51 protein-coding genes, 1 tRNA gene and 1 pseudogene (1 of these 53 running past the window's edge) are annotated in these 57,671 nt (G+C 69.0%); 40 read left to right on the top strand and 13 right to left on the bottom strand.

The window, feature by feature from the left end:
• From G328_RS0112330 to G328_RS15360, 3 genes are all read left to right on the top strand, one after another.
• Positions 1-886: the end of a dynamin family protein gene (locus G328_RS0112330; protein WP_019619662.1), read on the top strand. 974 nt of this gene lie to the left of the window's left edge; 886 of the gene's 1,860 nt are visible here — the last part of the coding sequence; its start codon lies off the left edge, out of view; its stop codon occupies positions 884-886.
• Positions 887-969: 83 nt separating this feature from the next.
• The gene (locus G328_RS16025; RefSeq protein ID WP_019619661.1) at positions 970-3,456 is read left to right on the top strand and encodes an Hsp70 family protein; all 2,487 of its coding nucleotides are present in this window, start codon (positions 970-972) and stop codon (positions 3,454-3,456) included.
• A complete protein-coding gene (locus G328_RS15360; RefSeq protein WP_019619660.1) occupies positions 3,456-4,904 on the top strand; it encodes a dynamin family protein in 1,449 nt (482 codons plus the stop codon). Before G328_RS16025 ends, G328_RS15360 begins: the two co-directional genes overlap by 1 nt.
• 72 nt (positions 4,905-4,976) lie before the next feature.
• Here G328_RS15360 and G328_RS16530 read toward each other — a convergent pair whose 3' ends face one another.
• The 4 genes from G328_RS16530 to G328_RS16020 all read right to left on the bottom strand — a co-directional run bounded on the left by G328_RS16530 (position 4,977) and on the right by G328_RS16020 (position 8,625).
• Complete coding sequence (locus G328_RS16530) at positions 4,977-5,879, bottom strand: hypothetical protein (protein ID WP_026339876.1); 903 nt, start codon at positions 5,877-5,879, stop codon at positions 4,977-4,979.
• A gap of 108 nt (positions 5,880-5,987) precedes the next feature.
• Positions 5,988-6,470, bottom strand: a complete 483-nt coding sequence (locus G328_RS0112310; protein ID WP_019619659.1) for a hypothetical protein — start codon at positions 6,468-6,470, stop codon at positions 5,988-5,990.
• A 108-nt stretch (positions 6,471-6,578) separates the two neighbouring features.
• Entirely contained in the window at positions 6,579-7,631 is a 1,053-nt protein-coding gene (locus G328_RS16525) for a hypothetical protein (protein ID WP_026339875.1), read from the bottom strand.
• Between the two features lie 160 nt (positions 7,632-7,791).
• Positions 7,792-8,625 carry a hypothetical protein gene (locus G328_RS16020; RefSeq protein WP_051082914.1) on the bottom strand — a complete coding sequence of 278 codons (834 nt, stop codon included), beginning with the start codon at positions 8,623-8,625 and terminating at the stop codon, positions 7,792-7,794.
• 283 nt (positions 8,626-8,908) lie between these two features.
• On the opposite strand from G328_RS16020, the gene G328_RS0112295 reads away from it, so the two are divergent.
• From G328_RS0112295 to G328_RS0112275, 5 genes are all read left to right on the top strand, one after another.
• Positions 8,909-9,451, top strand: coding sequence for an RNA polymerase sigma factor (locus tag G328_RS0112295; RefSeq protein WP_019619658.1), 543 nt, complete (start codon positions 8,909-8,911; stop codon positions 9,449-9,451).
• A gap of 107 nt (positions 9,452-9,558) precedes the next feature.
• Positions 9,559-10,230 (top strand): TetR/AcrR family transcriptional regulator, encoded by a 672-nt coding sequence (locus G328_RS0112290; RefSeq protein WP_019619657.1) that lies wholly within the window; start codon positions 9,559-9,561, stop codon positions 10,228-10,230.
• Complete coding sequence (locus tag G328_RS0112285; RefSeq protein ID WP_019619656.1) at positions 10,227-11,822, top strand: MDR family MFS transporter; 1,596 nt, start codon at positions 10,227-10,229, stop codon at positions 11,820-11,822. Before G328_RS0112290 ends, G328_RS0112285 begins: the two co-directional genes overlap by 4 nt.
• Positions 11,823-11,833: 11 nt before the next feature.
• Positions 11,834-13,534: a cation:proton antiporter gene (locus G328_RS0112280; RefSeq protein ID WP_019619655.1), complete on the top strand. Its 1,701-nt coding sequence runs from the start codon at positions 11,834-11,836 to the stop codon at positions 13,532-13,534.
• Positions 13,535-13,674: 140 nt separating this feature from the next.
• Entirely contained in the window at positions 13,675-14,937 is a 1,263-nt protein-coding gene (locus tag G328_RS0112275) for an MFS transporter (protein ID WP_019619654.1), read from the top strand.
• Positions 14,938-14,977: 40 nt separating this feature from the next.
• On the opposite strand, the gene G328_RS0112270 is transcribed toward G328_RS0112275, so the two are convergent.
• Positions 14,978-15,532, bottom strand: coding sequence for a helix-turn-helix domain-containing protein (locus tag G328_RS0112270; protein ID WP_019619653.1), 555 nt, complete (start codon positions 15,530-15,532; stop codon positions 14,978-14,980).
• A gap of 106 nt (positions 15,533-15,638) precedes the next feature.
• Here G328_RS0112270 and G328_RS0112265 point away from each other — a divergent pair, with 106 nt between their 5' ends.
• Positions 15,639-17,315: an FAD-dependent oxidoreductase gene (locus G328_RS0112265; RefSeq protein WP_019619652.1), complete on the top strand. Its 1,677-nt coding sequence runs from the start codon at positions 15,639-15,641 to the stop codon at positions 17,313-17,315.
• Between the two features lie 7 nt (positions 17,316-17,322).
• Here the strand turns inward: G328_RS0112265 and G328_RS0112260 are convergent, their stop codons facing one another.
• Entirely contained in the window at positions 17,323-18,213 is an 891-nt protein-coding gene (locus G328_RS0112260; protein ID WP_019619651.1) for a VOC family protein, read from the bottom strand.
• An 89-nt stretch (positions 18,214-18,302) separates the two neighbouring features.
• On the opposite strand from G328_RS0112260, the gene G328_RS0112255 reads away from it, so the two are divergent.
• A complete protein-coding gene (locus G328_RS0112255; protein ID WP_019619650.1) occupies positions 18,303-18,659 on the top strand; it encodes an iron chaperone in 357 nt (118 codons plus the stop codon).
• Positions 18,660-18,741: 82 nt separating this feature from the next.
• Here the strand turns inward: G328_RS0112255 and G328_RS0112250 are convergent, their stop codons facing one another.
• Both G328_RS0112250 and G328_RS0112245 read right to left on the bottom strand, forming a co-directional pair.
• The gene (locus G328_RS0112250; protein WP_019619649.1) at positions 18,742-20,415 is read right to left on the bottom strand and encodes an FAD-binding dehydrogenase; all 1,674 of its coding nucleotides are present in this window, start codon (positions 20,413-20,415) and stop codon (positions 18,742-18,744) included.
• Positions 20,416-20,547: 132 nt separating this feature from the next.
• Entirely contained in the window at positions 20,548-21,900 is a 1,353-nt protein-coding gene (locus G328_RS0112245; RefSeq protein WP_051082918.1) for an MFS transporter, read from the bottom strand.
• Between the two features lie 220 nt (positions 21,901-22,120).
• On the opposite strand from G328_RS0112245, the gene G328_RS0112240 reads away from it, so the two are divergent.
• The 3 genes from G328_RS0112240 (at position 22,121) to G328_RS0112230 (ending at position 25,163) form a co-directional block, all read left to right on the top strand.
• Positions 22,121-22,777, top strand: coding sequence for a response regulator transcription factor (locus G328_RS0112240; protein WP_019619647.1), 657 nt, complete (start codon positions 22,121-22,123; stop codon positions 22,775-22,777).
• An 8-nt stretch (positions 22,778-22,785) separates the two neighbouring features.
• Positions 22,786-24,171, top strand: a complete 1,386-nt coding sequence (locus G328_RS15345) for a HAMP domain-containing sensor histidine kinase (RefSeq protein WP_019619646.1) — start codon at positions 22,786-22,788, stop codon at positions 24,169-24,171.
• Between the two features lie 83 nt (positions 24,172-24,254).
• Positions 24,255-25,163: a TAXI family TRAP transporter solute-binding subunit gene (locus G328_RS0112230; RefSeq protein WP_187325761.1), complete on the top strand. Its 909-nt coding sequence runs from the start codon at positions 24,255-24,257 to the stop codon at positions 25,161-25,163.
• A 91-nt stretch (positions 25,164-25,254) separates the two neighbouring features.
• Here G328_RS0112230 and G328_RS0112225 read toward each other — a convergent pair whose 3' ends face one another.
• On the bottom strand, positions 25,255-27,054 hold the full coding sequence (locus G328_RS0112225) for an ABC-F family ATP-binding cassette domain-containing protein (RefSeq protein WP_019619644.1): 1,800 nt from the start codon (positions 27,052-27,054) through the stop codon (positions 25,255-25,257).
• A gap of 46 nt (positions 27,055-27,100) precedes the next feature.
• Positions 27,101-27,610, bottom strand: coding sequence for a MarR family winged helix-turn-helix transcriptional regulator (locus G328_RS0112220; protein WP_019619643.1), 510 nt, complete (start codon positions 27,608-27,610; stop codon positions 27,101-27,103).
• 98 nt (positions 27,611-27,708) lie between these two features.
• Between G328_RS0112220 and G328_RS0112215 the strand changes: the two genes are divergently transcribed.
• From G328_RS0112215 to metE, 5 genes are all read left to right on the top strand, one after another.
• Positions 27,709-27,783, top strand: a tRNA-Gln gene (locus G328_RS0112215).
• A gap of 71 nt (positions 27,784-27,854) precedes the next feature.
• Positions 27,855-29,306 (top strand): bifunctional UDP-N-acetylglucosamine diphosphorylase/glucosamine-1-phosphate N-acetyltransferase GlmU, encoded by a 1,452-nt coding sequence (glmU, locus tag G328_RS0112210; protein WP_019619642.1) that lies wholly within the window; start codon positions 27,855-27,857, stop codon positions 29,304-29,306.
• 45 nt (positions 29,307-29,351) lie between these two features.
• Complete coding sequence (locus tag G328_RS0112205) at positions 29,352-30,332, top strand: ribose-phosphate diphosphokinase (RefSeq protein ID WP_019619641.1); 981 nt, start codon at positions 29,352-29,354, stop codon at positions 30,330-30,332.
• Between the two features lie 140 nt (positions 30,333-30,472).
• The gene (locus G328_RS0112200; RefSeq protein WP_019619640.1) at positions 30,473-31,417 is read left to right on the top strand and encodes a methylenetetrahydrofolate reductase; all 945 of its coding nucleotides are present in this window, start codon (positions 30,473-30,475) and stop codon (positions 31,415-31,417) included.
• A gap of 18 nt (positions 31,418-31,435) precedes the next feature.
• Positions 31,436-33,748 (top strand): 5-methyltetrahydropteroyltriglutamate--homocysteine S-methyltransferase, encoded by a 2,313-nt coding sequence (gene metE, locus G328_RS0112195; RefSeq protein WP_019619639.1) that lies wholly within the window; start codon positions 31,436-31,438, stop codon positions 33,746-33,748.
• A 106-nt stretch (positions 33,749-33,854) separates the two neighbouring features.
• Here metE and G328_RS0112190 read toward each other — a convergent pair whose 3' ends face one another.
• Entirely contained in the window at positions 33,855-34,322 is a 468-nt protein-coding gene (locus tag G328_RS0112190) for an ankyrin repeat domain-containing protein (RefSeq protein WP_019619638.1), read from the bottom strand.
• A gap of 3 nt (positions 34,323-34,325) precedes the next feature.
• Positions 34,326-35,771, bottom strand: coding sequence for an NADP-dependent phosphogluconate dehydrogenase (gndA, locus tag G328_RS0112185; RefSeq protein ID WP_019619637.1), 1,446 nt, complete (start codon positions 35,769-35,771; stop codon positions 34,326-34,328).
• 153 nt (positions 35,772-35,924) lie between these two features.
• Between gndA and G328_RS0112180 the strand changes: the two genes are divergently transcribed.
• The 21 genes from G328_RS0112180 to G328_RS0112085 all read left to right on the top strand — a co-directional run bounded on the left by G328_RS0112180 (position 35,925) and on the right by G328_RS0112085 (position 55,857).
• Positions 35,925-36,755, top strand: a complete 831-nt coding sequence (locus tag G328_RS0112180; RefSeq protein WP_019619636.1) for a hypothetical protein — start codon at positions 35,925-35,927, stop codon at positions 36,753-36,755.
• 159 nt (positions 36,756-36,914) lie between these two features.
• Positions 36,915-37,544, top strand: coding sequence for a 50S ribosomal protein L25/general stress protein Ctc (locus G328_RS0112175; protein ID WP_019619635.1), 630 nt, complete (start codon positions 36,915-36,917; stop codon positions 37,542-37,544).
• Complete coding sequence (gene pth, locus G328_RS0112170) at positions 37,544-38,131, top strand: aminoacyl-tRNA hydrolase (RefSeq protein WP_019619634.1); 588 nt, start codon at positions 37,544-37,546, stop codon at positions 38,129-38,131. The genes G328_RS0112175 and pth overlap by 1 nt, the downstream gene beginning before the upstream one ends.
• 4 nt (positions 38,132-38,135) lie before the next feature.
• A complete protein-coding gene (gene dtd, locus G328_RS0112165) occupies positions 38,136-38,573 on the top strand; it encodes a D-aminoacyl-tRNA deacylase (RefSeq protein WP_019619633.1) in 438 nt (145 codons plus the stop codon).
• Entirely contained in the window at positions 38,570-39,331 is a 762-nt protein-coding gene (locus G328_RS0112160; protein ID WP_019619632.1) for a lytic transglycosylase domain-containing protein, read from the top strand. The genes dtd and G328_RS0112160 overlap by 4 nt, the downstream gene beginning before the upstream one ends.
• Positions 39,332-39,390: 59 nt before the next feature.
• Entirely contained in the window at positions 39,391-40,464 is a 1,074-nt protein-coding gene (locus G328_RS0112155) for an ABC transporter ATP-binding protein (RefSeq protein WP_019619631.1), read from the top strand.
• 140 nt (positions 40,465-40,604) lie between these two features.
• Positions 40,605-41,882 carry an ABC transporter substrate-binding protein gene (locus G328_RS0112150; RefSeq protein WP_026339869.1) on the top strand — a complete coding sequence of 426 codons (1,278 nt, stop codon included), beginning with the start codon at positions 40,605-40,607 and terminating at the stop codon, positions 41,880-41,882.
• Between the two features lie 124 nt (positions 41,883-42,006).
• The gene (locus tag G328_RS0112145; RefSeq protein WP_019619629.1) at positions 42,007-43,080 is read left to right on the top strand and encodes a carbohydrate ABC transporter permease; all 1,074 of its coding nucleotides are present in this window, start codon (positions 42,007-42,009) and stop codon (positions 43,078-43,080) included.
• A 1-nt stretch (position 43,081) separates the two neighbouring features.
• Complete coding sequence (locus tag G328_RS0112140) at positions 43,082-43,951, top strand: carbohydrate ABC transporter permease (RefSeq protein ID WP_019619628.1); 870 nt, start codon at positions 43,082-43,084, stop codon at positions 43,949-43,951.
• Positions 43,951-44,157: a hypothetical protein gene (locus G328_RS0112135; RefSeq protein WP_019619627.1), complete on the top strand. Its 207-nt coding sequence runs from the start codon at positions 43,951-43,953 to the stop codon at positions 44,155-44,157. The genes G328_RS0112140 and G328_RS0112135 overlap by 1 nt, the downstream gene beginning before the upstream one ends.
• Before the next feature lie 206 nt (positions 44,158-44,363).
• Positions 44,364-44,654, top strand: coding sequence for a hypothetical protein (locus G328_RS16785; protein WP_051082913.1), 291 nt, complete (start codon positions 44,364-44,366; stop codon positions 44,652-44,654).
• Between the two features lie 9 nt (positions 44,655-44,663).
• Entirely contained in the window at positions 44,664-45,890 is a 1,227-nt protein-coding gene (locus tag G328_RS15340; protein WP_019619625.1) for a phosphatase PAP2 family protein, read from the top strand.
• The gene (mfd, locus tag G328_RS0112125; RefSeq protein ID WP_019619624.1) at positions 45,887-49,468 is read left to right on the top strand and encodes a transcription-repair coupling factor; all 3,582 of its coding nucleotides are present in this window, start codon (positions 45,887-45,889) and stop codon (positions 49,466-49,468) included. The genes G328_RS15340 and mfd overlap by 4 nt, the downstream gene beginning before the upstream one ends.
• A gap of 167 nt (positions 49,469-49,635) precedes the next feature.
• The gene (locus G328_RS0112120) at positions 49,636-50,352 is read left to right on the top strand and encodes a triose-phosphate isomerase (protein ID WP_019619623.1); all 717 of its coding nucleotides are present in this window, start codon (positions 49,636-49,638) and stop codon (positions 50,350-50,352) included.
• A gap of 48 nt (positions 50,353-50,400) precedes the next feature.
• On the top strand, positions 50,401-51,255 hold the full coding sequence (locus tag G328_RS0112115) for a class II fructose-bisphosphate aldolase (RefSeq protein ID WP_019619622.1): 855 nt from the start codon (positions 50,401-50,403) through the stop codon (positions 51,253-51,255).
• Positions 51,256-51,283: 28 nt separating this feature from the next.
• Entirely contained in the window at positions 51,284-51,814 is a 531-nt protein-coding gene (locus tag G328_RS0112110; RefSeq protein ID WP_019619621.1) for a YjbQ family protein, read from the top strand.
• 170 nt (positions 51,815-51,984) lie between these two features.
• On the top strand, positions 51,985-52,590 hold the full coding sequence (gene srlA / locus G328_RS0112105) for a PTS glucitol/sorbitol transporter subunit IIC (RefSeq protein ID WP_019619620.1): 606 nt from the start codon (positions 51,985-51,987) through the stop codon (positions 52,588-52,590).
• Positions 52,587-53,627 (top strand): PTS glucitol/sorbitol transporter subunit IIB, encoded by a 1,041-nt coding sequence (gene srlE, locus G328_RS0112100; protein WP_019619619.1) that lies wholly within the window; start codon positions 52,587-52,589, stop codon positions 53,625-53,627. Before srlA ends, srlE begins: the two co-directional genes overlap by 4 nt.
• A 76-nt stretch (positions 53,628-53,703) precedes the next feature.
• On the top strand, positions 53,704-54,072 hold the full coding sequence (locus G328_RS0112095; RefSeq protein WP_019619618.1) for a PTS glucitol/sorbitol transporter subunit IIA: 369 nt from the start codon (positions 53,704-53,706) through the stop codon (positions 54,070-54,072).
• Position 54,073: 1 nt separating this feature from the next.
• Positions 54,074-54,520 (top strand): transcriptional regulator GutM, encoded by a 447-nt coding sequence (locus tag G328_RS16010; RefSeq protein ID WP_019619617.1) that lies wholly within the window; start codon positions 54,074-54,076, stop codon positions 54,518-54,520.
• Positions 54,521-54,558: 38 nt separating this feature from the next.
• Positions 54,559-55,857 (top strand): NAD(P)H-dependent oxidoreductase, encoded by a 1,299-nt coding sequence (locus G328_RS0112085; protein WP_019619616.1) that lies wholly within the window; start codon positions 54,559-54,561, stop codon positions 55,855-55,857.
• A 112-nt stretch (positions 55,858-55,969) separates the two neighbouring features.
• On the opposite strand, the gene G328_RS0112080 is transcribed toward G328_RS0112085, so the two are convergent.
• Positions 55,970-56,938, bottom strand: a complete 969-nt coding sequence (locus G328_RS0112080; protein WP_019619615.1) for a sugar-binding transcriptional regulator — start codon at positions 56,936-56,938, stop codon at positions 55,970-55,972.
• A 293-nt stretch (positions 56,939-57,231) separates the two neighbouring features.
• Here G328_RS0112080 and G328_RS15330 point away from each other — a divergent pair.
• A pseudogene (locus G328_RS15330) lies at positions 57,232-57,671 on the top strand (hypothetical protein); the annotation flags it as partial.

Genomic DNA, 57,671 nt, shown 5'->3' with positions numbered 1-57,671 from the left:
CGTCGAAGACGAGACCTCGCTCACGGCGGTCAAGGAACACCGCGACCAGCTGCTGCGCAAGTTCGAGGATGCGAAGTACGACTGGGGCGCGAACGTCGACCGCGTGCGCGTCGACCTCACTTCGGCAAACTCCCGGCTCGGGCGCGACTTCGCGGCGCACTGGAAGGAGCTCGCGCAGAGCAAGGGCGCCGGGATGAGCGGCCGCCAGTCGGCCGCGATGATGAACGAGATGGCGGCCGACGTCGAGGTGCAGATCGGTCGCGCGATGAACGGCATCATTCACCGCTCAGCCCAGCTGCTCACCGAGCTGTACGCTGCCGCGGGCATGGATCCCCAGCGCGGCCTGCTCGTCGAGGTGCAGCGTCGTGCCGGGCAGGCGGCGCAGACGAAGCGCGACGTGAACGACCGCAAGGCGGCGGGGTCCGACCCCCGCATGCTCATGTCGGGGTTCCTCATGGGTGGCGGTATCGGCTCGATGATCTTCCCCGGCATCGGCACCGCGATCGGCGCCGGCGTCATGGGCAGCCTGTCGTTCGTGCTCGCGCGGCGGCAGGCGAAGCGGCAGTCGGTCATTCAGGTCGTCGCCGACGCCGCGACTGAGATGCGCGAGACGCTCGACCGCACGGTGCGCGCCGTGCTCGGCGTCATCACGACCGACGCGAAGAAGGTCTTCGACCGCGACCTGCGCGAGTCGGCGAACGCCGCGAAGTCCGAGCTGCAGCGCCTCGAGTCGGCGCGCCGCGCCTCCGAGGCCGAGCGCAAGCAGCGCATCGCGAATCTCGACCCGCAGATCCGTCAGCTGCGCGAGGCGATCGCCTCGGCGGAGCGCGAAGCGGAGCGAATTGAAGAGAAACGTCGCGCCCCGAACCCCGACCGGCGACCCTAACCTCGTATCCTCATTGCAGACCCGTTGTCGAAGTACGGCAGAATTGCCCTCGGCAACACCGACCACGTAAAGGAAACCCGCAGATGGCTTGGCGACTCGCGATCGACTTCGGTACGTCGAATACGGCCGCCGCTATTCACGCGAACGGCAACGTGCGACCGGTTGCGCTCTCCGACTCGAGCATCTCGATGCCGTCAGCGATCGTGCTTACCCCGAGCGGCTATCGCGTCGGTGACGAGGCGATCAACGCGCAGCTGCGCCACCCCGACGGGTTCGAGCGCACGCCGAAGACCCTCATCGGCCGCAACGAGGTCGTACTTGCCGGCAAGATCGTCGACCCCGAAGAGATCGCGCGCGAGGTGTACAACTATGTGCGCGCCGCGGGCCTGCGCCGGCAGAACAACGAGCCGCCGGCCGAGGTGTGGCTGACGCACCCCGTCGCCTGGGCGCCCTCGCAGATTGAGACGCTGCGCACCGCCGCCGTCGCGGCCGGGTTCGCGCCCGAGGCCATCCGCACCGTGAACGAGCCGATCGCGGCCGCCGCACACTACGCGCGCAATCACCAGGCTGCGCCCGGCTCCCGCGTCGCCGTGTTTGACTTCGGCGGCGGCACGCTCGACATCGCCGTGCTCGAGCGTGCGCCGCACGAACCGCAGGGCTATCGCGTGCTTGCGTATGGCGGCGACCCCGTGCTCGGCGGCCGTACGTTTGACGCGCGTCTGCTCGACTGGACCCTCGACACGCTCTCGCAGCGCGGCAACAAGGCGCTCGCCGAGCGCCTGCACCAGCCGAAGACCATGGCCGAGCTGCGCGGGCAGACCTCGCTGAGCCGCGCGGTGACCGCCGGCAAGACGGAGCTCTCGACGCGCCCCGACGCAGACATCGCCGTGAGCCTCGGCGAAGACGACGCCGTCGTCACGATCACTCGCGCCGAGTACGAGTCGCTCATCGCCGACGATCTCGACCGCGCGGGCAAGCTGCTGCAGGAGGTCTTCGACACGGTGTCGGGCCCCGCACCCGAGGTCATGTACCTGACGGGCGGTTCCTCGCGCACGCCAGCGATCAGCGAGATGATCCGTGAGCGCACCGGCATTCGCATCGCGACGCTCGACGACCCGAAGCTCGTCGTCGCCGAGGGCGCGCTCTACGTTGCGCCGCTCGGGTCGACCCGGCCCGCGCAGGCGCCGAGCGCGGCCCCCGAAACGGGCCACTTCCCGCCCGCCGCGTCGCAGCCCTCCGGTCCGACCGGCCCGCAGGGCCAGCGCCCGATTCCGGCGCCCGGCGCGCAGCCGCCGCAGCCGATGCCGCAGAGGCAGCAGAGCCAGCCACCGACGCAGCAGCAGGCAACCGCGCCGCAGCCGTTCCTCGGCGCGCAGCCCGGCCAGCAGCCCGGCCACCAGCAGCAGGGGCAGCGGCCCGGTCAGGGGCAGCAGCCCGGGCAGGGCCAACAGAACCAACAGCCGCAGTCCGGTCAGCCCGCCGCCGGTCGTCCCTCGGGCGACACGTCGGCCAGTGGATCGGGCACCGGCACGTCGCAGTACTCGCCGTTCGCACCGGGCGCCGGCAATGCGGGTTCGAACAACGCGGGGGCGGGCAACCCAGGGTCGGGCAACGCAGCTTCGGGCTATTCGGCACCGCCGAGCCCGTCGACGTCGCAGGACTCGCGTCCGCAGGGTGGCGGCTACCAGGGGTCCGGCTATCAGAGTTCCGGGTACCAGGGCGCTGGCGGCTCGGGCGGCTATGGCTCGGGTGGCAACGCCGGCTACGGCGCATATTCGAGCGGCGCTGGCGGGTCGAACAGTTCCGGCGGCTCGAATGGCTCGGGCAGCTCCGGATACGCGGCCTACTCCGCAGCGGGCGGCTCCGGGAGCGGGGATGGCCCGGGAACGTCTGGCTACTCGTCGTCGCAGTCGACGAGCGAGTCGAAGCCGAAGAACAAGCGCGGCTTGCTGTTCGCGATCATCGCGGTCGTCGCCGTGCTCGTGATCGGCGGTGGCATCTGGGGCGGCATCGCGCTGTTCTCGCCAGGCGACACCGAGCCCGAGCCCGAGGTGCTCTCGCCCGAGGTGCCCGCCGGTGACATCGAATGCTGGGACGGCACCGGTGCCTCGGGCACCGAAGACTGCACTGAGCTCACCGGTGAGTCGGCGCTCGAGTGGATCGTCAAGGTCGACGGCGCGACCTGCCAGGAGGCCGAGCTCGGCGTCAAGCTCGCGATCGGCTGCACCTGGTACGACCGCAGCAACACGACGCTCTACCTGATCGAGTTCGACTCGTACGACGAGGCGCTCGAGTACGGCGAGAAGGCGTACGACACCGAGTCCGACTGGAAGGTCGGCGACGAGGTCTCTGGCACGCAGTTCGAGGGGGAGTACACCGAGGGAGCCGGCGGCTACTCGCACTACTTCGTCTATGAAGACCAGCCGTACGGCATCTACGTGACGCTCGGCAACGACGACAACGGCAACCACGATCAGCTCAGCGACATCAGCGGCCGGTTCACGCCGAAGCCGCTCTCTGACGTCGCCTACGCGGTCGCGACCACCGACCGGAAGTCCTCCGGCGAGTAATGAGCACCTGGGCGACCGTTACGGAGCTGATGCGTCGAGCCGTGCTCGACGTGTGCGACGCGTTTGACCGCGTCGACCGTCGCGGCACGGGTCGGGTGACCGACAATGTGCGGCGTCAGCTCAACGAGACGATTCGCCTCGCGGTTGTCGGCCGGGTCAAGGCCGGTAAGTCGACGCTCGTGAATGCACTTGTCGGTCGCGTCGTTGCCCCGACCGGCGCGACCGAGTGCACCCGCATCTCGACGCACTACACGTTCGGCGGCCCCGAGCGGGGCATCGTGATCACGCGCGACGGGCAGCAGGTGCCGTTCAACCTCGAGCGCGGCTGCCTGCCGGAGCGGCTGCCGGTGCCGACCGAGCACATCGCGCACGCCGTCGTGTTCCTCCAGTCCGACGTACTGCGCGACCTGACCCTCATCGACACACCCGGCCTCGCGACGACGACCACCGAGCTCGAAGACGCGACCCGCCGCACCGTGCTCGGCCACGAGAGTGTGCAGCAGGCCGACGCCCTCATCTACGTGTTCCACGACATGATGCTGCGCGACGACACCGACTTTCTGCACGAGTGGGGCTCGATCACCGACACCCCCGCCGAGACGGCGGCACGCGCGATCGGCGTGCTCAGCCACGCGGATACGTTCGGCGGCACGCCCTGGGGCAACCAAGACCCGATCGAACTCGCGCGCACGGGCGCCGAGAAGTTTTCGCGCCAGCACGGCGCGCACCTCGGCACGGTCGTCGCGGTCGCGGGCAACATGGCCCAGGCCGCGCGGGCGGGGCTCATCCGTGAGCACGACGCCGGCACACTCTCGCAGCTCGCGAGCGTCGACGACCTCGACCTCGAGCTGCGCGACCCGAGCGGGGGCGGCGAGGTCGCCCCGGGCATCCCGAACGCCGAGGTGTCGCGGCTCGCGCAGCTCATCGGCGAATACGGCATTCGCCACGGGCGCGCGGAGGCGCGCCGCGGCGCGCGAGCGATGAGCGACTGGCTCGTGCAGGCCTCCGGCATCGACGACCTGCGCCGCGCCCTCGCGAACCGTTACGTCGGCCGCTACGCCCACGTGAAGGCGCGCCGCGCGCTCGACGCGCTCGACCGCCTGGCGTGGTCGAACGGGGCGCCGCCACCGCTGCGCGCGATCGTGGCCGAGGCGCGCCTGCGCCCCGAACTGCATCCGCTCTCTGAGCTCGACGCGCTCGAGCGCCTCGCCGCGATCGAGCCGAACCACCCGCTCGTTGGGATGCTCGACCGCCAGCTCTCGGCGCGCAACGATGCTGAGCGGCTCGCGATGCCGGCGCAGAGCACGCCGCAGCAGCTGCGTGAGCAGGCGATGAGCTGGAGCGTTGAGGCGCGCCGCGCCGCCGTCGTCGAGCCGTACCCCGAGCGCCAGAACGCGTACCAGGTGCTCGACCGGTCGTTCACCCTCATGGCGGTTCGCCAGGGCTAACGCTCCTCCCAACTGGGAAACGACGAATCCCCGGCTCAGGCAGTGCCCGGGCCGGGGATTCGTTCGTGGCCGCTAGAGGACCGTGTCGATCGAGCCGTCCATGTCGGTGTCGAAGCTCTCGATGACGCCGTCGCCGTCGGCGTCCTCACCGTAGAGGTCGGTCTGGCCGTCGCCGTCGGTGTCCGAGTAGATCTGGTCGACGATGCCGTCGCCGTTCGTGTCGGTACCGTAGGTCTCCTCGTAGCCGTCGCCGTCGAGGTCGAAGTAGCCGTCGCTGCTCGTCGCCGACTGCGTGTCGGTCGAGCCGCCGGTCTCGGTGGTGTCGGTCGTGTTCGAGACCTCGTCGGTGTCGGTCGTCGTGCCGCCGGTCTGCTCACCCGTGTTCAGGTCGGTGGTCGTGTCGAGGTAGCCGTCGCCGTCGGTGTCGGTCGCGCCGGTGTCGAACTCGCCGTCGCCATCGGTGTCGATGATCGCGGTGTCGATGTAGCCGTCGCCGTTCGTGTCGCTGCCGAACGTCTCCTCGTAGCCGTCGCCGTCGAGGTCGAAGTAGGCCGAGTCGGCAACGCCGTCGCCGTCGGTGTCGTACTCGAGCTCTTCGTAGCCCGAGCCGCTCACGCCCGAGGTGCCGTCGGTCTCGGTGGTCTCGGTGTCGGTCACGGGCGCCGTGTCGGTTTCGGTCTCGGGCGAGGTGGTCGAGCCGCTGTCGTCGAGCGCGGTGATCTCGTCGTCGTAGCCGTCGCCGTCGGTGTCGACGAGCTGCGTGTCGACGTAGCCGTCGCCGTCGCTGTCGAGGTACGTGGTCTCGGCGTAGCCATCACCGTCGGTGTCGCTGAACGCGGCGTCCGCGTCGCCGTCCTGGTCGCTGTCGACGACGACCGTCTCGGCGATGCCGTCGCCGTCGAGGTCGGCAGCAACTGCGTCGGTGATGCCGTCCTGGTTGAGGTCAATGCTCTCGTTGGGCTGGTAGTTGCTCATGTCTGCTTCCCCTTGTTCGGTGGTGGTTGCTTGGAACGTAGATTGGATGCGGCTGAGGGCGAGAAAGTTCCCGTTGCGCGAATTTACGCGGTGCGGATGGGGGAGCGCCTAGAAGCCGAGGTCACCGACGTCGATGTCGTCGGTACCGTCGTCACCGGCGTCGAAGTCGCTCTCGCCGTAGCCGTCGTCATCGAGTGCGGAGTAGTCGTCGCTCGACTCGCCGGCGCCCGTGAGGGCATCGACGGGGTCGGGCTCGGTGTAGGTCTGTTCGTTGGCGGAGGGCTCGTCGGCGGCGGAGTCGTCGCTGTCGCTCTCGTCGGCACCGTCCACGGGGTCTTCGCCCGTGCCGGGGTCGAGGTCGTCATCGTCGATCGCGTCGGGGTCGATCGCGCCGTCGTCACCGTCGTCGACCCCGTCGGGGGTCGTCTCGGAGACCTCGCCGTCGTCGCCGACCGAATCGAACATGTCGACCAAGAAGTCGGCGAATCCCGGGGGAGCGCTGAACGTCGATGAGAGCAGCGAGTCCCAGCCGGCATCGCTCACTGCGGGGGCGTCGCCGAGGAGCTGCTCTTCCTGTGGTTCGTTCACCATGATCGGAATCCTTTGGTCACAAATATCGCGTTACGTATGAGATGCGCGGGGCGGGTGAAAAGTTCCCGCCCCGCGCAGATTCTTTTTGCGAATCTCGTTGCCCCGAAGTTAGAGCGAAACCTCGGTGTCGGCGTAGCCGTCGCCGTCGGCGTCGGTGGTGGCCGTGTCGAGGTAGCCGTCGCCGTCGGTGTCTTCGACCACGGTGTCGACGTAGCCGTCGCCGTCGGTGTCGACGTAGACGACCTCGGCGATGCCGTCGCCGTCAAAGTCGCTGCCGATGCCGTCGACAATGCCGTCGCCGTCGACGTCGACGTAGGTCGATTCGTTGACGCCGTCGCCGTCGAGGTCGAACTGCGCGCCGGTCGAGGGCGCCGCGATGTTCGACGCGTTGGTCGAGCCGTCCTGGTTGACGGTCTCGTCGGCAAAGCCGTCGCCGTCGGTGTCGTAGTCGACCGTGTCGATCACGCCGTCGCCGTCGGTGTCGTACGCGTAGGTGTCGGAGTAGCCGTCACCGTCGGTGTCGATCTCGGCGTAGTCGTAGCTGCCGTCGCGGTTGGTGTCGGTCACGATGGTCTCGGCGTAGCCGTCGCCGTCGGTGTCGACAACGAGCTGGTCGGCCACGCCGTCGCCGTTGTGGTCGTACGAGGTGGCGTCGACGTAGCCGTCGCCATCAACGTCGTACTCGGTCGCGTCGATCACGCCGTCGCCGTCGACGTCGTAGTGCGTCGCCGAGGCGTAGCCGGTGGTCTCGGGGTTGATCGAATCGACGGGGTTGCTCGAGTACGACTCTTCCGGCGCCTCCTCGGTCGTGTCCGAGGGGATCGTCTCGGTCTCGGGCTCCGTCGAGCTGTCGGCGTCGACGCCCGAGCTGTCGGTTTCGTCGTTGCCCGACCAGTTGTCGTCGGGGATGCCGTCGCCGTCGTTGTCGGTGATGATCGAGTCGGGCGTGCCGTCGCCGTCGGTGTCGATGAAGGTCGATTCGGCGTAGCCGTCACCGTCGGAGTCGACGTTGTAGACGTTGCCCAGGCCGTCGCCGTCGGTGTCGATGTACTGCGCGTCGTCGGTGTAGTTGCTGTAGTCGGCGGCGTTGCCGGTCGTCGTGTTCTCGTCGGTCGAGTTGCCTGCGCCGTCGGTGTGCTGGATGCCGTTCGTGTTGCTCATGGTCCTGGTCCTTTACTGAAGGTGTGGGCTGCGAATCGGTAATTGGATGCGACGGGCCGCAAGAAAGTTCCCGTGGCGGCGGAGTTCTCGACAACGTAGGCGAGGATTCCGGGAAAGCGGCCAATGCCCGGTCGCGAACGACCGGGCATTGGGTGGTGCATTACATGTCGACCGGGGTGTCACCGACGCCGTCGCCGTCGGTGTCGATCGTGTATTCGTCGGCGATGCCGTCGCCGTCGGTGTCAGTGCCGAAGGTGTCGTAGATGCCGTCACCGTCGCTGTCGTAGGCGATCTCCTCGGCGAGGCCGTCGCCGTCGAAGTCGCTGAGGGTGCCGTCGAGCACACCGTCGCCGTCGATGTCGACCTCGGCGGTGTCGGCGACGCCGTCGCCGTCGGCGTCGATCGTGGCCTCGCCCTCAACGTACGAGCCGGAGTCGTCGTAGTCGACGCCGTCGGTGTCGATCGTGTCGTCGCCCGATCCGCCCTCGTCGGTCGGGGCATCCTCGGTCGGCGTCTCTTCGACCGGAGCCTCCGGGTCGGCTGGCTGCTCGCCCTCGGGAGCGGCGTTGCTCTCGTCGACGTCGGCATTCGGCGTCACGTTCGGGGCCGGCGCCTCACCCTCGCCGAGCGAGTAGTAGGTGTCGGCGTAGCTGTCGCCGTCGGTGTCGGCGTGGGCCTCGTCGAGCACCCCGTCGCCGTCGGTGTCGTACATCGTCGTGTCGATGATGCCGTCGCCGTCGGTGTCGACATCGGCGTAGTCGATCACGCCGTCGCCGTTCGTGTCGATGAAGCGGGTGTCGATGAAGCCGTCGCCGTCGGTGTCCGAGTAAATGTCGTCGACCGCGCCGTCACCGTTCGTGTCGTAGTGGGTCTCGTCGACCTCGCCATTGCCGTACACGTCGTACTCGACGGTCTCGACGTTGCCGTCGCCGTCGGTGTCGTAGCCGGTCTGGCTGGCGTAGCCGTTGGTGGCTTCAGGTCCGTTGGTAGTCATTGGGTTCTCCCTGTATCCGGCGTGCAGAACGAAGGTTGGATGCACACTAAGCGCGGAAAGTTCCCGCGCCCTGAAGAACATCTTGAAGAATCGTTGCTGGCGATCCCCTCCGACGTCGCGCAACGCCGCGTCCGCACGCGCTGTGTGGCGGGGGATGCGCGGATGCGGCGGCGGCTGAGGGCGCCGTTTGGCCATGGACGCTACGATCAGACGACTGTGCTCCCACCCGCGGCCACGCGAGCGGGGCGCATCCGGGGGAAATCAACGCGAAGGAAGACGCGACGTGGCAGCATCCGAGAACGAAGCCGCGCTGCTCGCGAAAGCGAAGCAGGGCGACCGACAGGCGTTCGGTCAGCTGTTGTACCCGTACCGCGATCGGTTGTTCGCGGTGTGCGTGCGCACGATCGGCAACCGCGCCGACGCGGAAGATGCGCTGCAGGATGCGATGATCGCGATTTGGCAGAACCTGCCGAAGTTCCGCGGCGAGGCGTCGATCAGTACCTGGGCGTTCCGGATCGCGACGAACGCGGCGCTCGCCCTGCTGCGCAAGCGCCGCGAGCTGACGGTCGACGACGACTCGGAGTTCGTGTTCGAGGGCGACGGCGGCCCCGACTTCGCCGAAGACCATGCCGTACGCGACCGCGTTCAACAGGCGCTGAAGACGCTCACGGAAGACTTTCGGGTCGCGCTCGTGCTGCGCGAGTTCGGTGACTACACGTACGAGCAGATCGCCGAGTACCAGCAGGTGCCCGTGCAGACGGTTCGCTCACGGCTCAACCGCGCGCGGAAGCAACTCAAAGAAGCCCTCCTCGCGCAGAACGCCTAGCCGCACCGCGCATCCGCCCGCCCCGTTCGCCCCGTTGCACACCGTGTGACGGGGCGATTTGCGTGTTGCACTAGTGCAAATCGTGCAGGAGTGCATAGAATGCACTAGTGCAAAATTTACGAGAACCCGAAGCTGAGGCCGAGGAGGTCGACGTTGCGCTCGACGGCGCGCCCGCCTGCGGGCTGCGCGAGCGCCAGCGGCAGGAGTCACTGCAGCAGATCCACACGGCGGCGAGCGAGCTCGTCGCCGAACGCGGCCTCGCCGACACGACGATCGCCGCGATCGCCGAGCGCGCCGGCGTCTCGCGCCGCACGCTCTTCAACTACTACCCATCGAAAGAGGATGCGGTGCTCGGCCTCACGCACGTCGTGATGCCTGACGACGCGCTGAACGAGTTCCTCGAGCATCCGGGGGAGGGCGACCGGCTCGGACGCATGGTCGTGCTGCTCGCCCGGTCTGTGGCGAACATTCGGCAAACCGGGACGAGCCGCGAAGAGCTGCATCGGCTCGCGAACCTGCACCCCGAGCTGAAATCGCGGATGCACCAGCGGTTCCAAGAGATGCAGGAGCAGGTTCGCGAGCTCGCGCTGCACAAGATCGACGAGCGCGACGACGTCGGTCACGAGGAACGGGCCGTCGCGGAGGCAACCATCACGCTCGCCGGCGCGATTCTCAAGTACACGTTCCGCATGAGCCCCGAAATTCTCCACAATCCAACCCGTGAGGCGTTCACGCCCGCGATCGCGGCGTTTCAGGCCGCACTGAAAGAAGTGAAATGACGAAGACGCTTGAATCTGCGGGCACGAGCCCGCTCGCACAACCCAAGGAGCACCAGCAGAGCGTGGTGCTCCTCTTCATCGGCCTCATTGTGACGATGCTCATGTCGGCGCTCGGGCAGACCGTGCTCTCGACCGCGCTGCCGACCATCGTCGGGGAGCTCAACGGCGCCGACCACATGGCCTGGGTCATCACTGCGTTCATTCTCGCGAGCACCGTGGTCATGCCCATCTACGGCCGCATCAGCGACATCTTCGGCCGAAAGATCGTGCTCGTCGCCGCGATTCTCCTCTTCGCTGTCGGCTCGGTCATTGGTGGCCTCGCGCAAGACATGGAGTGGCTCATCATCGCCCGCGTCGTGCAGGGTCTCGGTGGCGGTGGCCTCATGATCCTCTCGCAGGCCGCAATGGCCGACGCCGTGCCCGCGCGTGAGCGCGGTAAGTACATGGGCGTGTTCGGCGCCGTGTTCGCGGTGTGCTCGGTCGCGGGCCCGCTCGTCGGCGGCTGGTTCACCGACGGCCCGGGCTGGCGCTGGTCGTTCTGGATGAACGTGCCGCTGGCCGTGCTCGCGATCATCGCGGTGCTGCTGTTTCTCAAGCCGCACAACCGGTCGAAGGAGTACCCGCGCCTCGACTACCTCGGCATGGCGCTCATCGCCGCCGCGACGACCGCGCTCGTGCTCGTGTGCACCTGGGGCGGCAGCACCTACGAGTGGAACTCGCCCGTCATCATCGGCCTCATCGCCGCCGCCGTCGTCTGCGCCATCGCGTTCGCGGTCGCGGAGCGGTACGCCGAGAGCCCGATCATGCCCGGCTACCTCTTCAAGAACCGCAACTTCCTGCTCACGACCGGCGCGAGCCTCGTCGTCGGCGTCGCGATGTTCGGCACGCTCGGCTACATGCCGACGTACATCCAGATGGTCACCGGCGTGAACGCGACCGAGGCCGGCCTGCTCATGACCCCCATGATGGGCGCCGTGCTCGTCGCCTCGATCTCGTCGGGCCAGATCGTCTCGCGCACTGGCCGCTACAAGCTGTTCCCGCTCGTCGGCCTCGTGATCCTCTCGGTCGGCCTCGTGCTGCTCTCGGGGCTCGCGGTCGACACCCCCATGTGGGTCATGTGCTGCTACCTCGCCGTGATCGGTATCGGCATTGGGTTCAGCATGCAGATCCTCACGCTCGTCGTGCAGAACGAGTTCCCGGGCCGAGTCGTCGGCACGGCGACCGCCGCGAACAACTACTTCCGGCAGGTCGGCGCGACGGTCGGTTCGGCCGTCGTCGGCTCGCTGTTCTCGACGCGACTCGTCGACTTCCTCACGGAGCGCATGGCCGGTATGCCGTCGACCGGTGGATCGTCGGACATCGGGGCGACCTCGCTCACGCCGGCGGTCGTGAACTCGCTGCCCGGCCCCGTGCGCGACGTCATCGTGTCGTCGTACAACGAGGCGCTCCTGCCGATCCTGCTCTACATCGTCCCGCTCGTGCTCGTCGGGCTCGTGCTCGTGGCGTTCGTGCGCGAGAAGCAGCTCTCGACCACGATCGAGAACGAGGATGCGGAGACCGAGGCTGCGACGCACGGCGAGGTCATCGCCTAACGTGAGGCAGCATGCTGGAGATTGAACTGTTCGCCGTCGTCGGCGTCATCGTGATCGTGCTCGGTTCGGTGTTTGCCTCGCGACTCGGCGTCGCCGTGCCGATCATCATGGTGTTGCTCGGCACGGCGGGCAGTTTTCTCCCCGGCATGGAGTCGTTCGTCGTCGAACCCGAGATCATTCTCGCGGTCGTGCTGCCGCCGATTCTCTACGGCGCCGCGGTGAACATGCCGACGACCGACTTCCGCCGCAACTTCGGTTCGATCTCGGCCCTGTCGGTCGTGCTCGTGCTCGTGTCGGCGTTCGGTGCGGGCGCGCTCATCTACCTCGCGTTCCCCAACCTCTCGTTCGCGTCGGCGGTCGCCGTCGGCGCCGTCATCAGCCCGCCCGACGCCGTCGCCGCGACGTCGATCGGGAAGCGCCTCGGCCTGCCGCCCCGCCTCGTCACGATTCTCGAGGGGGAGGGGCTCGTGAACGACGCGACGGCGCTCGTGCTGCTCCGCTCCGCGATCGCCGCGATCGGCGCATCCTTCTCGCTCTGGGATGCGGTCGTCGACTTCGGCTACGCGGTGATCGTCGCGATCATCATCGGCATCGTGGTCGGCGCGGTGACAACCTGGATCCGCTCGAAGATCGGGCAGGTGCAGCTCACGACGGCCGTGTCGTTCGTCGTACCGTTTCTCGCGTACCTGCCCGCCGAGGAGTTCGGCGCCTCGGGCGTCCTCGCCGTTGTCGCGGCGGGGCTCGTGACGGGGGCGTTGGCCCCGCGTCGGCTCACCGCCGAAGACCGCATCGCCGAGCGCACGAACTGGCGCACGATTCAGATGCTGCTCGAGAACGGCGTGTTCCTGCTCATGGGACTCCAGCTCATGAGCGTCATCGAGGGCGTCGAAGAGGCGGGCCTCGGCGTCTGGGGTGCGGTCGCCATCGGCGCCGGCGCGACCATCGCGCTCATCCTGCTCCGCGTCGCGTTCATGGTGCCGCTCGTGTACTGGCTGCGCCGCAGCCAGGCGAAACACGAGGGCCGCATCGACCAGTACAACCGCGTGCTCACGAAGCTCGACGAGCTCGACCGCCCCGAGCATCCGCGGCCGAAGCGCGTGCAGCGGGCGCTGCGCCAGCGCGTCGCCGACGCGAACTTCTACGTCAACGAGGGGCTCGACTGGCGCGGCGGCGCCGTGCTCGCCTGGTCGGGCATGCGCGGCGTCGTCACCCTTGCGGCGGCACAGTCGCTGCCCGTCGACCTGCCGTACCGGCCGCAGCTCATTCTCATCGCCTTCACGGTCGCGATCATCACCCTCATCGCGCAGGGCGGCACGCTGCCGCTGCTCATTCAGCTGCTCGGCATTCGCGGAACCCCCGCCGAGGAGCTCGAGCGCGAGCGCGGGCGCCTCATGCGCGAGCTCGCCGCCGCGACCGACGACATGCTCGCGAGCAGCGAGCTGCGGCGGCCCGACGGCGGCGAGTTCGACGCCGAGCTCGTGCGACGGCTGCGGGAACGCAACGAGCGGATGCTCGCGGTCGCCGACGACGCGGCGGTACCACCGCAGGAGAGCGAGGCACGGCAGCAGGTCGTCGAACTGCAGCGGCTCATCTTCACGACCGAGCACGCTGCGCTGCAGGAGGCCCGGTCGTCGGGCACCTACCGGTCGTCGACGATCGAGTACGCGCAGACGCGCATCGACAACGGCGCGATGCGCCTCGACGGCGAGTAGCGGGGCGCCGCGCGTTCGCGGCGAACGAACTCGGCGGTTTCGGCGGCGCCGCGATTTTTCGACGTCGACGCGTGCGCGTACGCTAGTGCTCCGGCGCAACGAGGCACCGATTCCAGTTCAGCCGAGGAAGAAGGTGTCCCATGTCGCAAATGAGTCGTGCCCGCACGGTGCTCGCCCTGTTCGCAATCGCACTCGGTGGCTTTGCCATTGGGTGCACCGAATTCAGCACGATGGGGATTTTGCCGCAGATCGCGGCCGACCTCGTGCCGTCGTTTGACGCCCAGCGAGAGCAGGCGATCGCCGACGCCGGCTGGCTCGTCACCGGCTACGCCCTCGGCGTGGTCGTCGGTGCACCGACCATCGCGGTGTTCGGGTCACGAATGTCGCAGAGCCGCCTCGCACTCATCCTGCTCGCCGCGCTCGCGCTCACGAACGCGCTCTCGGCCGTGGCTCCCGAGTTCGCGACGACGATGATCGCGCGGTTCCTCGCGGGGCTGCCGCACGGCGCCTACTTCGGCGTCGCGTCGCTGCTCGCGGGCCGCATCATGGGGCCGGGGAAGCAGGGCATTGGCATCTCGATCGCCCTGTCGGGGCTCACGATCGCGAACATCTTCGGCGTGCCGCTCGGTACGTGGCTCGGGCAGGCCGCGGGGTGGCGCTGGGCCTACCTCGCCGTTGCGGTCATCTTCCTCGTCGCGATGGCCCTCGCGTGGATCAGCCTGCCGCGCCTCGAGGGCAACCCGCACCGCAACCCCGTCGACGAACTCCAGGCCTACCGCCGCTGGCCGTTCCTGCTCATGGTGCTCGTCGGGGCGATCGGCTTCGCCGGATTCTTCGCCGTGTACTCGTACATCGCCGACATCGCGACGCTCGGGGTCGGGCTCGAGGCGTCGACCGTGCCGTGGCTGCTCGCCTGCGTCGGCGTCGGCATGACGATCGGCAACTTCGTCGGCGGCTGGCTCAGCGACCGGTTCCCGCGCGGCAGCATCGTCGTCGGGTTCATCGCGCTGCTCATCATGTTCGTCGTGTTCGCCCTGTTCGCGAATACGCCCGTCACGCTGTTCGTGCTCACGCCGCTCGTTGCGGCGACCTCGTCGACGCTCACGCCCGCCGTGCAGACCCGGCTCATCAACCTCGCCGGCGACGCACCGCTCATCGGGGCGGCGACGAACCACGCGGCGTTCAACATCGGCAACAGCATCGGCGCGTGGTCGGGCGGGCTCGTCATCGCGTCGGGCTTCGGCTACTTCGCGCCGGGCTGGGTCGGGTTCGCGCTCGCGGCGGTCGGCTTCGCGCTCGTGCTGCTGAGCCTCGGGGGAGACCGCGGCGAGACGTCGACGGCCGAGCTCGTGAAGACCGGGCCGATTGTGCTCCCGGTCGAGGCTGACGAACGCGCGTTGTAGGAAGCGCGGTTTAGGTCGGCGCAGTGTAGGTCGCGCGACCTTACTGCGGCGTGTGGGTGTGCATCCGTTCTCCCGAGGCGTTGAAGATGCTGAGCACGGTCGCGGGCCGGTTTCCGGCCGCGGCCATTGAATGGGGTGTGCGTGTGTCGAACTCGGCCGCCTCGCCGCGGGCGAGCTCGTGCGTGTGGTCGTCGAGGGTGAGCGCGAGCCGGCCCGTGAGCACGTAGAGCCACTCGTAGCCGTCGTGCGTCTTCGGTACGGGCTTCTCGGCGCTCGGCGGATACACGATGCGGTACGCCTGGAGCGCCGAGCCCTCGGGCGCGAGCGGCGTCATGACGAGCTCGCCGAGGCGGCGCGACGGTCTCCGAACGCGCGGGTCGGCGGGCTCGGGCTGCACGAGGTCGTCGATACGCACGCCAAGTCGGCGGGTGAGCGGCACGAGCAACTCGAGGCTCGCCTGGCGCTTGCCCGACTCGAGCCGCGAGAGCGTGCTCGGCGACATGTCGGCGGCCTCGGCGAGTTCGGCGAGGGTGAGCCCGCGCGACTGCCGGGCCGCGCGCAGCCGTGCGCCGACGCGGGAGATCTCTTCGTGCATCCGTCTTTGCCCTTCTTGGAGTCGAGGCGCGGAGCGGCGAGGGTACTGCTTGCCAATTCCGCAAGAACGTTTGCCAGAGTATCAAGGCGTGCGGCAGGCTCGAGGCATGCAGCACGACACCTGGGACACCATCATCATCGGCGCGGGGCCGGCGGGCCTCGCGGCCGCACTCATGCTCGGGCGGGCACGGCGACGCACGCTCGTGGTCGACGCCGGGGCGCCACGCAACCGCTTCGCCGAGCACATGCACGGCGTCGTCGGGTTCGAGGGGGCGACGCCCGAGCAACTGCGTGCCCGTGGGCGCGCCGAGGCTGAGGAGTACGGTGTCGAGTTTCTCGAGGCGCGCGTCGAGCGCGTGCGTGACGAAGTGCATCGCCTCGCCGTTGTAGTCGACGACGGGCGCGAGCTCGTGGGCCGCACCCTCGTGCTCGCGAGCGGCGTGACCGATGAGCTGCCGCCGGTGCCGGGGCTCGCGGAGCGCTGGGGCGCGCGCGTGCTCCACTGCCCGTACTGCCACGGCTGGGAGGTGCGCGACGGTCGGCTCGGCGTGTTCGTGACGGGCCCGCAGTCGCTCCACCAGGCGCAGCTCGTGCGGCAGTGGAGCGAGCGGGTGACCGTGTTTGCGGGCGGCGCGATCGACGCCGAGGGGCGCGAGCTCGTGCCGCCAACGCCGCTGCCCGATGACGTCGCCGAGCGGCTTCGGGTGCGGGGCGTCTCGGTTGAGACCGAGGCCGTGCGCGAGCTGGCCGAGGCAGGTGGCACGGGCGAGCTTGAGCCGCCGGGGGAGTTGGGCGTGGCAGTTCGGCTGCGCGACGGGCGGGAGATCGCGGTCGACGCGATCTTCACGGGCGGCACGCTGCGGCCGCACGACGGGATGCTCGCCGACCTGCGGCTCGAGCGCGAAACGACGCCCGCGGGGTCGGTCATCAAGACGGGGATGGGCGGCGTCACGAGCCACCCCCGCGTGTTTGCCGCGGGCAACGTCGTCGCGCCGCACGGCAACGTACCGCTCTCGCTCGGCGCCGGTTCGATGGCTGGCGCGATCGCGAACTGGCAACTCGTCGAGGATGACACTGCGGCCGCGCTGCGAGGCGAGGAGTGGCCCGAGGTGGCGCCGGCCGATTACTGGGAGCACCGGTACGCGACGAGCGGTCGCATGTGGTCGGGGCGCGTCAACGCCGTGCTCGCCGACGTCGCGGCTGGCCTGGCGCCCGGCACCGCCCTCGACCTGGGCTGCGGTGAGGGCGGCGACGTGCTCTGGCTCGCAGAGCGGGGCTGGCGGGCCGTCGGTGTCGACATTTCGGCCACCGCGGTCGAGCGGGCGCGGGCGGAAGCCAAGGCGCGCGAACTCGACGGGGCGACGTTTGTATCGGGCGATCTCGGCGAGGTGCTGCGTGGGGAGGTGCTGCCTGACGAGGCGCTACCGGACGAGGCCTACTCGCTCGTCACGGCGAGCTTCCTGCACTCGCCGGTCGCGCTCGCGCGGGGTGACATTCTGCGCCTCGCGGCCGAGCGGGTGGCGCGCGGTGGACACCTGCTCGTGACGACCCACGCGGCCCCGCCGCCGTGGTCGGGGCACGCGCAGCACGCGGGCGACGGCGCCGAGGCCGCCGGACCAACGGCGCACCGCTTCCTCACGCCCGAGGAGGAACTCGCCGAGCTCGGGCTCGACGAGGCGGAGTGGGAGCCGATCATCGTCGAGTCGCGATCGCGCGAGTCGGTGGGCCCGACGGGGGAGCCCGCGACCCTCGACGACGGGATCGTGCTCGTGCGCCGCCGCTAAGCCACGGTTACGCCGCGACGCTCACCCGCACCGTGTTCGCCCACGGGTCCTCGAACGTGAGCACCTGACCGTCGTCGGCCGCCTTGACGCTGAAGTGGCGCATCCGCTCGCCGAGCTCGCCGAGGTCGTCGGCCGCCGGAACGCGAATGTCGACCTCGCCGAGGCCGAGGGTCTGCTGGCGACGGCCGGCGCCGCGGCTATTCCAGATGTTCATGGCCATGTGGTGGTGGTAGCCGCCCGCGCTCACGAAGAGCGCCGCGCCGCGGAAGTGGTTCGTCGCCTCGAAGCCGAGCTGGTTGACGTAGAACTCCTGGGCGCTTGCGAGGTCGCCGACGCTGAGGTGGATGTGGCCGACGGTCGCGGCGCCGCGGGTCGGGGTGGCGAGCGTCTCTTCGGTCAGGTGCTCGCGCAGGTAGGCGTTGGGGTCGAGGAACAGGGTGTCCATCTCGACCTCGCCGTGGGTCCATGACCAGGCGCTGCGGTCGCGGTCCCAGTACAGCTCGACGCCGTTGCCCTCGGGGTCGTTGAAGTAGAACGCCTTGCTCACGAGGTGGTCGGCGCTGCCGGTGAACAGGCCGGGGAAGCGCTGCGCGGTCGAGTAGACGGATGCGGCGAGCTCGGCCTCGGTGTCGAACAGGATCGCGGTGTGGAAGAGTCCGGCTTCTCCCGGGCTCGCGTGCTTCAGCGCGGGCGTGTGCTCGAGAATCACGAGCGGGCGGCCGGCGCGGCCGAGGGTGGCGACGCCGCCCTCTTGGGTGAGCAGTTCGAGGGTGACGCCGTCGGTGTAGAAGCGAATCATTGCGTCGAGGTCGGCGACGCGGAGCGTGACGGCGCCCATCGTGGTGTCGGCGGCGAGCTTGCCGGAGGGGGTGGTGGAGGCGTGCTGCAGGGTGGCCATGCAGTAATAGTTGCAGCTACAACTAAAATTGTCAATGGGGTCGCGTGGGTGGCATCCGGAGACGGCGCCGCGCGGCGTAGGATCGCCCCATGCCGGCACCGAAACGCACCGACCCCGACGACTTCTTCGCGCGCCTCGAATCGCACCAGCGGGCGCACCTCGAGGAGCTGCGGCGAATCAGCCTGAGCTTCGCGCCCGAGGTGGCCGAGGAGCTGCGCTGGAACACGCCCGCGTACATCCGCGATGGCGAGAACATGTGGATGCTGCAGGCGTTCGGCAAGCACTGCTCGCTGCGCTTCACGCCGGACTTCTTCACGCCGATGCGCGATGAGGTGACCGCGGCGGGCTATGACTCGGGCGCGGGCTTCCTCAAGTTGCCCTACGACCGGGAAATCCCGGAAGACCTCTGCCGCCGCCTTATCGCGGCCCGCCTCGCCCCGCAATAGCCCTTCCCCATCCCAGTTGAGTGGTCGATTTTTGCTGTTTTGAAGCTGGCGGTGTCAACCGGTGGATGCAACAATCGACCACTCAACTGAGGGCGGCGGCGATGGCTCGACCCGCGGTGCGGCCCGAAAAGAGGCAGCCACCGAGGAAAGTGCCCTCGAGCGATCGATAGCCGTGCATCCCGCCGCCGCCGAACCCGCTCGCCTCACCCGCGGCGTACAGCCCCGGCACCGGCTCGCCCGCGTCGCCAAGCACTCGGCCGCGCAAATCGGTCTCGAGCCCGCCGAGCGACTTGCGCGTCAGGATGTGTAACTGCACGGCGATCAGCGGGCCCGCCTTCGGGTCGGTGAGCGGGCCGAGTGGCGCGACCCGAATGAGTCGATCGCCCCGATACCGCCGTGCCTGCCGAATCGCCGCGAGCTGCGCATCCTTGCCAAAGGGGTTCTCGAGCTCTCGATCGCGGGCCTCGACCTCGTGCCGAACGCGGTCGACGTCGAGCAGGTCGGGCGAGCGCTGGCGCATCTTCGCGAGCAGCTCCGGCAGCGTGTTCGCGACGAGAAAGTCTGCGCCGCGCTCCTTGAACGCCTCGACCGGCCCAGGAGCGCCCTTGCCGAGCCGGCTGCTCGCGAGCAGCTTCAGGTCGCGGCCCGTGAGGTCGGGATTCTGCTCGCTGCCCGACAGCGCGAATTCTTTCTCGAGGATGCGCTGATTCAACACGAACCAGCTGTGGTCGTGCCCCGTCGCGACGAGGTGCTCGAGCGTGGCGAGGGTGTCGAAGCCGGGGAAGAGCGGCGTCGGGAGCCTGTGCCCGCGGGCGTCGAGCCAGAGCGACGACGGGCCGGGCAGGATGCGGATGCCGTGGCTCGCCCACACGGGGCTGTGGTTCTTGATGCCCTCGACGTAGTGCCACATGCGGTCGCCGTTGATGAGGCGGCCGCCGGCGTCGCGGGCGATGCCGAGCATGCGGCCGTCGACGTGCGCGGGCACGCCCGACAACAGGTGATCGGGCGGCGTGCCGAGGCGGATCGGCCACTGTTCGCGCACGAGGTCGTGGTTGCCGCCGATGCCGCCCGAGGCGACGAGCACGGCGTCGGCGCGAAACTCGAAGTCGTCCGTCACGTTGCGGTTTGAGGGTTCGCCCCTTGCGGCCGAATCTGGGGCGAGCGTCGCGCCGCTCACCCCGACGACGGTGCCGCCCTCGACCTCGAGGCGGTCGACCCGGTGGCGGAACGCGAGTCGCGCCCGACCCTCGGCGACGCCCTCGCGGACGCGCCGAACGAAGGGTTCGAGCACGCCGGGGCCGGTGCCCCACGTGATGTGAAACCGGGGCACCGAGTTGCCGTGGCTCGTCGCGCGGTCACCACCGCGCTCGGCCCAGCCGACGACGGGGAAGAACTTCACGCCCTTGCCGCGCAGCCAGTGGCGCTTCTCACCGGCCGCGAACTCGAGGTAGGCCTCGGCCCACCGCCTGGGCCACGCATCCTCGTCGCGGTCGAAGCCGGCAGACCCGAACCAGTCCTGCCGTGCGAGGTCGAGGCTGTCGCGCACTCCGAGGCGACGCTGCTCGGGGGAGTCGACGAGAAAGAGGCCGCCGAACGACCACCAGGCTTGTCCGCCGAACGAGGCCTCAGGCTCCTGTTCGACGATGATGACGCGTCGGCCCGCGTCGAGCAGCTCGCTCGCGGCGACGAGTCCGGCGAGTCCCGCCCCGACAACGATCGCGTCGGCCCGATTCGTGTCGTGCGTGCGCGCATCCATCTCAGACCCCCTTGTCTGCCTGCTCCGCCCACCCTACCCAACAGTTGAGTGGTCGAATGTTGCTGTTCTGAAGCTTCAGAACAGCAACATTCGACCACTCAACTGGGGTGGGGGAGGGCCCGGATACGCGGGCTAGCGGGAGTTGCTCGCCGCGAGTTCGCGCTCGGCGTGGAGCTCCTGCTCGTGGTCGAGCCACGTGCGGCCGTGGTTGCGCAGGCAGAACACGTAGACGACGAGCGACGCCGCGATGACGATCGTGACGTACACGATGAAGCCGGGCACCTGGTCGCCGCCCTTCGCCGCCTGGTAGAGCACCGGCGCCGTGCCACCGAACACCGAGTTGCCGAGCGCGTAGCCGAAGCCGACGCCGAGGGCACGGATGTGCGAGGGGAACAGCTCGGCCTTCACGACCGCGTTGATCGAGGTGTAGCCCGTGAGGATCACGAACCCGCCGACGAGAATCGCGAACGACGCGACCGCGCTCGTCTGCTGCGGCAGCCAGGTGAGCAGGAACCAGGTGTAGAGCACGCCGCCGATGCCGAAGAACACGAGGAGCGTCTTGCGGCCGACGATGTCGGAGAGCCAGCCACCGAGCGGCTGCAGGAGCATGAGGATCGTGAGCGCGATGAGGTTGATCACCGTGCCGGTCACGACGTCGTCGCCCGCGAACGCCGCCTTCACGATGCTCGGGCCGGTCACCGAGTAGACGTAGAACGCGATCGTGCCGCCCATCGTGACGAGGAAGCAGAGCAGCAGCGGGCGCCACTGGTTCACGAGCAGCTCGCGCATCGAACCCTGCGACTTTGCCGCCGAGCGCTCGACCTGGTTGACGGTCGTGGTCTCGAGGGTCTCGTCCATCGTGCGGCGCAGCCAGAACACGACGAGCGCGGCAACGCCACCGATGCCGAACGCGACGCGCCAGCCCCAGGCGGTGATCGCCTCGGTCGGCATCGTGAGCACCATGATGAGCAGCGTCGTCTGCGCGAGCACGTGGCCGCCGACGAGCGTGACGTAGTGGAACGACGACAGGAACCCACGGCGGCCGGGCACCGCGGCCTCCGACATGTAGGTCGCGCTCGTGCCGTACTCGCCGCCGGTCGCGAAGCCCTGCAGCAGTCGGCAGAGCACGAGAATGACGGCGGCGCCCATGCCGATTGTCTCGGCGGTCGGCGTCACGGCGACGACGAACGAGCACAGCGCCATGACGCTCACCGAGATCGTGAGCGCGAGCTTGCGGCCGTGCCGGTCGGCGAAGCGTCCAAAGAACCACGAGCCGAGCGGGCGCATGAGGAACGTGACGGCGAAGATCGCCCACACGTAGATCGTCGAGTTCTGGTCTTCGGGGTCGAAGAACTGCGACTCGAAGTAGGTGGCGAACACCGAGTAGACGTAAACGTCGTACCACTCGACGAGGTTGCCGGTGGAGCCCTTGAGCGTGTTCGAGACGGATCGTCTCAGCGAAACGGGGGCAGTTGTCGTCGACATGCGATTCCAATCGTGCGAGATCGTGCGGGTGGGCGGGCGGCGCACGGCAACGACCACATCGACGTCGCTGGCGCCAGGTCAAGGTATCCCGGCGTTGCCCGCGGCCGCGCGGAATCCTTACACGGCCTTTACGAAGCCGTGACGCGTCGAACCGCGGATGCGGCCGGTACCGACCGCCGCATCCGCACGGGCCGCTCGCGCTGGCGCATAGAATGTCGGCATGCGTGTGCTCGTCGTCGAAGATGATGCCTCGGTGGCCGCGGCGCTCACGAGCGTGCTCACCCGAGCCGGCCACACGTGCACTCGCGTCGCGACGGGCGCCGGACTCCTGGCAGAGCACACGAACCATGAGGTCGTGTTGCTCGACCTTGGCCTCGAAGACATGGATGGGCTCAGCGCGCTCGGGCAGCTGCGTGAGCGGAGCGACCTGCCGGTCATCGTCGTCACGGCGCGCGGCGACGAGCGCTCGACGGTCGTCGCGCTCCGGCTCGGCGCCGACGACTACCTCATCAAGCCGGTGCGGATGCACGAGCTCCTCGCGCGGATCGAGGCGGTTTCGCGCCGGGCCGGGGTTCGTGACGAGCCGAGGGTGCTCGAGGCCGGTCGCGTGCGGCTCGACCTCGCGGCGCGCCGGGCAACCTGCGACGGCGCGGCGATTGCGCTCACGCCGACGGAGTTCTCGCTGCTCAGCACGCTCGTGAGCCGCGCGGGGGAGGCGCTGAGCCGGCCGCAGCTGGTCGAGGCCGTGTGGGGCGCCGAATATCCGTCGACCTCGCGGGCGATCGACGTGCACCTCGCCCAGCTGCGGCAGAAGCTGCCCGAGGGCACGATCACGACAATTCGCGGCTTCGGGTACCGATTCGAGCCCGGCCCATGAGACGCCGGGTGCTCATCCCCTCTCTGTTGCTCGGGCTCCTCGCCGTGTGCGTCATTCTCGTCTCGATCGGGCACGGCATCGCGGTGTCACGCACGCAGCAGCTGCAGTTGCAGCGCGTGACCGCGATGGGCGAGATCGTGAGTCGCGCCGAGGTCGCGGTGACGGGAGACCGCGCGGACGCACTCCAGAGCTACCTCGACCGGTTCCTCGCGACGAACGGCGAGTCGGTTGCCGTGATCGACGGGCACGGCGATGTCGTCGCGGCGGCCGGCACGATCGACGTCACCGCGCCCGACGTCGAGGCACTCGCGCTCTCGGCGGGCCGGGCGGTGCCGCAGCTCAGCATCGAGACCGTGCGCCCCTGGAGCCCCGACCACGCGCTCGTCGCCGCCCCGTTCGAGGGCCTGCCCGGTGTGACGGCGGGTGCCGTCGTGCTCGAGGTCGACCTCACGGCTGCCCGCGCTGATGTCGTGCGGTCCTGGTGCCTCATCACGGTCGCGGGGCTCCTGCTGCTCGCCGGCATGCTCTTCGCACTGTGGCGCTGGACCGGCTGGGTGCTCCGCCCGGTCGACGCGCTCGACGCCGCGACTCGCGCGCTTGCCGAACGCCGCCCGCCCGCCGCGCCCGACCCATCCGGCCCGCCCGAACTGCGCCGACTCGCGGCCTCCTTCGCGAGGATGGCGCAGGGTGTCGAGGATGCGCTCGAGCAGCAGCGCGGGTTCGTCGCCGAGGCGTCACTCCAGTTGCGCAACCCGCTCGCGGCGATTCGCCTGCGCATCGATGCGCTGCCGCGCGGCGAGACGATTCCTGACGATGAGCTTGTCGACGCGCTCACGGCGGTCGACGGCGACCTCGACCGGCTCGAGCACATCGTCGATCGGATGCTCGTGCTCGCGAACGCGGAGCACCGCGTGACGGCGATCACGAGCGGTAAGTCGTTCAGCATGCGCACGGCGGCGATCGACCTCGGCGGCACGCTCTCGATCGCCGACGTGCTCGACTCGGCCCACCTTCCCGCCCTCGACGTGCGCACCGAGGGCGCCGAGCTGGTGCGCACGGAGTTTGGCCGGGCGGATCTCGTCGAGATCGTCGAGATTCTGCTCGAGAACGCGGCGAAGTACGCGGGCGACGACGCCGTCGTGACCGTGCGCCTCGCCGAGCGTGAGGGGCGGTCGGTGCTCGAGGTGAGCGACAACGGTCCTGGGCTCAGCGACGACGAGCTCGACCATGTCGGCGACCGATTCTGGCGTTCGACCGAGCACACCGGGCTGCCCGGCACCGGTCTCGGGCTCGCAATTGCTCGGCAGCTCGCGCTCGCGAACGGCGGCGACCTCACGGTCGATCGCGCCGAGGAGGGCGGGCTGCGGGTGCGCGTGTGGTTGGGGGCGTCGTGACGGGCACGCGACTGGCGGGCGCGCGACTGGCGGGCACGCGACTGGCGAGTGCCGGGCTGACGCGCCGGGGATTCCTTCGCGGCGTGGGCGCGCTCGCGGCGTCGGGCGCGGCGTTCGCGCTCGCGGGCTGCGGGCTCGGGGCGAGCGGTGCGCGGTTCACGATGGCGAGCGGCGAGCCGGGCGGCACCTACGTCGAGTTCGGCGAGCTATTGCGGGCGGCGCTGCAGCGACGCGGTGCCTTCGAACTCGACCTGCGCACGACGCTCGGCAGCGTCGACAACCTCGGCCTGCTTGCGCGGGGCGAGGCGCAGCTCGCGATCTCGCTCGCCGACGCGCTCGACCCGTCAGCGCCCGCGCCCGTCGCGATCGGCCGGGTGTATCAGAACTATCTGCAGTGCGCCGTACTTGCCGACAGCGGGATGCGCGTGCTCGCCGACCTCGCGGGCCACCGCGTGTCGGTGGGTGCGCCCGGCTCGGGCGCCGCGATTACGGCGCGGCGGGTGCTTGAAGCGGCCGGCCTCGCGACGGGGGAGGGCGCGGCCATCACCTCCGAGCTCAGCATCGTCGACGCGACGGCCGCGCTTGAGGCGGGCGAGATCGACGCGCTGTTCTGGTCGAGCGGCATCCCGGCCCCGGCGATCGCGTCGCTGCGGGAGCGAGTCGCGATTCGCTTCGTCGCGCTCGCCGACGTGCTGCCCGCGCTCGATTCCGCGTATCCCGATACCTATCTTTCGACGGCGCTGCCGCGCGGCGCGTACGGCGGCGTCGATGACGTGCCGACGGTGGGCACACCGAACTTCTTGCTCGCGAGCCGCGACCTGCCCGACGACGCGGCCGCGTCGCTCGTTGACGTGCTCATCGAAGAGGCCGAGACGCTCGTGCCGGCGGGCTCGGTTGGCGTGCAGTACCTCACGGCGGCGAACCTGATCGACACGTCACCCGTACCCCTGCATCCGGCCGCCGCGGCCCGCTACCGCACCCGCTACGGCTAGCTGTTTTTCCCAGTTCGGTGGTCGATTGTTGCTGTTTCGAGCGCTCAAAACAGCAACAATTGACCACTCAACTGGGGGGAAAAGAGCGGGGCTAGGTGAGGAGGTCGGAGAGGGTCAGCCAGCGGTCTTCGAGCTCGGCGGTCTCGGACTCGAGGGCGCGCAACTCGTCGCCGAGGCGCTGCAGGCCCTCGTAGTCGCTCTGGTCGTGCTCGGCCATGCGCTCGTGGGTGCGCGCCACCTCGCCGCCGAGCTTCTCGAGCCGGCGCTCGATCGACGCGACCTCCTTCTCGGCCGCGCGGCGGTCGGCACCCGAGAGCGAGGGCCCAGCGTCGGCCGCGCTCGAGGCGGGGGCGGATGCGCCACCCGGCGCCGCGGGCTGGCTCGCCTGTTCGCGGCGCAGGCGCAGGTACTCGTCAACGCCACCGGGCACGTGCCGCAGCCGACCGTCGAGGATCGCGTACTGCTGGTCGGTGATGCGCTCAAGCAGGTAGCGGTCGTGCGAGATGACGAGCAGGGTGCCGGGCCACGAGTCGAGGAGGTCTTCCATCGCCGCGAGCATGTCGGAGTCGACGTCGTTCGTCGGCTCGTCGAGGGCGATGACGTTCGGCTCGCTCAGCAGCAAGAGCAAGAACTGCAGGCGCCGCTTCTGCCCGCCCGAGAGCTCTTCGACGCGGGCCGAGAGGTGCTCGCGCGCGAACCCGAGCCGCTCGAGCAGCTGCGCGGGGGTGAGGTCTTTCCCGTCGACCTGGAACGTCGTCTTCGTGCGCGCGAGCACCTCGCGCACGCGGTCTCCGCCGATCTCGGCGAGCTGCGAGAACTGCTGATCGAGGAACCCGAACTTCACGGTCTTGCCGCGCTTTACTCGGCCCGACGTCGGCTCGATCGTGCCGGCGATGAGCCCGAGCAGCGTCGACTTGCCGGCGCCGTTCGCGCCCAAGATTCCGGTGCGCTCGCCGGGGCCGATGCGCCAGGTGACGTCGCGGAGCACCTCGCGGTCGCCGAAGGCCACGCCCGCGCCCTCGACGTCGATAACGTCCTTGCCGAGGCGCGCGACGGCGAGCTGCTGCAGCTCGATCGGGTTGCGCACGGGCGGCACGTCGGCGATGAGCTCGTTCGCGGCGTCGATGCGAAACTTCGGCTTCGACGTGCGGGCAGGTGCGCCGCGGCGAAGCCACGCGAGCTCCTTGCGCATGAGGTTCTGCCGCTTCTGCTCGGTCGCGGCGTTGATGCGGTCGCGCTCGACGCGCTGGAGCACGTACGCCGCGTATCCGCCCTCGAAGGGCTCGACGATGCCGTCGTGCACCTCCCACGTTTCGGTGCACACCTCGTCGAGGAACCACCGGTCGTGCGTGATGACGATGAGGCCGCCCGAGTTCTTCGGCCAGCGCGTCTTCAGGTGCCCCGCGAGCCACGCGATGCCCTCGACGTCGAGGTGGTTCGTCGGCTCGTCGAGCGCGAGCAGATCCCAGTCGCCGATGAGCAGGGCGGCGAGGGCGACGCGGCGGCGCTGGCCGCCCGAGAGGTCACCGACGCGGGCCTCCCACGTCAGGTCAGCGACGAGGCCGCCGATGATGTCGCGGATGCGCGCATCGCCCGCCCACTCGTGCTCGGCAAGGTCGCCGACGATCGAGTGATGCACGGTCGCGTCGTCGTCGAAGCTGTCGCGCTGCGTGAGCACGCCGAAGCGCACGTCGCCGCGGCGCGTGACGCGGCCCGACTGGTATTCGACGGTGCCGGCGAGCATGCCGAGCAGGCTCGACTTGCCATCGCCGTTGCGGCCGACGATGCCGATGCGGTCGCCCTCTTCGATGCCGACGCTGACGGCGTCGAACACGATTCGAGTGGGATATTCGAGGTGGAGGGCTTCGGCCCCGAGCAGTGGTGTCGCCATTTCGCCCAGCCTATCGAAGCGGCGGGCCCGCCCGCGCCGTCGCGCGTCAGTTCGCGTCGTCGGTCATCGCGAGCGAGAGCTCGCGCAGGCCGCGCTCGAGCACGCGGAACTCCTCGTCGGTGACGTCGGCGAGGAGCACGACCTCGCGCTCGAGCAAGCCCTTGATCGCGGCGTCGACGCGCTGGCGCCCCTCTGGGGTCATGCGCACGAGCACGCTGCGGCCGTCGGCGGGGTCGTCTTCGCGCACAACGAGGCCCGACTCGACGAGGCGATCGATGCGGTAGGTCATGGTGCCGCTCGAGACGAGGTTGCTCGCGAGCAGCTGCTTGGGCGTGAGTGCGTAGGGCTCGCCGGAGCGCCGCAGCGCCGAAAGCACGTCGAACTCCGAGAGCTCGAGGCCGACCTCGGCGAACGCGCGCTTGCGCACGACCTCGAGCTGCCGCGAGATGCGCTTGACGCGCGAAAAAACCGACAGCGGCGAGAAGTCGAGATCCGGACGAGCGCGAGTCCACTCGTCGACGATTGTGTCGACGGCGTCGGTTTCGTGAGGATGCATACCCTCTAGTATCGCTGAGGCCCGCGAAATTTCCCGGAGCGCGCGTGACTTGTTGAGTCACGGTCGTGCGACGGACGTGGCAGACTAGGGCCGCACCTTCCTCCTTGGTGTAACGGCAGCACGACGGCCTTTGGAGCCGTTAGGTCCAGGTTCGAATCCTGGGGGAGGAGCCAGGGCGCCCAGCTTGGGTCGCCGCGGCGGGCTCTGATCGGGCGCGTCACAGAGTCGAGGAATGGGGAATCGCATGACCGCACAGAACCTGGCCGTTGTCATTCTTGCCGCGGGCGCCGGCACCCGTATGAAGTCGAAGACGCCGAAGGTGCTCCACCCGCTCGGCGGGCTGCCGCTGATTGGGCACGTGCTGCGCACGGCGGCGCAGCTTCAGCCGACGCACACGGTCGCGGTCGTGCGGCACCAGCGCGACCGCGTCGTCGAGGCGATTGGCGCGCTCTCGCCCGAGACGCTCATTGCCGACCAGGACGACATTCCCGGCACCGGCCGCGCCCTCGAAGCCGGCATGGCCGTGCTGCCCGACGACTTCGACGGCGACATCGTCGTACTCTCGGGCGACGTACCGCTGCTCGACGCGCCCACGGTGCGCCGGCTCATCGAGGCGCACCGCCTCGACCACGACGAACTCACGCTCCTCAGTGCGATCTATCAGGACCCGGCCGGCTTCGGCCGCGTCGTCCGCGACGCCGACGGCCAGTTCGACTCGATCGTCGAGCACAAGGATGCGACCGAGCGCCAGCGCGAGATCACCGAGATCAACGCGGGCGTCTACGTGTTCCGCGCCGCGGCCGCGCGCGACGCGATGTCGCGCATCGGCACCGACAACAAGCAGGGTGAGAAGTACCTCACCGACGCGGCCGCGCTCATCAAGCAGGACGGCGGCCGCATCGCCGCCGTCGCGGTGACCGACCCGTGGCTCGTGCAGGGCATTAACGACCGCGCGCAGCTCGGCAACACGGCGCGCGAGTACAACCGTCGCATCCTTGAATATTGGATGCGCGAGGGCGTCACGATCGTCGACCCCGACACGACGACCATCGAGGCCGATGTGACGATTGCCGCCGACGTCGAGATTCAGCCGGGAACGCAGCTGCGCGGCGCCACCTCGATTGGCGAGGACGCCGTGATCGGCCCCGACACGACGCTCGTCGACACCGAGGTCGGCGCGGGCGCGGTAGTGAAGCGCACGGATGCGACGCTCGCGGTCATCGGCGCGGGCGCGACGGTCGGCCCCTGGAGCTATCTGCGCCCGAACACCGTCATCGGTGCGGGGGCGAAGGTGGGCACGTTCGTCGAGACCAAGAACTCGACGCTCGGCGACGGCGCGAAGGTGCCGCACCTCTCGTACGTCGGTGACGCCGAGATCGGCGACGGCACGAACCTCGGCGCTGGCACGATCACCGCGAACTACGACGGCGTCAAGAAGCACCGCACGGTCGTCGGTCGCGACGTGAAGATCGGGTCTGACAACGTGCTCATTGCCCCCATCACGATCGGCGACGGCGCGTACTCGGGCGCTGGCACGAGCATCCGAAAGGATGTGCCCGCCGGGGCACTCGCGCTCAATGTCGCGCCACAGCGCAACGTCGAGGGCTGGGTCGCGAAGCACCGTCCGGGTACGCCCGCGGCCGATGCCGCGGCGGCGGCCGGTACCGCGTCAGAGGTGCCCACCGAATCCGAGTAGTCTTGGTGGGCATTCGTGCCCGACAACGAGAAAAGGCGGTAGTAGGTGTCCGGCATTGTCAACCCTGGTGAAAAGCGACTAGTCCTCATTTCGGGGCGAGCGCACCCGCAGCTCGCAGCGCAGGTCGCCGAAGAACTGGGCACCGAACTGCTCGAGACTGAGGCGCGCACGTTCGCGAACGGCGAGATCTACGCCCGCTACGGCGAATCGGTGCGCGGCGCCGACGCGTTCGTCGTGCAGTCGCACGGCGAGCCGATCAACGAGTGGATCATGGAACAGCTGATCATGGTCGACGCGCTCAAGCGGGCGTCAGCGAAGCGCATCACCGTGGTCGTGCCGTACTACCCGTACTCGCGACAAGACAAGAAGGGCCGCGGGCGCGAGCCCATCTCAGCCCGACTCATCGCCGACCTCTTCAAGACCGCCGGCGCCGACCGCATCATGTCGGTCGACCTTCACGCCTCGCAGATTCAGGGCTTCTTCGACGGCCCCGTCGACCACCTGTTCGCGATGCCGGTGCTCATGAATTACTTCAAAGAGAAGCTCGGCGACGTCGACAACCTCACGGTGGTCTCGCCCGACATGGGCCGCGTGCGGGTTGCCGACCGCTGGGCCGACGAGCTCGGCTCGCCGCTCGCGATCATCCACAAGCGCCGCGACCCGAAGGTCGCGAACGAGGTGACGGTGCACGACATCGTCGGTGACGTGAAGGGCCGCGTCTGCCTCATGGTCGACGACCTCATCGACACCGGCGGCACGATTCAGAAGGCGGCGGATGCGCTCAAGGCGCACGGTGCCGAGCGCGTCGTCGTCGCGGCGACGCACGCCGTGTTCTCGGGCCCCGCCGTCGAGCGCCTGCAGGACCCTGCGATCGACGAGGTCGTCGTCACCGACACGCTGCCGCTGCCCGACGCGAAGCGATTCCCGACCCTCACGGTGCTGCCGATCGCGCCGCTGCTCGCGCGCGCGATTCACGAGGTGTTCGAGGACGGCTCCGTGACGTCGATGTTCGACGGCGCGGCCTAGCTGGCCACCGAGACCGCTCACAAAACGGCGGCGCGACCCACCCGGGTCGCGCCGCCGTTTTGCTGTGGAGCGACCGACGCGCGTCGTCACACGAAGTCATAACCCGACTCAGGTTGGGAGAAACCCCTACTTTGGTGTGCATGTCGGTTCCGTTCTCGTTCGAGCTGTTCCCGCCGCGCACCCCCAAGGTCGCGGCGCGAATGCCTGAGATCGCGCGCGCCCTCGGCCGGGTGCATCCCGACTTCATCTCGGTGACGTTCGGCGCGGGCGGCTCGTCGCGCGGCGCGTCGCTTGACGTGCTCGCCCTCATCCGCGACGAAACGACGGCGCGTCCGCTGGCGCACCTCACCTGCGTCGGCTCGTCGTTCGCGCAGGCCGCCGAGATCATCACCGAGTTCCTCGACGAGGGCATCACCGACTTTCTCGCGCTGCGGGGCGACCCGCCCGCCGGGCTTACGGAGCACGATGAGTTCCTGAGCGACCTGCGCAGCGGCGCCGAGCTCGCGCAGCTCATCGACGGGGTGCGGCAGCAGCACCTGCCGCGTGAGCTCGGGCCGATCGCGGGGCGCTGGCACGTGCGTACGCCGCCCGCCGGTATCACCGCTGTCGCCGCGTATCCGAATGGCCACCCCCAGTCGCGCTCGCTCGAGCAGGATTTTGACGCCCTGCTCGCGAAGGAGGCCGCGGGCGCGACGCTCGCGATCACGCAGCTGTTCTTTGAGGCCGACGACTACTTCGCGTTCGTCGAGGGCGCCCGCGCCCACGGCGTCACGATGGAGATTCGCCCCGGCATCATGCCCGTCACCTCGCTGCCGCGACTCGTACGAATGTCGCAGCTCGCGGGGGAGGAGGTGCCGGAACGCCTGCACCGCTCGCTGGACGCCTGTCACAGCGACGAAGCCCGCCGCGAGCTCGGAATCGCCCACGCCACCGCAATGTGCCACGACCTCGTCGCGCACGGCGCGCGCGGCTTGCACCTCTACACCCACAACCGCACCGACGAGCCGCTCGAGCTGCTCAGCCGACTCGGCCTTGTCGACCGCACCACGCTCGCCACTGCCGAGCGAACGACCACCGCGGCCTAGCCGCGACGAAAGGACACCATGACCATCGAATTCCCCGCAGGCACCGTCCTCGGCTACCCCCGCATCGGCCGTCACCGTGAGCTGAAGAAGGCGGTCGAGTCGTACTGGCGCGGCGCGTCTGACGCGGCCGAGCTCGCCGCGGCCCGCGCCGGCGTGCGGGCCGCGGCCCGCGAGGCGCTCGTGCGCGCGGGCCTCGGCGCCGACGACTCGTCGATTCCCGAGGCCGACGCGAGCTACGACCACGTGCTTGACACGCTCGTGACGGTCGGCGCCGTGCCGGCCCGGTTCGCCGACCTCGCGAGCCTCGACGACGTCGACCTCACGTTCGCCCTCGCCCGCGGCGACGCCGAGCACCCGGCCCTCGAGATGACGAAGTGGTTCGACACGAACTACCACTACCTCGTGCCCGAGATCGGTCCCGACACCGCGTTCGCCTACCGCTCGCACGAGCGCGCCGAGCAGGTGCGTGAGGCGAAGGCCGCGGGCTACACGACCCGCCCGACGATCGTCGGCCCCGTCACGTTCCTTGCCCTTGCGAAGCCCGACGACGCCGCGCCCGAGGGCTTCGCTCCGCTCGACCGCCTCGACGACCTCGTCGACGTCTACCTCGAGGTGCTCGCCGACCTGCGCGCGGCCGGTGCGCAGTGGGTGCAGCTCGATGAGTCGGCCCTCGTGAGCGAGGTGCTCCCCGTGGCGCCCGAGCGGCTCACCGAGGCCGCTGCCCGCGCCTACGAGCGCATCGCGGCCGCGACCGACCGCCCGGCCCTGTTCGTGCAGACGAGCTACGCGGCGCTCCCCGCCGCAGCCTACCGGGCCCTCGCGGGCGCCGGCGTCGAGGCCATTGGGGTCGACCTCGTGCGTGGCGCGCTGCCCGATGCCGTCGCCAAGTTCCCGAATGTGCGCGTCGTCGCGGGCGTCGTTGACGGCCACAACATTTGGCGTGGCGACCTCGCCGCAGCGTTCGACCGGCTCGCCGAGATTGCCGCGCAGGGCGTCGCCGTGACGGCGAGCACCTCAACCTCGCTCATCCACGTGCCGCACACGCTCGACGACGAGGGCGCGCTCGACGCCACCCTGCGGAATTGGCTCGCGTTCGCCGACGAGAAGGCGGCGCAGATCGCAACGCTCGCGCACGGCCTCGCCGCCGGCCGCGACGCGATCGCCGAAGAGCTGCAGGCCGCGACCGACGCGCTTGCCGAGCGCGCCGACGCGACCGGCGTGCGCATCCCCGAGGTGCGCGAACGTGCGGCCACCGAAGTACGACTCGACCGCGGCGACTGGGATGCGCGGGTCGAGGCCCAGCGCGACGCCCTCGGGCTGCCCGCGCTGCCGACGACGACGATTGGCTCGTTCCCCCAGACCGCCGAGATCCGCCGCGCGCGTCGCGCGTTCGGCCGCGGCGAGATCGACACCGCGGCGTACGAGGAGTTCCTGCGCGACGAGATTCGCCGGGTGATCGAACTGCAGGAAGACCTGGGGCTCGACGTGCTCGTGCACGGCGAACCCGAGCGCAACGACATGGTTCAGTACTTCGCCGAGCACCTCGAGGGCTTCGCGGTCACCTCGAACGGCTGGGTGCAGTCGTACGGCTCGCGCTGTACGCGCCCATCGATTCTCTGGGGCGACGTGCACCGTCCCGAGGCGATCACGGTGCGCTGGGCGGAGTTCGCGCAGTCGCTCACCGACAAGCACGTGAAGGGCATGCTCACGGGCCCCGTCACGATTCTCGCCTGGTCGTTCGTGCGCGACGACCAGCCGCTCGGCGACACGGCACGCCAGGTGGCGCTCGCGCTGCGCGACGAGGTCGCCGACCTCGAGGCCGCCGGTATCGGCATCATTCAGGTCGACGAGCCCGCCCTGCGCGAACTGCTGCCCCTCGAGCGCGCGCGCCACGAGGAGTACCTGCGCTGGAGCGTTGACGCGTTCCGCGCCGCCACCTCGGTCGCCGCGCCCGCGACGCAGGTGCACACGCACCTGTGCTACTCGGAGTTCGGCGAGGTCATCGAGGCAATCGACGGGCTCGACGCCGACGTCACGTCGATCGAGGCGGCGCGCTCGCGCATGGAGGTCGTCGCCGACCTGCAGCAGCACGGCTTCGCGCGCGGCATCGGGCCGGGCGTGTGGGACATCCACTCGCCGCGAGTGCCGGCCGAGGCCGAGGTAGCGGAGCTCGTGCGCCTCGCGGTCGCGGGCATCCCGATCCAGAACCTCTGGATCAACCCCGACTGCGGCCTGAAGACCCGCGGCTACGAAGAGACGGTCGCGTCGCTGCGGAACCTCGTCGCGGCAGCCCAGGAGGCTCGTGAGGCGGTCGCCGCGCCGGTCGCCTAGGACTGGCGAGCGCCGAATGGCGCCGTGAATGATGAATGGCGCAGTCACATGACTGCGCCATTCATCATTCACGGCGCCATTTGCGGTGGTGCGCCGGGTTGTGTCCTTACGAGGAAATCTCCGCGAGGAGTTCATCGAACGCGGGCCACGAGAACATCTTCGCGGTCGCGCGAGGCGACGGCTGACCCGCGTCGGGGTCGGCGCCCGCCTCGAGCAGTTCGCGGCACGAGGCGATGTCCTGCTTGAACACGGCGCAGGTGAGCGCGTTCTGCCCACGGTCGTTCGCGACGTCGAGGTCGGCGCCGTGCTCGATCAGCATCGCGACCGTCTCGGTCGCGAAATGGTACGCGGCGAGGATGAGCATCGTGTTGCCCTGCGCATCCTGCATGTTCACCGGTGCGCCCGCGTCAAGATAGGCCGCAAGCATCTCGGCCTCGTTCTCACGGGCGTAGTCGAACAGCTGGTTCGCGAGCTCGATCGCCTCAGCCGAGACGCCAGCGGGGAGCCCGCCAGCCGCCTCGTAGGCCGAGCGCTCGCTATCGCCGGGGGAGTTGTCGGGTCGGGGTTCTGCCATCCGCTATGCCTCGTGCTCGACGCGGTCGCCCGACCAGTCGGTGTGGAACGTGCCCTCGCGGTCGACGCGCCCGTAGGTGTGCGCGCCGAAGAAATCGCGCTGGCCCTGGATGAGGGCGGCGGGCAGGCGGTCGGCCGCGAGCGAGTCGTAGTAGCTCAGCGACGCGCCGAACACGGGGGCCGGCACGCCCGAGAGGGCAGCGGTTGCGACGACCCGGCGCCACGCGTCGACGCCGCTCGCGACCTCGCCGGCAAAGTACGGGTCGGCGATGAGCGACTGCAGCTCGGCGTCACGCTCGTACGCGTCGGCGATGCGGTTGAGGAATCGGGCGCGGATGATGCAGCCGGCCCGCCAGATCTTCGCGATCGCGCCCGGGTCGACGCTCCAGCCGTACTCCTCAGCACCCGCGAGAATGAGGTCGAAGCCCTGCGCGTACGCGATGACCTTCGACGAGTACAGGGCCTGCCGCACCTGCTCGACGAAGTCGGCGGGGATCGGCGCGGCTTCGGGCCGCTTGGCGACGGTGGGGCGCACGGCGTCGCGCTGCGCGACGCGACCCGAGACACCGCGCGCGAATACTGCCTCGCCGATGCCCGAGGCGGGCACCCCGAGCGCGAGCGCGTTCTGCACGGTCCAGGTGCCGGTGCCCTTCATGCCGGCGCGGTCGACGACGATGTCGACAAACGGCTTGCCGGTGTCGGGGTCGACGTGGCGGAGCACCTCGGCGGTGATCTCGATGAGGTACGACTCGAGGTCGCCCTGGTTCCACTCGGCGAACACATCGGCGATTTCTGCGGGCGTGAGGCCCCCAACGTGTCGGAGCAGGTCGTAAGCCTCGCCGATGAGCTGCATGTCGGCGTACTCGATGCCGTTGTGCACCATCTTCACGAAGTGGCCGGCGCCGTCGGTGCCGATGTGCGTAACGCAGGGCGTGCCGTCTTCGGGCGCGCGTGCCGCGATCGACTCGAGGATCGGGCCGAGGGTCTCGTACGACTCGGCGGTGCCGCCGGGCATGATCGAGGGGCCGTTGAGCGCGCCCTCCTCGCCACCCGAGATACCGGCGCCGACGAAGTGTAGGCCCTTCGCGCGCACCGCGGCCTCGCGGCGGATCGTGTCGGTGAAGAGCGCGTTGCCGCCGTCGACAATGATGTCGCCGGGCTCAAAAGCCTCGACGAGCTGGTCAATGACCGCGTCGGTCGCCTTCCCCGCCTGCACCATAATGATCGCGGTGCGCGGGCGCTGGAGGGAGGCGGCGAATTCTTCGACGGTTGCTGAGGGCACGAAGCCCGCTTCCGGATGCTCGGCGACGAGCTTGTCGGTGCGGTCCTGCGAGCGGTTGTACACGGCAACCGTGTTCCCCTCGCGCGAGGCCAGATTGCGCGCGAGATTCGCGCCCATCACGGCCAGTCCGACTACGCCGATGTTTGCGGATGCGGTGCTGTCGTTCATGTTTTACCTCTCGAGGGATTGCACGCGAAATTCCATTATGGTCGCCCAGGTCGAAGAGTTGCTGCGTCGTGTCAACATGTGTCGCTCCCGGGCCGCGGCAATGGGCGCCGATAGGATGCCCGCACACGGACTACTCCGACGCTAGGGGAGCGCATGGCCAGCAACGACGACGACCGCACGCAGCGATTCGACTGGAGCCTCTCCCGCGAGGGGGAAGCTGGCGCATCCGACGACGCGCGCCGCGAGCCCGACCCGACCCGGCCCATCCATCGGACCGAAGCGAATACCGATGAGATCGACCCGGTGCCGCCGACGCGTCGCCTGCCGGCGGTGAATGCTCCCACCGCCGACGACACCAAGACCCGCGCCTACGACTTCGGCGGCCCGACGTCGAACGGTCAGGCCTCGAGCGGCGCGAGCAGCGACCCGTACTCGTACCAGTCGGCGCCGCCGGCTTCACGGCCCGCGCCGCAGCCCACACCGGTCGCAACGGAGCACCGCGCCACGGTCGACACGAGGTGGATGGATGAGCCGGGCGGCCCGGGCGTCGGCGGCCGCATCGGCTCGGTCGTGCTCACGCTCGTTGCCGTCGCGTTCGTGCTCGCCCCGGCGGCGCTCCGGCTGCTGTCGGCGACGCAGGTGAGCCCGGTGTACTCCGACCTCGCGGCGCAGTTCGGCGATCTGGTCGAGGTCGGGCTCATGATCGTCACGGTCGTCGGCTGGGTGATCTTCGGCTGCTCGCTCATGCTCTCGGGCCTCGGCGGCGGCGTCATCGGCGGGCTGTTGCTTGCGGGCGGCATCATCGGCGTGATTCTCCAAGCGTTCTTCCCGGGCGGCGCCGACCTCTACGGATTCCTCATCCTGATGGCGAGTAACGGGCTCACCCTCGGAGCCGCACTCGTGTTCACGGGCATTGGCGCTCACGTCGCGCGGCAGGCCGGGTTCAAGCGCGCCGTGCGGCTCGCACAGGGCCGCACGAGGTAATTGGGCCGCACTCGATAAAGGTGCCCGTGCGCTGGTAGGCTTGGCCGCTGTACTTCGGCGAGGGGCACATCCGTGCCCGTTATCGACGCGGTCGAGTGGGCTCCTGCGTGAGCAGCCACGAGTTCGTGTTCACACCGCCGTCACACGAAAGGAAACCTCATGGCTAACACCACCGACAAGCTGACCGCAACGGTCCGCACCCAGTTCGGGAAGGGCGCCGCGCGTAAGATTCGCGCGAACGACCTCATCCCCGCCGTCATTTACGGCCACGGCACCGACCCGAAGCACATCACGCTGCCCGGTCACGAGACCATGCTGCTCCTGCGCAAGGCGAACGCGCTCATCGACATCGACATCGAGGGCACCTCGCAGCTCGCGCTCGTGAAGGACGTGCAGCGCGACCCGGTTCGCCAGATCATCGAGCACGTTGACTTCATCGTCGTTCGTCGCGGTGAGCGCGTCGAGGTCGACGTGCCCGTGCACGTCGTCGGCGAGCCCGCTCCCGGCGCGATCGTGCTGCAGGACGCGAACACGATTCTCGTCTCGGCCGAGGCGACCCACATCCCCGAGAACATCGAGGTCAGCGTCGAGGGGCTCGAGATCGGCACGTCGGTCGCGATCCAGGACGTCAAGCTTCCGCAGGGCGTGCAGCTTGTCGACGAAGAGACCGAGATCATCATCGCCTCGGTGCAGGAGCCGCAGCTTGAGCCCGAGCCCGAGGACGCCGAGGGCGAGACGGCTGAGGACGCCGCTGAGGGCGACGACGCGCCGGCTGAGGACGCTGAGTAGTGGCCGCTGACGCGTGGCTCGTGCTCGGTCTCGGGAATCCCGGCGACCGGTATCGGGCGACGCGTCACAACGTCGGCCAGATGGTGGTCGACGAGCTCGCCTCGCGGGTCGGCGCTTCGTGGAAGCGCCACCCGCGGGCGAGCGCCCTGGTCGCCGAGGGCCGCGTTCGCCCCGGCGCACCGAAACTCGTGCTCGCGAAGTCGACCGGCTACATGAACACCTCGGGTGGGCCGGCGTCGCAGCTCGCGAAGTACTACGGGGTCGACCTCGAGCAGGTCATCGTCGTGCACGACGAGCTCGACATTCCCTTCGACTCCCTCAAACTCAAGCGCGGCGGTGGCCACGGCGGCCATAACGGGCTGCGCGATATCTCCTCGGCGCTCGGGCCCGAGTACCTGCGCGTGCGGGTCGGCATCGGCCGCCCGCCGGGCCGGCAAGACCCGGCCGACTACGTCTTGCGCCCGTTCGCCACGACCGAGCGCGACAACCTCCCGGTGCTCATCGCCGACGCCGCCGACGCGGTTGAGCTCCTCGTCGAGCGCGGCCTCGTCGACGCGCAGCAGGTCGTGCACGCGCGGGTGAGCTAGCCGGATGCGCGCGGTCGTGACGCGGTGCGCTTCGGCGAGCGTCGTGGTCGACGGCGAGATCGTCGGCCGCCTCCCGCAACCGGGCCTGGTCGCCCTCGTCGGGGTGACGCACGGCGACGATGCGGCCGAGGTGGCGAAGCTCGTGCGCAAGATTTCGCAGCTGCGCATCCTCGAGGGGGAGCGCAGCGCGCTCGACGTGGGCGCGCCCGTGCTCGTCGTGAGTCAGTTCACGCTCTACGGTGACGCGCGCAAGGGCCGGCGGCCGTCGTGGTCGAACGCCGCGCCCGGCGGGATCTCGGAGCCGCTCATCGACGAACTCGTCGACGGACTTCGGGCAGCCGGCCTGCACGTAGAAACGGGCCGATTCGGTGCGATGATGCGCGTCGAGAGCGTGAACGACGGACCATTCACGATCCTCCTCGACACGGCCGAGATCGCGTGAGCGCCACCGTGCCCCGGTCGCGTTCCCGGCGCCAGTCGGTGAGCCCGGCGGCCGTCGCGCTGCCGCTGGTATTGCCGCTCATGCTGCTGGCGGGATGCGCGGGGGAGTCGCGACCCTCGTTCACTGAACGCGGCTACCCGCAGGCGCCCGAGCAGGAACTGCCGGCGGCGGCATCCACCGCGACCGACGTCGCCATCACCGACCTCGTCGAGCCCGTGTGGCTCGCCGTGACCGCCGAGCGCACGGGGATTCCGCAGCGCGCGGTCGCCGCGTACGCGGGTGCCGCCCTGCGGCTTGCCGAGACGATGCCCGACTGCGGCATCGGCTGGAACACGATCGCCGGCATCGCGCAGGTCGAGTCGGTGCACGGCGCAATCTTTGGCGGCGGCATCGGCGATGACGGCGTCGTCAGCCCACCGATCGTCGGGATCCCGCTCGACGGCACCGAGGGCACGATGGCGGTCGTCGACACCGACGGCGGTGCGCTCGACGGCGATGCCGAGTGGGATCGCGCGGTGGGCCCGCTCCAGTTCATTCCCGAGACCTGGCAGCGGGTGGGGCAAGACGCGAATCTCGATGGCGTCGCCGATCCGCACAACATCGACGATGCCGCGCTCACGGCTGGCGTCTACCTCTGCGAGAGCGGTGGCGAACTCGTGAGCGATGACGGCTGGAACGCGGCGGTGTCGACCTATAACGTGCCGACCGCGTACGCGCACCGCGTCGCGGGATACGCGCGCGACTACTTCGCGGGCTAGGATCGCGACAACCCTTCATCGGATCGTCTGGTGCGTACCCGCCAGGAAGGAGACCAACGATGGCCTCAGTGACGTTCGACCACGCGACCCTGCAGTATCCGGGAGGTGAGCGCCCGGCTGTCAACGACCTCAATCTCGAGATCGAAGATGGTGAATTCCTCGTGCTCGTCGGCCCGTCTGGCTGCGGCAAATCGACGACCCTGCGGATGCTCGCGGGGCTTGAGCAGGTCACGGCCGGCTCAATTCTCATCGGCGACAAGGACGTCACCGAGTCCGACCCGAAAGACCGCGATATCGCAATGGTCTTTCAGAATTACGCGCTGTATCCGCACATGACCGTCGCCGAGAATATGGGTTTTGCGCTGAAACTCGCGAACACGCCGAAATCGGAGATTCGTGACCGCGTTGAAGAGGCGGCGGCGCTGCTCGACCTCGGTGAATTCCTCGACCGCAAGCCGAAGGCGCTCTCGGGCGGTCAGCGGCAGCGCGTCGCGATGGGGCGTGCGATCGTGCGCTCGCCGCAGGTGTTCTGCATGGACGAACCGCTCTCGAACCTCGACGCGAAGCTGCGCGTGCAGACGCGCTCGCACATCGCGTCGCTGCAGCGGCGCCTCGGCGTCACGACGGTGTACGTGACGCACGACCAGGTCGAGGCGATGACGATGGGTGACCGCGTCGCGGTGCTCAGCGACGGCGTACTACAGCAGGTCGACAGCCCGCGCGTGCTCTACAACGAGCCCGACAACGTGTTCGTGGCGGGGTTCGTCGGCTCGCCAGCCATGAATCTCGTCGAGACTCGGGTCGCCGACGACGGCACAGTCTCGTTCGGGCCGATCGCGGTCGACGTGCGCCCAGGCGTTGTCGAGCCGGGGCAGCGGGTGACCGTGGGCATCCGCCCCGAACACCTGAAGTTCACGGGTGAAGGCGGCCTCGAACTCGAGGTCGACCTCGTTGAGGAGCTCGGCTCCGACGCGTACGTCTACGGTCGCGCGAAGCTGCCGGGCGACCCGCTCATCGTCGCCCGTCACGACGACGTGACCCCACCGACAAAGGGCGAGCGGCTGCGGCTCACGGCTGCGAACGAACAATTCCACCTATTCGACACCGAATCGGGAAATCGCCTCACGCGATAATTGCGAGGTCACAACGAATTGCACAATGTTCCGCAGTGGCGCGGGATGCGTGCAAGACTACAAAGGTGCCCGCCAGCGTTGGCGGAGCCGCGATCCAATTCCGAGATCGAGCGCTGAAACGAAATGTAAGGGAGCAATTCATGAAGCGACGGATCAGTGCGGTGGCGGCAGTCGCCGTGGCAGGACTCGTACTCGCCGGATGTTCGGGCGGTGGCGGCGGAGGCGGCGGGGAGGGGAGCGGCGCACAGGCCGAGGGCCTCGACAGCCGCGGCCCGATCTCGTTCGCGATGGGCGCGAATGACGCCGGCAAGCTCGAGCCGATCATCGAAGCCTGGAACGCCGATCACCCCGACGAGGAGGTCACCCTCGTTGAGCTGCCGCAGGAGGCGAACGGCCAGCGCGACACGCTCGTGCAGTCGCTGCAGGCGCAGAGCGGTGACTACGACGTCATGGCGCTCGACGTCACCTGGACCGCAGAGTTCGCGGCGAACGGCTGGCTGCAGCCGCTCGACGGCGACCTCAACCTCGACACGTCGGCGCTGCTGCCGGCGACCGTCGAGTCGGCGACGTACATGGACACGCTCTACGCGGCGCCGCAGAACACGAACGCGCAGCTCATGTTCTACCGCACCGACATCGTCGACGAGGTGCCGACGACATGGGACGACCTGCTCGCGTATCGCGACGCTGCCGACGCCGAGAACCTCGATCTGCTCATCATGCAGCTGAAGAACTATGAGGGCCTCACTGTGCAGACCACGCAGGCGATCAACTCGTGGGGTGGCTCGGTCGTCGACGCCGACGGCAAGACGCCCACGGTCGACTCCGACGAGGCGAAGGCCGGCATCGAGGCGCTCGCCGAGGCATACGCCAACGGCGACATCCCGAAGGCCGCGAACGGCTACACCGAGGAGCAGACGAACCTCTCGTTCCTCGCGGGTGAGACCGTCTTTGCCTACAACTGGCCCTACATGTACGACACCGCGATGAGCGAAGAGACCTCGCAGGTGAAGGACAAGTTCGACGTCGCCGCGATCGTCGGCCCCGACGGGCCCGGCGCATCGACGCTCGGCGGCTACAACAACGGCATCAACGTCTACTCCGAGAACAAGGCCACCGCGTTCGACTTCGTGCAGTTCATTCTGTCGGAAGAGAACCAGAAGGGCTTCGCCGAGCAGTCGTTCCCGCCGGTGCTCGCGTCGATCTACGAGGACGAGTCGCTCATCGAGCAGTTCCCGTACCTGCCGGCGCTCAAGGATGCGCTCGACAACGCGCAGCCCCGCCCCGTGACGCCGTTCTACGCGGCCGTCTCGAAGGCCATCGCCGACAACGCCTACGCGGCGATCGTCGAGGGCAAACCCGTCGATGAGGTGGTCACGAACATGAGTGACGCGATCACGTCGTCGACGGCCGGCTAACCGGCGCCGCGGTGGCGCGGGCAGCACCGCCCGCGCCACCGTCTCCGGGCCACGGTTCGGTGGCCCGCGCATTCGCCAGGGCGCAACCGTGGTTGCGGAGAGATCGAGGGATGCAGGAGTCGAGATGACGAGCTCGAGTTCCACGACGCGGCAGGGGCCCGCGTCGCCGGTGCAGCGCAAGTGGCGTAGCGACGGCAAATCGGCAGTGTGGCTGATCGCCCCCGCGATGATCGTGCTGGCGATCGTCATCGGGTATCCGATCATCAGCGCGATTGTGCAGTCGTTTAACCAGGACCGCATGTTCGACCCGAACACGGGCTTCTTTCAAGACGGCGGGTTCGCTGGTATTTCGAACTACACGCACTGGCTGCTGCAGGACTGCGGCGGCGGCGTGAACTCCTGCCCGCCGGGCACGACCGGCAGCCAGTTCTGGCAGGCGATCGGCGTCACGTTCCTCCTCACGATCATCACGGTGTCGCTCGAGGTCGTCATCGGCTTCGGCATGGCGATCATCATGGGCCGCAACATGGTCGGGCGAGGCCTGCTGCGGGCCGCCGTGCTCGTGCCGTGGGCGATTCCGACGGCCGTCACCGCGAAGCTGTGGGCGTTTATCTTCGCGCCGCAGGGCATCGTGAACAGCCTGACGGGGCTCGACCTGCAATGGACCACCGGCACGTGGGAGCTGCTTACCGCCGTCATCGTCGCCGACGTTTGGAAGACGACGCCGTTCGTCGCGCTGCTGATTCTCGCGGGGCTGCAGCTGATCCCGAAGGACGTCTACGAGGCCGCGCGCATCGACGGCGCGACGAAGTGGCAGCAGTTCCGGCAGATCACGTTGCCGCTCGTGCGCCCCGCGCTCATGGTCGCGATTCTGTTCCGCCTGCTCGACGCGCTGCGCATGTACGACCTGCCCGCGATCATGCAGGGCAACACGTCGGGCTCGGCGACGACGATGTCACTGCTCGTCACGGCGACGATGCGCGAGAACGAATACAACAACGCGTCGGCGCTGTCGACGATCGTGTTCCTCATCATCTTCATCTGCGCGTTCATCATGGTGAAGGTGCTCGGCGCGAATGCGGTCGCGCAGACCCAGCCCGCGCCCGATCTCGGCACGGGCGGCCGCAAGCGCAAGCGTCGCGGGCCGATTCAGACCGAGCCCGTCACGACGCGAGCGATGACGACGAGGGAGAAGTGACGTGACGACCACGACGCAACCCCAGGTCATCCAGCGCCGTGTGCGCACCGGCGAAGGGTGGGGCACCTACCTCAGCGGCGCGCTCATCGTGCTCTGGTGCCTCCTGCCGTTCTACTGGATGATGGTCGTCGCTTTCCGCGACGTCTCACACACCTTCGACACGACCCCGTGGCCGACGTTCTTCACGTTCGAGAACTTCTCGCAGGCGCTCAACCCGTCGGGCGGCAACAACCTGCTGCGGTCGATCGGGAACTCGCTCGTCATCTCGGGCGTGACGACCGTCGTCGCGGTGCTGCTCGGCGTGACGGTGTCGTACGCCCTCGCCAGGCTGAACTTCGCGGGCAAGAGTTTCGTGACCGGCATCATCCTCGCCGCGTCGATGTTCCCCGGCATCGCGCTCGTGACGCCGCTGTTCCAGTTGTTCACGAACATCTCGTGGCTCGGCACGTACCAGGCGCTCATCATCCCGAACATCTCGTTCGCGCTGCCGCTCACGATCTACACCCTCACCTCGTTCCTCCACGATCTGCCGTGGGAACTCGAGGAAGCGGCGCGGGTCGACGGCGCGACGCGCGGGCAGGCGTTCATGCGGGTGATCCTGCCGCTCGCGGCACCGGCGGTGTTCACGACCGCGATCCTCGCGTTCATCGCCACCTGGAACGAGTACCTGCTCGCGAGCCAGCTCTCGCGCCCGAACGTCGAGCCCGTCACGGTCGCGATCGCGCGCTTCGCGGGGCCGAACCCATACATCCAGCCCTACGCCGCGATTATGGCGGCCGGCACGATCGTCACGGTGCCGCTCGTCATTCTCGTGCTCGTGCTCCAGCGCCGTATCGTCGCGGGCCTCACCGCGGGCGGGGTGAAGAGCTGATGCCGAACAACAAGCACGTGCAGCGCAACCAGCTGCAGCTCTGGCTCGGGTTCGTCGGGTTCTTCGCGGCGATGGCGGTGTTCTCGGTCGTGAGCTGCCTCGTGCTGCGGATCCCGCTCGACCCCGTAGCGCTCATCGCGGCGATGGCGCTCGTCGTGGTGCTCGCCGTGCTCTACTCGCGGTACCGGCGGCTCGGCCGCCACTAGCAGTCGGATGCGCGGGCAGATGCTGGCCCGCGTAACCTCACGTTTGCCTGCAGGCCACAAGTGTCGTCTACCTTCCGATGGGCTCGCCGCTGGGACGAGCGTCACCGCCCTCCCCACCCCAAAGGCAAGGTATGCGCGCAACACCGTTTTCCGCCCGTCATCGGTACCGACTCCGTCCAGCTCTCGTCACCGGCCTTGTCGCCGGCGTGGCAATCGCGAGCCTCGGCGGTCAGACGGCGTTCGCGGCCGAAGGCTTCACCGAGGAGCAGCTGTCGTACAGCTACGTCTCCGACCAAACGACGAGCACCGGTGACGCCGAGAATCCCGACCCGAACAACTGGTCGATCCAAATGCTGGACACGTTCAACACGCTCCGCGTCGACGGCGACTTCGCCGAGACGGGCAACGCCGAGGTGATCGAGCACGATATCGAGACCACGGTGCGGATCAACACGACCTCATCGGATGCGCAGCACGAGCGGGCGATCGTCGACTAGTACGGCGACATGTCGCTGACCATGGCCGACGGCCTCGGCGAGAACCTCGGCGCGATCTATCTCAGCGCCATGGAGGCCGGTGAGCTGCCGAAGACGCAGGCGCTGCTCGCGAAGGACGGCGGCCGTATCGGCGCCTCGGCGTCGACGAACCCGCCGAAGAACTACTTCGATTACGACCGCCCGGACATTCAGTTGAACACCGTCGACGGCGAGCTCGTCACCAGCGTTGAGGCGGGCGGCCAGCTGACCCTCGTCGATCGCGAGGGCGGCGACGCGTGGGGCTCGACGAGCGGCGCCTTCCCCTCGGGACACACCTCGCAGGCGTACTGGCAGGGCACCGCCCTCGCGACCCTGCTGCCGGAACTCGCGCCGCAGATTCTCGCGCGCACCGCCGAGGCGGGCAACAACCGCATCGTCATGGGCGCGCACTGGGCCCTCGACGTGATCGGCGGTCGAATGATGGGCCAGAAGATCGTGCAGCTCCGTCTTGCCGACCCGGAGTTTGCCGCGCTCATGGACGAGGCCGCCGCCGAGCTGCGGTCGGTGCTCGAAGCCGGCTGCGGCGACACCCTTGAGAACTGCATCGCGAACGACACGCCCTACCTGTCGACCGATGACGCGCTCGCGTACTACGAGGACAAGCTCAGCTACGACTTCCCCCTCACCGGCTCCACCGGTGCCGAGATTGTGGTGCCCGAGGGTGCGGAGTCGCTGCTGAGCACGAGCCACCCCGACCTCACCGCCGAACAGCGTCGCGAGGTGCTCGCCCTGACGGCAATCGACTCGGGGCACCCGCTCGACGCCGGCGAGGAAGAAAGTTGGCAGCGCCTCAACCTCGTGGCCGCGATGAACGCCGAGGTGACCGTGAACGAAGAGGGCAGCATCTCGATCGACGGCGACGGTGCTTCGGAGACCCCGGCACCGACGGAAACTCCGGAGCCATCGGAGACCCAGGAGCCGTCGGAGACCCCGGCCGAAACGGATGCGCCCGTCGAATCGACCGACTCGGCCACGAGCACGCCCGACGCGACCGAGACCGCGACCGAGACCACGACTGCGACCGAGACGCCAACCGTGGACGCCTCGAACGATACCGACGCGCTCGCGACCACCGGCGCGAACGACGCCGCGCTGTGGGGCGGCGGCCTCATCGGCGTAACACTCGCTGCCCTCGGGGTGGCACTTGTGGTGCGTCGACGCCGCGCGGCGGTGGCGCGCCTAGAATGGGGTGAGTGAGCCTCCACGGATTTCTCGCCGCAGCGGGCGACAACCCCAGTTTCGCGCGCGCGGCCGCACAGTACCGCCTCGACACCGACTTCACGGTCGGTGATGGCCTGCGCGCGCCGCTGCTCGCCGAACTGCTCGAGCGCCGGGCGACAACCGAGCGGGCCGGCATTCTGCTCGCGATCACGGCGACGAGCCGCGAGGCCGAGCAGTACGCGTCCGACCTCGCGGCGTTCCTGCCCGACGCGACCATCGCAGAGTTTCCGGCCTGGGAGACCCTGCCGCACGAGCGGCTGAGCCCGTCGGCCGACACCACCGGCCGACGGCTCGCCGCAATGCGAAAGCTTGCCGACTGGCGCGATGACCCCGCGCATCCGTTCGTGCTGTTCGCCTCGGTGCGCGCGGCGTTGCAGCCGCTGCTGCCGGGGCTCGACAGCGCGGTGACCGTTCGCCTCGTGGTGGGCGACCGCGGGTACTCGCTCGACGACCTCGCGGCGACGCTCGTGTCGCTCGCGTACCAGCGCGTCGACATGGTGACGCGACGCGGCGAGTTCGCGGTGCGTGGCGGCATTCTCGACGTTTTCCCGCCCGACGCCGCGCAGGCGGTTCGTGTCGACTTCTTCGGCGACGAGGTCGACGAGATTCGCCCCTTCTCGGTCTCTGACCAGCGCTCGTTCGACGAGTCATTCGACCAGGTGGTGCTCTCTCCGAGCCGTGAGCTGCTGCTTACCGACGACGTGCGCGCCCGCGCCCGCGAGATGCAGGGCGAGTTCCCCGCGATCGAGGGGATGCTCGAAAAGATCGCCGAGGGCATTCCGGTTGAGGGGATGGAGTCGCTCGCCCCGGCGCTCGTTGACGGGCTCGTGCCGATTACCGACTACCTGCCCGACGACGCGGCGATCGCGGTGCTCGCACCCGAGCGGGTGGCCGACCGCGCGCGCGACCTTCGCGAGACGAACCGCGAGTTTCTCGAGGCCGCCTGGTCGGCCGCGACCGCGGGTGCCGACGCGCCGATCGACCTTTCGAGCGGCGACTTCTATTCGGTGCGCGAGCTGCACGAGGGCAAGGGCGCGCGCACGTGGTGGACGCTCTCGCCGTTCGGCAACGAGGACGACGGCAACCTCGTGGTGCCCTCGGAGCCCGTGCCGAACTTCGCGGGCGACTCCGAAGGCGCGGTGCGGCACACGCTCGAGCTGCTCGGCGAGGGCTGGCGGGTCGTCATGGCCGCGAACGGGCCCGGGCTCGTCGAGCGCGCGGTGCAGGTGCTCGGCGAGCACGAGGCCGCGGGTCGCGTGGTCGACGAGCTACCCGATGAGCTCGACCACGGCGTCGTCTACCTGCTGCAGGCGCCGCTCACGGCGGGCGTGCAGCTTCCCGAGGAGCGGGTGGCGCTGCTCACCGAGTCGGACTTCTACGGTCGCGCGGTCGGCATCGGCGCGACGGCACCGAAGAAGCTCGCGCGGCGCCGGGCGAACGCGGTCGTCGACCCGCTGCAGCTGAAGACCGGAGACATCGTCGTGCACGACCAGCACGGTATCGGGCGGTTCCTACGGCTCGAGCAGCGCGACATCCCGGTGCCCGGGCGCACGCAGCAGCGTACGACGCGCGAGTACCTCGTCATCGAATACGCTCCCTCGAAGCGCGGGCACCCGGGCGACAAGCTGCTTGTGCCGACCGACCAGCTGTCACAGCTGAGTCGCTACGTCGGTGGGGAAGACCCGGCGCTGTCGAAGATGGGCGGCAGCGACTGGGCGCAGACGAAGTCGAAGGCGCGCAAGGCGACGCGCGACATCGCGGTCGGCCTCGTGAACCTGTATTCGGCGCGGGTCGCCTCGAAGGGGCACGCGTTCGGGCCGGATACGCCCTGGCAGCACGAGCTCGAAGAGGCATTCCCGTACGTCGAAACGGCCGACCAGCTGCAGGTGATCGACGAGGTGAAGCGCGACATGGAGCGCACGATGCCGATGGATCGCCTGCTCTCGGGCGACGTCGGCTTCGGCAAGACCGAGGTCGCGGTGCGCGCCGCCTTCAAGGCGGTGCAGGACGGCAAGCAGGTCGTCGTGCTCGTGCCGACGACGCTCCTCGTGCGCCAGCACCTCGAGACCTTCACGGAGCGCATGGCCGGGTTCCCGGTGCAGATTCGCGGCGTGAGCCGGTTCCAGAAGCCGCGCGAGATCGACGAGACGCAGCAGGGGCTGCGCGACGGCTCGGTCGACATCGTCATCGGCACGCACCGGTTGCTCTCGGAGTCGTTCTCGTTCCACGATCTCGGGCTCGTGATCGTCGACGAGGAGCAGCGCTTCGGCGTCGAGCACAAAGAGAAGCTGAAGCAGCTGAAGACGAACGTCGACGTGCTCTCGATGAGCGCGACGCCGATTCCCCGCACGCTCGAGATGGCGGTCACGGGCATCCGGGAGATGTCGACGCTTGCTACACCGCCAGAAGACCGGCACCCGATTCTCACGTACGTCGGCGCCCGCGGCGACAAGCAGATCACCGCAGCGATTCGCCGCGAGCTCCTGCGCGAGGGCCAGGTGTTCTACGTGCACAACCGCACGGCCTCGATCAACCGCGTCGCCGCGCACCTCGCCGAACTCGTGCCCGAGGCGCGCATCGCGGTCGCGCACGGCCGACTGAGCGAGTCGACGCTCGAGCAGGTGATCGTCGACTTCTGGGAGCGCAAGTTTGACGTGCTCGTGACGACGACGATCGTCGAGACCGGCCTCGACATCCCGAACGCGAACACGCTCATCATCGACGACGCCGAGCGCTACGGACTCAGCCAGCTCCACCAGTTGCGCGGCCGCGTCGGCCGCGGGCGCGAGCGCGCGTACGCGTACTTCCTCTACGACGCGAACAAGCCCCTCACCGAGACCGCGCATGACCGCCTCGAGACGATCGCGGCGAACAACGAGCTCGGGTCGGGCATGCAGGTCGCGCTGAAGGACCTCGAGATTCGCGGCGCCGGCAACCTGCTCGGCGGCGAGCAGTCAGGGCACATCGCGGGCGTCGGCTTCGACCTCTACCTGCGCATGATCGGCGAGGCCGTCGACGCGTTTAAGGGAGAGGCTCCCGAGCAGCACACCGAGCTGCGCATGGAGCTGCCGGTGGACGCGCGCATCCCCGACGACTACATCGCGTCGGAGCGGCTGCGGCTCGAGGCCTATCAGAAGCTGTCCTCGGCGGCGTCGGCCGCGGCGAAGCCGGGGCAGATCGACCTCGTGATCGACGAGCTGCGCGACCGCTACGGCGAGCCGCCGCACGAGGTCACGACGCTCATCGCCGTGTCGCGGATCCGTCGCCTCGCCGTGCGCCTGCAGCTTGGGGAGCTCGCGGCGGTGGGCCGGGTGCTTCGCATGTCGCCGGTAACGCTCGCCGACTCGAAGCAGATTCGCCTGCGCCGCATGTATCCCGAGGCGAAGTACCAAGAGTCGCAGCACCTGCTCATGCTGCCGCTACCGAGCGGTAAGCGCATGGGGGAGCCGGTGACCGACGACGAGTTCCTCGAGTGGCTCCGAGACGTTTTCCTCGCGCTGTTTGACGCGAAGCCCGACGACGATGTGGTGCCCGAGGAGGGGACCGAGGGCTAGGCTCGCGCCGCGCGAATATCGGGCGAGTCACCCTTGCGTTCGCGCGGTGGCAAACGTACGCTCATCGATAAGACAAATTGCAGGCTGTTGCAATTAATTTCACAGGGTGGCTTGCCCCGCCGCCCAACAGAATTCACGCCCGACGCATCCAAAGGTGGGTAGCCCAGATGAACGATCGCACGACCGCTGTGCCCCTTGTAGGGCCCCTGCTCATCGTGAACCCGAAGGCGTATCTCGGCGGTGCCGAGACGCTCGCGCTCGCGAAGCTCACTGACGAACTCGCGGGGGAGTTCGGTATCACGACCCTCTTCACGGCGCAGCACGCTGACCTGCGGCTCGTTGCGGAGGCGACGAGCAACCTCGTCGTGACGGCGCAGCACATGGACCCGATCACGCCCGGCCGTGGCATGGGGCACATCCTCCCCGAGGGCCTCGTCGAGGCGGGGGCGGGGGCGGTCGTGCTCAACCACGCCGAGCATCCGCTCGGGGTTGACGTGCTCGACCGCACGCTCGAGCGTGCCCGCGAGGTTGGCCTCGCGAGCATCGTCTGCGCCGACTCCGACGCGCAATGCCGGGCCATCGCGACCCTCGGCCCCGACGTCATGATCTGCGAGCCGACGGCCGCCATCGGCACGGGCCAGATGGATGCGGGGGACTACGTCGAGCGCACGACCCGCATCGTGAAATCGGTTGACCCCGCGATCCTCGTCATTCAGGCTGCGGGTGTGTCGACGGGCGACGACGTCGCGCGCGTGCTCTCGCAGGGGGCCGACGGCTCGGGCGGCACGAGCGGCATCCTCAAGCACCCCGACCACCGCGGCATCCTCACCGACATGTACACGGCGCTCGTCGCGCACCGCGACGCGAACTCGACCGCCGAGTAGCGCGCCGACCCTCACTCCCGACCGTCCCGCAGCGAAGGAAACCCCCCAATGCTCATCTCGATGCCCGATGCGCTCGCGTACGCCGAGCAGCACAACTACGGCCTCGCCGCCGTGAACACTCCGTTCTTCGAGGGCCTGCTCGCCGCGATCGACGTCGGCGAGCGCACGGGCGTTCCGATCGTGCTCGCGTTCGCCCAGTCGCACGAAAAGTACGTGAGCATCGAAGAGATCGGCCCCGCCATGGTCGCCCTCGCCGAGCGCTCGGCCGCACCCTTCGTGGTGCACGTCGACCACGGCGAAGACCTCGACTACATCCGCACGGGCCTCGACATCGGCTTCAACTCGGCGATGATCGACGGCTCGCTGCACCCGTTCGAAGAGAACGTGCGCCTCACCCGCGAGGTCGTCGACCTCGCGCACGACCGCGGCGTCGCGATCGAGGGGGAGCTCGGCGCGATGAGCGGTAACGAGAACGGCGACCCGTCGCAGGGCATCGCCGACGAGACGCTCTACACGAAGCCCGGCGAGGCGTCCGAGTTCGTCGAGCGCACGGGCGTCGACAGCCTCGCCGCGTCCTTCGGCACCGTGCACGGCCTCTACCGGCGCGAGCCGAAGCTCGACTACGAGCTCATCACGAAGCTGCGCGAGGCGGCGGGCGTGCCGCTCGTCATGCACGGCGGCTCGGGCCTCAAGACCGAGGAATACCGCGCCTGCATCGACCGCGGCGTGCGGAAGATCAACTACTACACGTATGCCGCGAAGGCCGCGCTCGACTCCGTGCGCGACCTCGTCGCCGACGAGCAGACCTTCGTGTTCTCCGACGTTTCGGCGCGTGCCCGTATCGGCGTGCGCGACGACGTTGAGCGCTTCGTGCGCGCCCTCGCCCCGTCGACCTCGAACTAGCCCGGCCCGAATCGACCAGGAGACCCTGATGACCACAATCGCCACCACGATCGAGCTCACGTCGCGCGGCGGGAGCCCCTCGTTCCTCGACATCACCGACCAGGTGCGCGACGCGCTCGCGGCGAGCGGCATCGCGACCGGCACCGTGAGCGTCGTGTCGCCCCACACGACCTGCGCCGTGTACTTCGATGAGTTCGCCCACGATCTCGTCGACGACGGCAACGACTTCCTGCAGCACGACCTCGACGCGGCGCTCACGCGCATGTTCCCGCCGCAGCGCGACTTCCCGCCCGTCGACGGCTACACGTACCCGGGCGAGGAGCACTACCGCGCGGTCGAGTCGTGGCCCGACGCCGAGGCGTACCTTCCGGGCGGCGACCGCACGCAGCTGTTCAACGCCGACGCCCACCTCAAGGCGAACATCATCGGTTCGAGCGAGACGTTCGCGGTCATCGACGGCGCCCTCGCGTTCGGGCCGACCGGCTACGTATTCTTCGTTGACTTCGACCGCGCGCGCTCGCGTACGCGCAAGTGCCACATCATCGTCTCGGGCGACTGATGTGCGCGCCGTCTGCCAGGTTTCACGCCCTGCTGGAGAAGCCTCGCTGGACAAGCCCAGGGAGGTGCCATCTCGTATCCGTCACCCGCATGCGTCGCCTAACCGAGCCTTCGGTTCGGTGACGAACACCCCGCAATAACCCCCCTCCACCCCACGACAAAGGAGTTTTCGTGGAGAACAATCCGATCATGATCGGCATCACCTGGGCGGCCGAACACTTCATCGGCCTCTTCCAGGCTGCCGCTGAGGCGTTCACCGGGCTCGTCACCGGTGTGCTGCCGCTGTTGATGGTCATGCTGACCCTTATGTACGCGATCACCACCTGGATCGGCGAGGAGCGCGTCACCCGTGCCGTGCGCTGGTCGAGCCGGTGGGCGATCACCCGCTACACCCTCATGCCCGTGCTCGCGGTGCTGCTGCTCACCAACCCGATGGCCTACACCTTCGGGCGCTTCCTGCCCGAGCGCTACAAGCCGGCCTTCTATGACTCGGCCGTCTCGTTCGTGCACCCCGTCACGGCGCTGTTCCCGCACGCGAACGCTGGCGAGATCTTCGTGTGGACGGGCGTGTCGGCCGGTGTGCTCACCGCGGCACCCGACAAGTACGCCGTGCTCGCGGCGCTCTACTTCCTCGTCGGCATCGTCGTCATCTTCATTCGCGGTATCGCGACCCAGTGGATGACGCAGCTGCTCATTAAGCGGGGCGGTCACGCCGAGACCTTCCGCAAGTACGACGAGGCCTACGCCGCCGGCAACATTCAAGGAGGCGTGGCATGACCTTCCGCAGCATCAAAATCACGAAGGGCGGCGCCGGTTGGGGCAGCGGCCTCACCGTGACCCCGACCGAGAAGAAGAAGATCGTCCTCTCGGTGACCGGTGGCGGTATTCACCCGGTCGCGCAGAAGATGGCCGAGCTCAGCGGCGCCGAGGTGCTCGACGGGTTCACGAACCACATCCCCGACGACGAGGTGCTCGCGGTTGTCATCAACTGCGGCGGCACGGCTCGCATCGGCGTGTACCCGAAGAAGCGCATCCCGACCGTCGACGTCTACCCCGGTTCGCCGTCGGGCCCGCTCGCGCAGTTCATCACCGACGACATCTTCGTCTCCGATGTCGGCGTGAAGCAGGTTGCGCTCGCTGAAGAGGTGCCGGTTGGCGCTTCGGCAGCTGGCGCGAGCGCGGCGGCGGGTAGCGACGCGGATGCGGTCGAGTCGGCGGAGTCGAGCGAGTCGGCCGAGTCGACCCCCGCGGCAGCCGGCAAGACCGACAGCGCGAGCAAGCCGAAGGGCTTCACCGGGTTCGTGGTCGGCTTCGGTAACGCGATCGGCTACGTCATCAACACGCTGCTGTCGTCGGGTCGACAGGCGCTCGACATCATTCTCAAGACGGTGATCCCGTTCATGGCCTACGTCGGCCTGCTGATCGGGTTCGTCACCTACACGGGAATCTCGGAGGGCATCGCGAACCTCGTGACGCCGCTCGCGTCGAACCCGCTCGGGCTCATCCTGCTCTCGGTGATCGTCGCGCTGCCGTTCCTGTCGCCGATCCTCGGCCCCGGCGCTGCAATCGCGCAGGTGGTCGGCGTGCTCATGGGTACGCAGATCGGTGCGGGCGCGCTGCCGGTGCAGTACGCGCTGCCGACGCTGTTCGCGATCAACGGTCAGGTTGGTGCCGACTTCGTGCCGGTCGGCCTGTCGCTCGGTGAGGCGAAGCCCGAGACGATCTCGGTCGGTGTCCCCGCGCTGCTGTTCACCCGCCTGATCACGTCGCCCATCGCCGTCGTGATCGCCTACTTCGCGTCGTTCCTTATCTGACGCGGCGGTGCCGGCCCGCATCGGGCCGGCACCGCGCCTCCGCACACCCCATCGACTTTTCCCACAAGGAGCACTCATGGCCAACATCTGGTCCACCACCGTCAGCCACATCGGCCCCGACACGAACGACATGATCGAGGCCGGCGTTGTGATCCTCTTCGGCGAGCCCGTGCCGCCCGCCCTCGCCGACGTGAGCGTCGTCCACCGCGACGCGGTCGAGCTCGAGCGTGACTTCGCCGCCGGCGACACCTTCGTGCTCGGCGACGCGCGCTACACCATCGACGCCGTCGGCGACATCGCGAACAAGAACCTCCGCGAGCTCGGCCACATCGTCATCTACGTCAACCAGCCCGAGCAGGAGCTGCTGCCCGGCGCCGTGCTCGCGACCGGCGCCACGCCCGTCGCCCCGGCGGTCGGCGCAGAATTGCGCATCGAGGCGGCCTGACATGGGTGACATCGGCTGGCAGTTCCCCGTCATTCTGTTCGGGGCGTTCATGCTCACGGCGGTCATGTCGGTGCTGCAGATGCGCCGCTACAACCGCGCGCTGCAGGAGGCGCTCGCCTGGTCGAGCGGCAAGAACGACATGCTCCTGTCGGGCCGATACCGCTCGTTCCGGGGCGGTGCGATGGTCGTGCTCGTTGTCGACCGCGCGAAGCGCGAGATCGTGCGGGCCGACGCCATGACCGGCTACACCGTGTTCGCCCGCTTCAAGCCCCGCCCCGAACTCATCGGTTCGGTCGCGCAGGCGAAGGAGCGTGCGGGCAGCCGGGCGCTGCGCGAGGGAGTCGCGAACGCGCTCCTGCAGCTGCCGCCCGCATCCGTGCCCCGCAAGGTCGCGCCCGCCGCGCCCACCGCGAAGCCGAAGCCGCGCGCAACCGGCGCCGGCGCCTAACGAATTTTCACAAGTCTGAGAGAGAACAGGAAACCACCATGGGATACACGAAGGGACTTCTCGAGCGCGAGCAGGAGCTCGGTCACCCGGTGCGCGTCGGCGTTGTTGGCGCGGGACAGATGGGCTCGGGCCTCATCGCACAGATCTGCCGCACGCCTGGTATGACCGTCGTCGCGGTCGCCGACATCGTTGAAGAGAAGGCGCTGAACGCCCTCAGCAACGTCGGGGTGACCGACGTCGTCTCGGCCGGCGTCGACCTTGACGCGGCGCGCGCCGCGATCGACGAGGGCCGTGCCGTCGCGATCACCGACGGACTCAAGCTGCCGCAGCTGCCGGTCGACATCGTGCTCGAGGTGTCGGGCGTGCCCGAGATCGCCGCGCAGATCGCCTACGCCTGCATCTCGCAGCAGACCGATGTTGCGCTGATGACGGTCGAGGCCGACATCACGGTCGGAGTGCTGCTGAGCAGCATGGCGAACGCGGGCGGCTCGGTGTACACCGTGTGCCGCGGCGACGAGCCGGTGGAGTGCCTCAAGCTCGTCGAGTACGCCGAAGACCTCGGCCTTAAGGTCGTGTGCGTCGGCAAGGGCAAGAACAACCCGAACAAGCCGCACTCGAAGCCGGGCGAGAACCTCGCCGAGGCCGAGCGCAAGGGTATGAACCCGCGCATGCTCACGGAGTTCACCGACGGCACGAAGACGCAGCTCGAGATGACCGCGCTGTCGAACGCGACCGGGTTCCCGATCGAGGTCGCCGGCATGCACGGCATCGAGTGCAACCTCGCCGACCTCGCGACGACGCTGATTCCGAAGGCCGATGGCGGCATTCTTGAGGGCGAGGGCCCGGTCGTCGAGTACGTGACCGGTGACGTCGCGCCCGGCGTGTTCGCGATCGTGAAGTCGGAGAGCGACGTCGTGACGCACGAGCTCGACTACCTGAAGCTCGGTAAGGGCCCCTACTACCTGCTGTCGCGGCCGTGGCACATCGCCTCGATCGAGGCGCCGCTGTCGATCGGCGAGGCCGTGCTCAACCGCCGCAGCGACTTCCAGTCGCACACCGTGACGACCGAGGTCGTCGCGCGGGCGAAGTCGGAGCTCGAGCCCGGCCTCGTGCTCGAGGGTATGGGCAGCGACCACTACTACGGCTGGGCCGTGCCGGTCGAAGAGGCGCGCGAGAAGAACCTGATTCCGATCGGGCTCGTGAACAAGTCGAAGCTGCGCGTGTCGAAGTCGGCCGACGAGTTCCTCTCGTACGACGACCTCGAGGTCGACGAGACCCGGCCGCTCGTCGCGATGCGACGGCTGCAGGACGCGCTCGTGAAGGCGGGCACGATCTAGGCGATTCGCCGGTCGTGGCCGTGTGGCCGTGACGCGGGGGTGGGATGCGCGCATCCTGCCCCCGCGTTGTTGTGTCTAGGGCTTGGGCTGTGGCCGATGACCGGCGCTACCGCTACGCGGCGGCGCGCTCGGCCGAGATGAGCGATTCGGCGAGCCGGCGGTCGACGACGAGGACGTCGAAGGCTTCGGTGCGCAGTCCGCCGAGTACGCCGCGGATCTTCTCGACGCCCGACGCGACCGCGACGACGGTGGGGATGCGGCGGAGGTCGTCGATCTCGAGCGCGATGACGCGATCGGCCGAGGGTGAGCCGAGCGGCACGCCGTTCTGGTCGTAGAAGCGGCCGAGTACGTCGCCGATTGGCTTTGCCGCGAGCACGGTCTCGGTTTCTTCGGGGGAGAGGCGCATCGCCTCCAGCACACTCGCCGACGTGAGAATGCCGAAGGCGCCGACGCCGACGAATGCGAGGTCACACTGGCGGCCGAATTCGAGCGCCTTCGCGACGGTCGACTCTTGCATGAGCGCCTCCTGCGTGACGGGCGACTCGACGACAGCGGGCGCGTCGAACCGGCGGGCGGTGACACCGCAGGTGTCGGCGAGGTTGAAGATGAGGTGGTTGCCGCTGGGGCCGGTGTCGACCGAGGGCATGCCGCCCACGATTGAAGTGAACTCGGTGCCCTGGCGGAGCTTCGTGGGCGGGACTTCGGCGATGATTGCCGAGATTGTGCGGCCCCAGCCGAAGCCGATGCGCGAGGCGAGCGGCGCCTGCTGCACGAAGACCTCGGCGGCGAGGCGGCCGACGCCGCCGATCGGGTCGACCCCCGGGTCGACGTCGGCGACGAACACGTCGCGTAGCGGGAAGCGGCGCAGGATTTCCTGCTCGAGATCTTCAGCGCGCTCGACGCGTTCGGCGCCGGCGACGCGCACCTGCACGATGCCGGCGCTGCGGGCGGCCGAGAGCTTGCGCGAGACGGTCGATTTCGAGATGCCGAGCAGGCGGCCGATCTCGGCCTGGTCTTTGTCTTCGAGCCAGTACAGGCGCGCGATGCGGCGGAGCAGGTGCAGTTCGTCCTGATCAGCCATCGGCGGCGGGTCTCCTCGGGAATTGTGGCGGCGCGGACATCGCGCGGGGCGACCGCGTTGTGCGACGGATGCCGTGTTTATCCTACCGCCGGGGTCGGGGCTGGCCGCGCGATTCGGGGGCGTGTGCGTGTGGCTTGGCCTCGCTGGGGCTCCGGAATCGTGTCAAGTGAATTCTTGCTCTGTGGAGACTGCGAAAAGCAGGTGAAAGGTTAGTTCGCTCGTATAGATTCGAACTGCTGTGCTAGATTAATGGTGGTGGCAGAGCCCTGGTAGCCCGAGAGGCGGTGGCGCAAATGTCGAACGACGACGTCACCGGTGATGGCCGCGGCGATGCTTGCGGTGATGCAACGCGGTGGGGCGTGCCCGGAGTGTCACACGAGCCTGCGACGCGCGAGACAGGCGGTTCGGGCGAGGTTGGGCGCTCGGAGGCGGAGGATGCGGCAGATCTGACGGGCTCAACGTCGGTCGATTGGGATGCGCTCACGCGGCCGCGGCGCGGGGTTGAGTTTCGGCCGGTGGGTGAGGCGCCCGAGACTCCGACTGGCGACCGAGGCGATGTGAAGCGTGCGGCCGGGGAAATCAGCGATGCACCCGAGTCGCGGGAGCTCCGCGCGCTCCCGAACCTCGCCGACCTGCCCGATGGCGAACTGATGCGTGCCCTCGAGGCGCACGGTGCCGAGGTGCGGGCCGTGCTCGCGCGCGCGGCCGCGCTGAGTCGGGAGCTCGCGAAGCG

It is taken from the genome of [Zimmermannella] faecalis ATCC 13722 (genome assembly GCF_000381765.1).
In the GTDB taxonomy this organism is placed as follows: domain Bacteria; phylum Actinomycetota; class Actinomycetes; order Actinomycetales; family Microbacteriaceae; genus Gulosibacter; species Gulosibacter faecalis.
Note: the sequence above shows the minus strand (reverse complement) of the source record. Positions and strands in the feature narration are given on the sequence as shown.

Bases quoted from the DNA above. Each gene is read 5' to 3' on its own strand.
- G328_RS16025 (WP_019619661.1), top strand. From the start codon at position 970: ATGGCTTGGCGACTCGCGATCGACTTCGGTACGTCGAATACGGCCGCC.
- G328_RS15360 (WP_019619660.1), top strand. From the start codon at position 3,456: ATGAGCACCTGGGCGACCGTTACGGAGCTGATGCGTCGAGCCGTGCTC.
- G328_RS16530 (WP_026339876.1), bottom strand. From the start codon at position 5,879: ATGAGCAACTACCAGCCCAACGAGAGCATTGACCTCAACCAGGACGGC.
- G328_RS0112310 (WP_019619659.1), bottom strand. From the start codon at position 6,470: ATGGTGAACGAACCACAGGAAGAGCAGCTCCTCGGCGACGCCCCCGCA.
- G328_RS16525 (WP_026339875.1), bottom strand. From the start codon at position 7,631: ATGAGCAACACGAACGGCATCCAGCACACCGACGGCGCAGGCAACTCG.
- G328_RS16020 (WP_051082914.1), bottom strand. From the start codon at position 8,625: ATGACTACCAACGGACCTGAAGCCACCAACGGCTACGCCAGCCAGACC.
- G328_RS0112285 (WP_019619656.1), top strand. From the start codon at position 10,227: ATGACGAAGACGCTTGAATCTGCGGGCACGAGCCCGCTCGCACAACCC.
- G328_RS0112280 (WP_019619655.1), top strand. From the start codon at position 11,834: ATGCTGGAGATTGAACTGTTCGCCGTCGTCGGCGTCATCGTGATCGTG.
- G328_RS0112275 (WP_019619654.1), top strand. From the start codon at position 13,675: ATGTCGCAAATGAGTCGTGCCCGCACGGTGCTCGCCCTGTTCGCAATC.
- G328_RS0112270 (WP_019619653.1), bottom strand. From the start codon at position 15,532: ATGCACGAAGAGATCTCCCGCGTCGGCGCACGGCTGCGCGCGGCCCGG.
- G328_RS0112265 (WP_019619652.1), top strand. From the start codon at position 15,639: ATGCAGCACGACACCTGGGACACCATCATCATCGGCGCGGGGCCGGCG.
- G328_RS0112260 (WP_019619651.1), bottom strand. From the start codon at position 18,213: ATGGCCACCCTGCAGCACGCCTCCACCACCCCCTCCGGCAAGCTCGCC.
- G328_RS0112255 (WP_019619650.1), top strand. From the start codon at position 18,303: ATGCCGGCACCGAAACGCACCGACCCCGACGACTTCTTCGCGCGCCTC.
- G328_RS0112250 (WP_019619649.1), bottom strand. From the start codon at position 20,415: ATGGATGCGCGCACGCACGACACGAATCGGGCCGACGCGATCGTTGTC.
- G328_RS0112245 (WP_051082918.1), bottom strand. From the start codon at position 21,900: ATGTCGACGACAACTGCCCCCGTTTCGCTGAGACGATCCGTCTCGAAC.
- G328_RS0112240 (WP_019619647.1), top strand. From the start codon at position 22,121: ATGCGTGTGCTCGTCGTCGAAGATGATGCCTCGGTGGCCGCGGCGCTC.
- G328_RS0112225 (WP_019619644.1), bottom strand. From the start codon at position 27,054: ATGGCGACACCACTGCTCGGGGCCGAAGCCCTCCACCTCGAATATCCC.
- G328_RS0112220 (WP_019619643.1), bottom strand. From the start codon at position 27,610: ATGCATCCTCACGAAACCGACGCCGTCGACACAATCGTCGACGAGTGG.
- glmU (WP_019619642.1), top strand. From the start codon at position 27,855: ATGACCGCACAGAACCTGGCCGTTGTCATTCTTGCCGCGGGCGCCGGC.
- G328_RS0112200 (WP_019619640.1), top strand. From the start codon at position 30,473: ATGTCGGTTCCGTTCTCGTTCGAGCTGTTCCCGCCGCGCACCCCCAAG.
- metE (WP_019619639.1), top strand. From the start codon at position 31,436: ATGACCATCGAATTCCCCGCAGGCACCGTCCTCGGCTACCCCCGCATC.
- G328_RS0112190 (WP_019619638.1), bottom strand. From the start codon at position 34,322: ATGGCAGAACCCCGACCCGACAACTCCCCCGGCGATAGCGAGCGCTCG.
- gndA (WP_019619637.1), bottom strand. From the start codon at position 35,771: ATGAACGACAGCACCGCATCCGCAAACATCGGCGTAGTCGGACTGGCC.
- G328_RS0112180 (WP_019619636.1), top strand. From the start codon at position 35,925: ATGGCCAGCAACGACGACGACCGCACGCAGCGATTCGACTGGAGCCTC.
- G328_RS0112175 (WP_019619635.1), top strand. From the start codon at position 36,915: ATGGCTAACACCACCGACAAGCTGACCGCAACGGTCCGCACCCAGTTC.
- dtd (WP_019619633.1), top strand. From the start codon at position 38,136: ATGCGCGCGGTCGTGACGCGGTGCGCTTCGGCGAGCGTCGTGGTCGAC.
- G328_RS0112155 (WP_019619631.1), top strand. From the start codon at position 39,391: ATGGCCTCAGTGACGTTCGACCACGCGACCCTGCAGTATCCGGGAGGT.
- G328_RS0112150 (WP_026339869.1), top strand. From the start codon at position 40,605: ATGAAGCGACGGATCAGTGCGGTGGCGGCAGTCGCCGTGGCAGGACTC.
- G328_RS0112145 (WP_019619629.1), top strand. From the start codon at position 42,007: ATGACGAGCTCGAGTTCCACGACGCGGCAGGGGCCCGCGTCGCCGGTG.
- G328_RS0112135 (WP_019619627.1), top strand. From the start codon at position 43,951: ATGCCGAACAACAAGCACGTGCAGCGCAACCAGCTGCAGCTCTGGCTC.
- G328_RS15340 (WP_019619625.1), top strand. From the start codon at position 44,664: ATGTCGCTGACCATGGCCGACGGCCTCGGCGAGAACCTCGGCGCGATC.
- G328_RS0112120 (WP_019619623.1), top strand. From the start codon at position 49,636: ATGAACGATCGCACGACCGCTGTGCCCCTTGTAGGGCCCCTGCTCATC.
- G328_RS0112115 (WP_019619622.1), top strand. From the start codon at position 50,401: ATGCTCATCTCGATGCCCGATGCGCTCGCGTACGCCGAGCAGCACAAC.
- G328_RS0112110 (WP_019619621.1), top strand. From the start codon at position 51,284: ATGACCACAATCGCCACCACGATCGAGCTCACGTCGCGCGGCGGGAGC.
- srlE (WP_019619619.1), top strand. From the start codon at position 52,587: ATGACCTTCCGCAGCATCAAAATCACGAAGGGCGGCGCCGGTTGGGGC.
- G328_RS0112095 (WP_019619618.1), top strand. From the start codon at position 53,704: ATGGCCAACATCTGGTCCACCACCGTCAGCCACATCGGCCCCGACACG.
- G328_RS16010 (WP_019619617.1), top strand. From the start codon at position 54,074: ATGGGTGACATCGGCTGGCAGTTCCCCGTCATTCTGTTCGGGGCGTTC.
- G328_RS0112085 (WP_019619616.1), top strand. From the start codon at position 54,559: ATGGGATACACGAAGGGACTTCTCGAGCGCGAGCAGGAGCTCGGTCAC.
- G328_RS0112080 (WP_019619615.1), bottom strand. From the start codon at position 56,938: ATGGCTGATCAGGACGAACTGCACCTGCTCCGCCGCATCGCGCGCCTG.